This is a genomic window from Planotetraspora sp. A-T 1434, assembly GCF_025420585.1.
GTDB lineage: Bacteria > Actinomycetota > Actinomycetes > Streptosporangiales > Streptosporangiaceae > JAOEGB01.
Genome location: NZ_JAOEGB010000036.1, coordinates 1 through 57,233 on the forward strand (window position 1 = coordinate 1; position 57,233 = coordinate 57,233).

The window sequence follows — 57,233 nt, forward strand, 5'->3', positions numbered from 1 at the left end:
GCCGACCCCCCACGTGCGGGGTAGCGAGTCGAAACTCCATCGGTCTGTAGACCGCGCGGGTATGACCGCGTAGCCTTGCCGGTATGACCCGGAAGATTTCCATCTCGCTACCCGACGAGCTGGCCGACGAGGTGCAAGCCAGCGGCAACGCATCGGCCTACATCGCCGCGGCGCTGCGCGAGCAGCACCGCATCCACGGTGACCTGGCCATCATGGACGACCTCTGGGGCCCCGCCTGGCAGGGCGACATCACCGACGACGACCGCGCCCGCGCGGCCCGTCTCCACGCTGGCAGCGCCCAGGCGGCGGACGCCGCGTGACCGACGCCATCCCCCCGACCGGGCTCATGTCCGGCCATGTCCTCGACCTGGACGCCGTCACCCACCTGATCGAGGGCAAGTCCGCCTACGGCCGCGAGCTCGTCAGGCAATCCTCCGCATATGGCGTGACGTTGCTGATCCCCGCGCTCGCCGTGCAGGTCCTGTCGCTCGGCCCCATCGCACCCCGGCTCGAGCGGTTCATGAACATGTCCATGGTCGTCGTCGGCCCGCTGTCCCCCGACGACGCCACGGCGAGCGGACCGTACGCGCAGGGTATGACGACCCGGCGGCCGGACGCGCAGATGCCCGAGGTCCTTGTCGCCGCGCACGCCGTCGTCCACGCCGTACAGCGCGGGTGGCGGATCATCACCGCGACGCCGCACCTGTATGAGGGCCTGGACGTACGGCTTGAGGTCCTTCCCTGATCGCTCCGGGGGGAAGATCGCACCGGACTTGCAGAACTCCCAATACGGGGGACGCTAAGGGATGGGTAGACCAGCCCCCACCCGTGCTGGCAGTGCTGGCGGGCCGCCAGGGCCCCGAAGTGGCTCCCTGTCCCCACCCGGGGAAGACCCCGGCACCGCGCCACGGTTGGATGCCGGGCCACCATTCCATCGGAATGCAGCCGCGTCAGCCCAGCCAGAAGGCGGCAACCGACGACGAGCGCAGTGCGATCGCTGTTCCGATTCGCCAAGAAGCGGGGTCTGAGGAACATCGGAACCGGATCGTGCGCTAAGCCTGTCCTCGCAGGTCATCGCTATGCGGTTTCGCGTCGAGCCTCTTCGAGCGGGATTGACCGCAGATACTTGACGAATATCTGCGATAGCGTCGATGCCGTCCTGAAGGGATGCCCTCGCCCGGTGGGGGCCAGGCCCCATGGTTATCTGCGATAGAGCGCGGAGGCGGTCGTGGGAGTGGTCCACAGGATCGGAGCCGAACGGCAGGCGCCGGTGCTCAAGGACGCGGTCAAGGGCCTCCTAGCCGGAGTGTCCAACCCCAACACCGCCCCGGACCGTGTGGGTTACCCGACCAGCGATCGTGACCTGGCCGCCTTCCTGCCGACCAGCAGCATCATCGCCACAGCGGCCAGGATGCCGACCGCGATGACCGGCACCAGCGTCTGGAAGCCGGGCCCCGCGGCGACCTGGCCGAACAGCGGCGGTCCGAGCAGTGAGCCGAGGCTGCCCGCCTGGGCGACCATGCCGTTGCCGATGTCGGCGTCGTCCAGGCGGGCCAGCACTAGCGGGAGCGCCGCGAAGACGAGCGCGCCGAGGTAGCCGTTCTCGATCGAGATGATCGCCGCGCCGCCGAGCGCCGCGGTCGGGGAGCCGTGCGCGCCGTAGGTGAGCCAGGCGGCGGGCACGGTCAGGAGTCCGGCGAGCGCCACGACGAGGACCGGCGTGTTGCGCCGCAGCAGCATGCCGACGGCGAGCCCGCCGAGCGCGCTGAGCAGTGAGATCACCGAGGTGATGGCGCCTGCCGTGGCGGCCGAGCGGCCCTGCTGCTCGATGAGGAGCGTGGGGAGCAGCACGATGACCGGGATCGTCACCAGCGCCGTCATACAGAAGGCTGCGGCCAGCAACGCGGGCCAGGCCAGCGCGCGGGCGCGAGGCGCGGGCCCGGACGCCGCCTGCCGTGCCTGGCCACCCGGCAGGCGTACCCAGACGATGAGCGCCATCAGCAGCGTCAGGCCGGCGATCAGCACGATCCAGCCGTGCCAGCCCGCTGCCGAGCCGATCGCGCCGCCGCCGAGCGTGGCGGCGCCGATGCCGACCGGGACGAACGTGGCCCACAGCGACAGGGCCGTGCCGCGGTCGCGCTGGGCGGCCAGGCGGAGGATGAGCGCCGGGCAGGCGATGGTGACCAGCAAGTAGCCGACGCCTTCGACGCCTCTGGCAGCCAGCAGCGAGCCGAAGTCACCTGCGGCCACGCTCGCCGCGCTGGCCGCCGCGATGAGGAAGAGGCCGGTGACGAGCGAGCGTGCCGTCCCGAAGCGGCGGACCAGGTAGCCGGCGGGCAGGCCGACGACGGCGCCCACGCCGACCACCGCCGAGATCACCCAGCCCAGTTGCGACAGCGACAGCCCTAACTGGGAAGCCACCTCAGGGCCGACGGAGGCGAACTTGCCCAGGCTCATGGCCGCGACGACGCCGCCGAGGTAGACGATGACGATCGTCAGCCAGGGCGAGCGCGCGGGCTCGGGTGCCGGCGCCGTCGTGCCTGATATTGGCTGGGGATCCATGAGACTCCTTCGGACTGTTGACGTCACGGACCATGGCTTCACGGCGTCAACGGACCGTCAAGCGTCGCATGCGATGTAGTCGTGCTCGTTCTCGATGAGCAGGGCCCCGAATCCGGGTTTGTCCAGTTAACATGGTGTAACTCGTTGTGGCCTCTTCTATCGGGAGGTCGGGGATAGGCGGCCTTCGAAGGTGATGGCGAAGGTATTCAAAGCGGCCTTCCACCGGTGACCCAGCGTTTGCGGCCCTTCCCGGTCGGGTCCAGGCTCATAGTCGCCATGTAGACGCACTTGAGCGCGGCCTGCTCGTTCGGATGGCCGCGGGCCTTGACCGCGCGGCGGATCCGGGCGTTGACCGACTCGATGGCGTTGGTCGAGCAGATCACCCGGCGGATCTCGGAGTCGAAGTTGAGGAAGGGGGCTGAGGAACATTGGCACCGGCGCGGGGTGTCGGCCCGGAACTCCTATAGCTACGGCGAGGCAGAGTAGGCGGCGATCCGTGTTCTACCTGGGGTTTTCTGGGGCTCCGTGGATGATGCGGTGAATGGTGGAGCGTCCGACGCTGTATTCGGTGGCCAGGTCAGCGAGGGAGACCTCGCCTTCGGCGTAGCGGCGGCGGATGGAACGGCGGGCGGGTTCGGGCAGTTTGGGCCGCTTGCCCTTGAGCTTGCCGTTCTTCTTCGCGAGGGCCATCCCTTCGCGGGTGCGCTGGTGCCCGATGTTGGCTTCGAACTCGGCGACCATCGCGAGGGTCTGCAGGAATAGCCGGCCGAACGGGTCGTTCCAGTCGTAGACACTCGCGCCGAGGCCGAACAGCACGCCACGGCCGGACAGTCCGGTGAGGATGTCGTTGGCCTCGGCCATGTTGCGCGAACCGGTCAAACTTGGTGACGGTGAACACCGTCCCGTCCCACACGGCCGCCAATGCCTGGTCGAGGCCAGCGCGGTTGCGGCGGGTGGTACCGGAGAACCCGCGGTCGATGTAGATCCGTTCCTCGGGGACATCGAGCGCGAGGAGCTGCTCGGTCTGGATGACGACGTCTTGCTCGTCGGTGGAGCAGCGCGCGTAGCCGACCCGGGATCCGTTCACGCGCTCAAGTGTTCCGGATAGGGGGCCTTCATCGGACATATCGCGGAACACCTATACGGAACACTTTGACCTGCGGGTCTGGGACCGCTGGTTGGTGTTCCGTTAGGGCACCCCCAACGGAACACCGATCGCGTTCCAAGCTGGAGCGAGGCCAACGCGGATCACGCTGAGCGATCTGGGTCACGACGTGGTTCGGCAATGGACATGGTGTAGGAACGCAGCTCGGGAACTCGCCATGCGATCGCGGCGACGGCCATGGTAGTCAGTAGACCTCCGATGCAAATCACTGTTCGGGGCCCGAGGAGCGACGCAGTGGTCCCGTGCAGCAAGTTCGCGAGCTGCGGTCCACCGATGAGGACAACGGTGAGCGCTCCTTGGATCCGGCCGCGCATGGCGTCGTCGGTAAGGGCTTGGGAGATGGCGTTGCGGAAGGTGCTGAGCACGAAGTTCACGGCTCCGCCGAGGACGAGTGCTATCAGCGCGATCCACAGCTGCGCCGCCAAGCCGAGTGCGACCACAGTGATGCCCCACGCGGCAGCGGCTGCCGCCATGAGAGCTCCATGGCGGCGGGCGCGGGTGAAGGTGCCCGATAGGAGAGCGACCGCGAATACCCCGGCTGGGTAGGCGGCGTAGAGCAGTCCCAGTGCCGGACCGCCGCCAGCCGGGCCGCCGTAGGTGCGCTGGGCCAGTTCGGGGAAAAGTGCAATCGGCATGCCGAAGACCATCGCCGAGAGGTCGACCGCCAGCACTGCCACAAGCAGTCGGCTGGCGGCCAGGTACCGGAACCCAGCCAGGATCTGAGCGATGGTCGGATGATCCCCGCGGTGTGGTTCGGCCGGAACGTTCGATGCTCGGGCTGGCTCCAAGCGGGGCAACTTGGCGACGGCCCACACGACGGCCAGCAGCGCGAGCGCGTCGAACAGGTACAGGGTGCCGAGCCCGACGAGCGGGATCAGAAGGCCGGCGAGCACGGGGCCCAAAATCGATCCAGCGTAGCGGACCAGCGAGCTGAGGCTGTTGGCCGCTGGGAGTAGTTCGACCGGGACGAGGCGGGGCACCACGGCACCCATCGTCGTCATGATCGATCCGAAGGTCAGTCCCTGGCAAGCCACCAGCATCATCAGGACAGGGAGGGATCGGGCGTCCAGCACAGACTGAGTCCATAAGGCCGCGTAGGTCAACGTTAGGCCGCAGTGCGCGGCCAGGAGTATCGTTCGCCGGTCTCTGACGTCAGCGAGAGCACCTGTCCACAGAGCCGCCACCACCAGCGCGACGAACGACACGACGGCCGAGGCACCCACGGTCGCCGATGACCCGGTCATGGTGAACAACTGCGTCGGGATCGCGGCCAGGCTGAACGACCCGCCCACCGCGCACACCACTGACGCCACCCACAACCGCCGGAATGCGTCGACCCTCAGCGGTCGACGATCGACGATGATGCCGAGCCCTGCCTTGAGCCTGGGGGCGCGCATCACCGGCTGGGAACGGTCCGGACAGCATCCGCAGCGTCCAGCGGTACGACGTCGGCGACGACACAGGCGATGTTGTCGGGAGCACCTGCGGCGTACGCTTGCGCGATCAATTCGTCGAGTGCCTGCTGCGGGCCGTCCTCCTCGGTCAGCACCTTCTGCAGGGATGCGGCCGAGACGACGGCCGACAACCCGTCGGAGCACAACAGGTAGCGGTCACCGGCAGCGGCCTGGTGGAGTGACAGGTCTGGAGGCATCCCGCCTGTGCCGGTCAGTGCTCGCACCAGCAGTGAGCGCTGCGGGTGTGAGGCCGCTTCATCGGGGGTCAGTCGTCCTTCGTCGATCAGGGACTGGACGAAGGTGTGGTCATGGGTGATCTGGGAGAGCTCACCGTCTCGCAGGCGGTAGGCGCGGGTGTCGCCGATGTGCACTAGCGCTAGATGGGAGCCGGACCACAGCAGTGCGGTCAGGGTGGTGACGGCCTCGCCATCCGATGATGCTGCGGCGATCGTCCTGATCTCCGTGTTGGCATCGTCGACCGCGTCAGCCAGCGCGCCGAGGAGGTCTTCGGCGGGTATGGCGAGAGCCTCCAGCGGTTTGAGCGCCTCGATGGCGGTCGCGCTCGCGAGGTCTCCGGCTCCGCCACGGACGCCGTCGGCCACCGCCAGCAAGCGGGGGCCCGCGTAGGCGGTGTCCTCGTTGCTCGTCCGCACCAGTCCTGACTCCGAGCGGGCGACGTAACGGATCCCGAGCATGGTCGCGGAATCGTCCACAGAGCTGCCTCTTCCCGTCAGGTAGTCGACGAGGAAGGTTGCCAACCGGCCGCGAGCGGCGGTCTCGGCCAGGAACTGCTCCCAGTAGCCGGCGATCTCCTCGGCCGCTTTCTCCGCAGGTAGATCACACACATGCCGGATACGGGTCAAAGGCATGCCCAGACGCCGCAGCCAGGCGATCAACCGGGCTCGCTCCAACTGCTCCGGATCGTAGAATCGGTATCCCGAATCGCTATCCACGGCGGCCGGCAGCAGGAGTCCGAGTTCGTCGTAGAGCCGCAGGGCCTTCGGCGACAGCCGAGCTGCCCGAGCGAACGCTCCGATCGTCAGCAACTCCCGCACCACTCCTCCTCGTCCCGGCCACGACGACCGGTGTCAACGATGCTGGGGCTTCACCCAAGGGGAAGGTCAACAACGTCACCACCCTTCCATGCGGCTCCTTGGCAATCGCTACGCGCTGACCCCGAGATCGAGACGGCTGTCCATTTGGGTTCGTCCAGTTAACGGCTCTGTCCCGTAATCGGTGGTGGCGCTGAGTGATCACCTGCCAGCCTGAGGCGTGCTGAAGATCAATGATCTGGTGGGCGTGGTGTTCGCGGGGCTGTCTGACCTGGTCATTGAGGATGTGGTGGACGAGCACGACCTCATTCGGGTCATGGCCCGCACTCGGGATGAGCCGGTGCCGTGCCCGGTGTGCGGGGTGCTGACCGGCCGTGTGCACGGCTTCTGTTGCCGAACGGTCACGGACGTCCCGATCGACGGGCGGACAGTGGTGGTGTCGGTGACAGTACGGCGCCTGGTCTGCCCGGTGCTGGGGTGCCCACGGCAGACGTTCCGTGAACAGGTGCCAGGGCTGCTGGAGCGCTACCAGCGCCGCACCACCAGGCTCACCGCCCAGCTGGGGGCGGTGGTGAAAGAGCTCGCGGGCCGGGCGGGCGCTCGTCTGTCACAGGCGCTGGACGTCGCGATCTCGAAATCCACGGCGCTGCGGCTGCTCATGCGGTTGCCGCTGCCGCCACCGCGGGTTCCCCGCGTGCTCGGGGTCGATGACTTCGCGCTCAAGCGCCGCCACCGATACGCCACCATCTTGATCGACGCCGAAACTGGTGAGCGCATCGACGTTCTCCCCGGCCGTGGCGCCGACGCCCTCCAGGTGTGGCTGCGCGCCCACCCCGGAGTGGAGATCGTCTGCCGGGACGGGGCGGGCGCCTACGGCGAGGCGGTACGCCGGGCGTTGCCCGACGCGACGCAGGTCAGCGACAGGTGGCACCTGTGGCAGAACCTTTGCGACAAGACCCTCGCAGAGGTCCGCTCCCACAGCTTCTGCTGGGCCACGGTCAACCCGGCCCGGCCCGCCGGTGTCCGGGAGCAGACCACCCAGCAACGCTGGCAGCAGATCCACGACCTGCTGGACAAGGGTGTTGGCCTGCTGGAATGCGCACGCCGTCTCGATCTGTCCCTGAACACCGTCAAGCGCTACGCCCGCACCCGGCAGCCGGAGGCTCTGCGCCGCGCTCCACGCTACCGGCCCACCCTCGTCGATCCTTACCGCGATCACCTGCGCCAGCGGCGCGCCGCCGAGCCGGCCGTCCCGGTGCTCCAGCTGTTCGGCGAGATCAAGGAACTCGGTTACACGGGCAGCCTCAACCTGCTCTACCGCTACATCACCCAAGGACGAGCCGAGGGCGATCGGCCCGTCGTCACACCACGCCGTCTCGCTCGGCTCCTGCTCACCCGCCCCGACAGGCTGCGTGAGGCCGATAGCACGTTGCTGCAGGAACTCGCGGCCACGTGCCCCGAACTGGCCCAGCTCGCCCGCCTGGTCCGTGCCTTCGCGGAACTCCTCACCCCGGCCGCAGGCAACGACGCCAAGCTCGCCACCTGGCTCACCGACGCCCGGGCCGCGAACCTGCCCCACCTGCACAGCTTCGCCAACGGCCTCGAACTCGACCGCGAAGCTGTGAACGCCGGCATCACCCTGCCGCATCACAACGGCCGAACCGAAGGCGTCAACACGCGAACGAAGAGAATCATGCGGCAGATGCACGGCCGGGCCGGGTTCGACCTCCTGCGCCACCGCATCCTGCTGCACTGAAGATCACGCAGCGCAACCACCGATTACGGGACAGAGCCGATTACGGGACAGAGCCGGAAACCGTACAGTCCCCGGCCGGGCTCCGGACGATCTGGATCGTCCGGGAGACATAGCCGAATCATGAGCACGAGGCGGACCAGGTCGTTACCGACGTGCCCGAGGCGATGGAGATCCTGCGCGAGGTGACGTGGTCTTGCATCCCGCCGCAGTTCAGGCAACTGCTGTACAGCAACCCTCCCAGCAACAGCGTCTCCCGCGATCACATGTCCCCGTCTGTCCTGACTACGAGCTGGGCCTCACCGAGGATGGCTACCGCCCCATGAGCGACCTGAGTCAGAGTGCTCCTGTGGGGCCGGGGAGGACGATGTCGAAGAAGCTCTGCGCGGTGTAGGTGGAGATTTTCCGGACCTTGCCCGTTTTGATGTTCACCGCGTAGGCCGTCATGGTGACGTAGGGCGGGTCCCCCTGTTCCTTGGGGAGGGAGGAGTCCTGCTTGGGCGCCGGCCTGCATTGAACGGGCATGGTCAGGGCCGTCACTTCGTTGGCGCTGCGCCACGTGCGCAACGAAATCTGGTGGCCGTCCGCAAACAGGCCGCTCAGAGCGATCCTCTGAAGCGCCTCACCCGTCCGCGCGTCCAGCCGTACGAGATCGCCCTTGCGGCAGGGCTCGGAGGGCGTGCCGCGATTCTCGATCGCCATGACGGTCTTGCCATCAGGGGCGAGTGGGCTGAAGAAGTAGCTCTGCGGTAGGTCGACGGTGGTGGCGTTGCCTGCCGAAGAGGTCGTCCACAGCCTCGACATGGTCTGTAGCCGTGATTTGGGCGCATACTGCGCCAGAGTGACTGTGCCACCGTCCTCCGAGAGGCCGATGGGGTTCCAGCCGTTCGGCAGCGGACGCAATATACGCTCACGCATGTCGATGAGCATGGCCGGGTCCTTCAAAGGCGGATTCTTCGTGAAGGCCAGGAAGTGGCCGTCCCGGGACAACAGCAGATGGGAGAGGCTGCCGAGCCACGCCTCCGGGACTTTGGCGGGGGCCGTCCACCGCTCGCCCGAGGCCAGGTCGCGGACCACGAACGTGCTCTCCTCGGCGCCGTAGTAGGCGATCTTGCGGCCGTCCTGGCTGATTGCCAGCGGACTGTCCAGTGGTCCTTCTCCCCGAGGGCGGTAGTTGCCGATGCGGTAGCCGCTGAGGCTGGGGAGCGCCTCCGGGACGCGGTAGGTCCTGCCGGTCCGGGTGACCACCCTCCAGCCGCCGTCCTTGCAGCGCGGTGGGACCTTGCCGGTCTCCGGCTGGCAGAACGTCCTGTAGGCGTAGCTCACCGGGCCGACCCCACGGGATGGGAGGTCGGTGACCGTACCTAGGGTGGCGGCGTCCGGTTTGGAGGGCAGCAGCCGTACGGCGGTCGTCACACCGAGCGCGGTGACGACCAGCAGGGCCGCCGCGACAAGCGAGAGAGCGGTCTGCCGCCTGCGCTCGTAGATTCTGATGGTTTGTTCGGCCAGATCTACTTCAGGGGAGTCGTCGGCGAGGTCGTTCAGCACGCCCCGTAGCCAGGTCATCCGTGTGCCTCCCGGATGTCGTCCAATTCAGCGAACTTTGGCGCCAGGTGGGGCGCTAGATCACGTAAGCGGGCTAGTGCGTGGTGAACCTGGCTCTTCACCGTGCCGATCGAGCAGTTGAGCAACTCGGCGGTCTCGCGTTCCGTTCGGTCCTCGTAGAAGCGCAGCACGATCACCGCCCGCTGCCGCGGAGGCAACCGCATGAGCGCCTGGCGCATGACGAGCCGTACGACCGTGGAGTCCTCGCTCGAGTAGACCCGTTCCGGCGGTGCGGTACTCGGGAGTTCGGCGCCGGCCCGGCGCCGCCGCCACGAAATGTGCTGGTTCAGCAGCGCCTTGCGCGCGTACGCCTCCGGGCTGTCGATGCGCGAGAGCTTGAACCAGCGCCCGAGCACCTTGAGCAGGACAGTCTGCAGCAGGTCCTCGGCGAGGTGGGCGTCTCCCGTGAGCAGGTATGCCGTCCGCATCAGCGACTGCTGATGAGCCGCGACGAACTCACGAAAGCTGTCATTGCGGTCCAACGTCACTCCTCTCAACCATTACAGACGTCGGTGAGGAATCCAAAGGTTGGGCCGACGGTGCGAATACTGAGGACGCATTCCAAGACGCCCAGCCTGGGCACCTTAAGCGCCAGAGCGTGCATGAATGTGGGTGAAGGCGAATCAATCGCCCGGCGACCCGCTCCGCAGATCAGCACATTCGCCACGAAGGCGAATGCCGGTCGCAGGCCATGTCGCGTCAGCGTCTCTGGTACACACGTTCCATGAGCTCATCCGCTGCCCAGCACCTGGGCGTCGTGCCGTCCGTGTTCGTCGTTGAGCACCTTCCGCACGCGACGTTCCCCGAGGACGATGAGTGGATCGCGCTGGTTCGCGCTCCGGAGGGCCTCACTGTTGTGCGCGAAACTTGGCCGACGGGCTCCGGCGACCGGTGGATCGGTCTGTATGGCGGGGGGACCGGGCACAAACTGGACGTTCCAGGCATGCTGGCGGCGATCGTGGGGCCGTTGGCCGAGGCGGCCATCCCCGTGTTCGTCGCCTCGACGTTCCACGCCGACCTGGTTCTGGTGCCTGAGCCCAGGGTGAAGGAGGCCGTCACCGTTCTGGAGGAGGCGGGACATCGGGTGGACACCGGGCATCTGAGGTCGGTCGACGTCTAGCTCGCCGGCTCGCCCGGTCGCGACCATGGAGCGGGCGAACACTTCGGGGCGGGCGAACACTTCGGGGCGGGCGAGCCACGACCGTCGTACGCCACGGCCGTTGCACCTGCTCGGCCGGTCTCACACCGCCCGCGCCCGGCGGAGTGCGGATCAGGGGGCGGCTTCGTGCCCTGGCTGGCCGGGCGTACGGCGCTGCTGCTTGAGCTCCGCTTCGTAGAGATGGCGGCGCCCTTCGGCCAGCCCGTTCCGAGCTTCGCGCTCGAGCTGCTGGAAGGCGGCGTAGTACCCGTCGTCGTACTCCTCCACGAGCTGGTAGGTCCACCGGCCGGCGATGACGTTGCGGCCGATCAGCTCACGTTCGATCCGATCGGCCCACGTGTCGTGCCCGGCCTGGCGGAACAGCCTCACCACGTCGTCCAGCTCGAAATCGGCGCTGCCGGTGAGCTGGTGGAACGCGTACAGGTGGCCTCTGACTCGATGGATTATCTCCAGCGCCTTGCTGAACCTGCCCAGGGCGTCAACGGTCACGTCATCGAGGCCCGGCGGCCGGAGATGCGCGGGGTCGGGACGGCCCACCGGTTCACGTTCTGTCATGCCGCACCGCTACCCGCCGTATCGGCGCGTCTACCCTCCTCTCAGAGTTACTCAATGGTCGGAATTCGCAGAAATCAGATGGTGGCGGGTGACTGTCATGACTGCGAAGATGCCCTCCTTAAACGAGACACTTTCTCCCCATAAAAGGACAGAAGACTCCATGAGGCGATGGGTTGCCCTGGCGGCCGCCGTGCTGGTCGCGTTTGTCCCGGTTGTCGCCGACCCCGCTGTCGCGGAGTCCGGTTCGCCCGATCCCGTACGGGCGCTCAAACAGCAGTTCCGCACCGGACACGGTGTTCAGGTCTCCGAGATCACACGTCTGCTTGAGGGCGGGAAATCCATTGGGAGGCTCCGGGTGCGCGGCACACTACAGTTCGGTCCTTCGGGTCCGGGCGCCGCCGATTTCACCTGGCAGGAGGTTCCCGACCCGGGACAGGAACAGGACGGTAACCGCGAGGAATTCACGCGATACCACATAGTCCACGTCAACGGCCGTTTCTACTACGCCATCAACGCGTATCGCGGACCGGTGCCCGAGGGTAAGACGTGGGTTCGTGTGGACGGGTCGCGAGGGCTGGGTCCCCTCATCGCCCCGACCGTCAGCCTGCAGGTGATCAACGTCTACAAGCCGGCAGTGGTGAAGGCCATGCTGAAGACCTCAACGGGCAAGCCGGTCTCCGGGGGGTTCCTCTACCAGGGGAGCATCAGTTACGCGGAGCTACGCAAGGCCTCCAAGAGCACGTACGCCGACTGGTTCGGCGGCCTGTCCGCAGACGAGCTCCGCAAGACGAGGATCGCATGGCGCCTCTGGACCGACGGCAGGGGTCTGCTCAAGCGCCTGGTGACCAGCCAGGCCCTGGGGAAGGGGGTCTCGCGAACCGACACCCGCTACACCGCCTGGAGATCGCACGTCGTCATCTCCGCGCCGCCCGCGGATCAGGTCATCGATGAGAATGATCTGTACGAGTACATCCCCGAGCCCACGGTGACCATTGACGACCTGCGTGCGCGCCTGAGCGACAGCTGACTCTCAATGCGGAGGCGCACCCGGCCATGCGACCGTTTACTCGCATGGCCCGGTGCGCCATACAGAGCCGTACAGGCCACAAAAGCCACAAAGGCCACAAAGGGCTATAAATGCGCCGTACGGAAGCGTCTTACCGTTCGCCGACGTTCTCGGGGACGATCCTGGGGCTGAACTCGAACAGGTTCGGGTCGTGCGGGTCGATGGTCGCGATCCTTCCCGACCTGCTTGCGCAGCTCTAGGCGCCGCCGCGGGCCTGTCCGCCGTCGTCGGCGTGGTCGGCGTGGTCGGCGTGGTCGGCGTACGCGCTGCCCGCGCCCATGGTCACGGTCATGATCGCCGCGGTGGCGGCTGCCGCGACCGCGCCTCGCCAGATGCTCCGCATGTCAAAACTCCGTCTTGTCCGGGGGAAGATCGGCTGCAGAGTATCTAGGCGAAACTGCACATTAGGGCTAAGTAGCTTGCCCCGATATGGCATTTAGAGATGATCAGATATAACCCAGACCGAAAACCGGTACCTGTGCGTGGTCACGACGGCAGGGGCCTTCTTCAGGGCGCCGCCTGGAAGGCGCGGCCGGTGCGGGTGGCGACGCCGTTGCCGTGGAACAGCCCAGTGCTCGGCTCGGTGTCCGAGGCCGGCAGCCCGAACCACGCGTAGCGCTGGACGTACGGCAGCGCGGCCAGCATCCGGGTGGAGGCGGTCAGGAAGGCCGCCTGCTGCGCGTCGCCGGGAAGGCGGACGCCGTGCGAGAAGTCGATCAGGGCGAACTCGGTGAGCCAGATCGGCTTGTGATAGCGCTTGTACACGGCCTGGAGATAGGACCTGAGCTGGCCGACCGCCGCCTGCGTGCGGAAGTCCCCGCCGTACCAGTGCAGGGAGATGAAGTCGACGCGGTAGCCGCGCTCGGCCGCTCCGTTCATGAACCGGTCGAGCCAGCCGCCCGGGGTGTCCCCGCCGTACGCCACGGCTGGGCTGCCGAGCACACGCCCGGCCTTCATGAGCTTCGGCCACAGGGACAACGCCTCGTCCACGGTCATGTTCGCCTGTGCGGTCATGTCCGGCTCGTTGAAGCTCAGCAGGTACGGCCCGGCGCTCCTGGCCTGGGCGAGGGTCTCCGGGGTGACGCTGCCGGCTCCCCAGATCATCGGGACGAAACCGACGCCCTTGGGGCCGATCGTGCCGTCATGGCGCGTGGACCAGGTGTAGTACCAGCTCGCGCCCGACTTGGCGAGCGCCGTGCTGACGCCGGGCATCTTCCACACGCCCACCCCCTTCTTGCGGGAGGCCGCCACCATCGGGCGGTGCGTCGGCTTGGGCGTGGGGGACTGCTTCGGCCGGCTGCGGGACGGAGACGGGGAGTGCCCGGGTGTGGGGCGCGCCGACCACGACGCCGCCTGGGGCGCCACCGTGTGGTCCGCCGTCGGGCGAGTGGTGAGATGCCCGGACACCACGACGCCCGCGACGACGGCCGCCACGCCGGCGACGGCCACGGACCCGGCGACCGGAGCGTGGGAGAGGGAGGACAGCACGCCGCGCGGCCGCCGGGGACGGAGCGCGTGTGCCCCCCGGCCCGCGCCGCTTCGCCCGGGGGGAAGGTGCGAAGCGGCGTGGCCGCCCCCGGCGGCGGCCGGGGTGGCGTGCAGGTGGTCCACGAGCGCGGCGAGACCGGCCGGCACGGGCAGCAGCGGCAGCCCGCTGAGCAGGCGGTCGATCGGCAGCAGGCCGGCGCCGCGCTGTTCACAGACGGGGCAGCCGCGGATGTGCCGGGCGAACCGCTTGCGCCACAGAGGGCTCGGCACGCCGTCCCAGCTCCAGGCGAGGCTGCGCAGATCCGGGCACGCGGGCCGTTCGGGCGCGTCCGGGCTCGCGCCGTTGCCGGCCTGTAGGGCCCGGACGACCGTGCGAGCGGTCTCCACCTGCTCTTTCATGCGCTGGACACGGACGGCGGCGTGGCGGCCGGAAAGGCCCAGCGCGTTGGCGAGATCGGCGCGGCTGAGCCGGCCGGTCTCCTCAAGCCACCACAGCGCGAGCAGCGCCCGGTCGTCGCCGTCCAGCCAGCGGGTGGCCTCGGCGACCTCCCGCCGCTGGTCGGTGAGTCCCAGCCGCAGGATGGTCATGGTGGCGAAGTCGGAGGCCGGGTCCGGTAGCTCGGCCGCCGTGTCGAGATCCGCCCTGCGGTACTGCGCGGTCCGATGGTCCTGCTGGTGGTCGCGCACCTGCCGGACGGCGATCGCCACCAGCCAGGAGCGGTACGCCTGCGGGTCACGCAGGTCCGGCAGGGCACGGACGACTCGCAGCAGCGTCTCCTGGACCACGTCGTCGACATCGGTGTGCGCGTTCAGCGCCCGCCCGACGATGTTGTAGACGAGGGGGAGGGAGTCGGCCACCAGGGCGTCCAGGGCCCGCTGGTCCCCGTCGCGAGCGGCGGCCACCATCGCTGTGTCAGGTCCACCCCTACCGGTTCCCCGCATCGCGCTCCGTCCCTCAAGTCGCGCCGCCATCTCCGTGCCGGGCGCACTGTGCGCTGATTCGGCCAATTCTGTCCGCAGCGAGGGGACGGGCGAGTCGTCCCCTTAAGAGGGGACCGGGCGAGGGGGCGTCGGACAACAAAAATTCTGGGCTTTCGCGACTTTTCGTTATCCACCGCGCGCCCGCCGGTCTCCAGTACAGAAGCACATCAGTCCAGCCTGCCTGACACGCCGTCGGGCTCCTCATCCCCTTGTACTGAAGGACCTCAACCACCATGACTGAAACTGCTCCGAGTGCTATCGCACCAGGTCGCAGCGCCGCCCGGCGAGTTAGGCGGCTCGCGTTCGCGGGCGCCCTCGCGGCCGTCCTGGGCGCCTGCCTGGTGAACGGCGCCGCCCCGGCCGGCGCGGCCGAGGCTCCGCTGTCGCAGGGCCGTACGGCCAGCGCCTCTTCGAGCGAGAGAGGTGACCTGACGCCCGCGGCGGCCTTCGACGGCAACGGCGGCACCCGCTGGTCCAGCAAGTTCAGCGACCCGCAGTGGCTCCAGGTCGACCTGGGCAAGTCCACCGCGATCAAGAAGATCGTGCTCAACTGGGAGCGCGCCTACGCGACCGCGTTCTCGGTCCAGACGTCCAACGGCGGGGGCGCCTGGACGACGGTCTACTCCACGACCGCGGGCAAGGGCGGCCTGCAGACCCTGGACGTGTCGGCCACCGGCCGGTACGTCCGGCTCTACGCCACCAAGCGGTCCTCCCAGTACGGCGTGTCGCTGTGGGAGTTCCAGGTCTTCGGCACCGGCTCGGGCACCTCGACCCCCACCTCGACCCCCACCTCGACCCCGACCAATACGGCCAAGCCGACGCCCAGCGCCACCCCGACCACTGCCGCGCCTGCCGCCGGCTGGGTGCCGGTGGACCAGGCCGCATGGAAGCAGGCACTGGACGCGTACAACAAGGTCGCACCCCAACCGGTCCCCGCGGGAATCGTGAGAGTCCCCGAGTTCCACACCGACTGCACGGTGTCCACTCAGGCCAAGGACGACCCGATCGTGCTGCCCGGCCTGCCTGGCGCCTCCCACATGCACACCTTCTTCGGCCCGAAGGTGGACGCAAGCACCAAGACGGCAGACCTGCTCGCGAGTTCCACGACCTGCAACGCGCCTGGGGACCACAGCGCCTACTGGGTGCCGCAACTGATGCATAACGGTGAGCCGGTCCAGATCAAGGACTTCCGTGTGTACTACGGCGCCCGGCTCAAGGACCCGTCGGAGGTCGTGCCGTTCCCGCCGGGCCTGCGCGTGGTGCAAGGCGATGCCAAGCGGCAGGTAGCGACGCCGAAGGGCGCCAGCGGCCAGTTCTGGTGCGCCGGCAGCGCGGAGATCGGACGCAGCGCCGACGGCAACTGGCCTGTCTGCGCACAAGGCGGCCACCTGATCTACCAGCTGATGTTCCAGGACTGCTGGGACGGCAAGCACATCGATTCCCCTGACCACAAGTCGCACATGGGGCCGATGAAGGACGGCCGGTGCTCCGGTGACTATCCGGTCGCGGTCCCCAACATCTCACTCATGGTCAACTACAACACCCTCGGCGGTGACGGCCTGTCGCTGTCGTCGGGCATGGCGTCCTCGATGCACGGGGACTTCATGAACGCATGGGTGCCGGAGAAGCTCGGCGCGCTCGTGAAGGTCTGCATCAACGCAGATGCCAAGTGCGGCATCACGCCAGGCTGGGCCAACGGCTGACCTGAGCTGAGCTGAATCTGTGGGGGCGGGGCCCGGCCCGCCGGGCTTCGCCCCCCATGGAGAAGGGCGGAAATGAGAGCGGCCACCATTGGCGCACCGGTGCTCGCGGTGCTCACCGTTCTGCTGGTCACGCGATGCGTCGCGGCGGGGCCGGATGCGCATTCGGCCGCAGGTCATATGCCGCTTCACTCGAACGTGACCTCCGCACCGACCGGCGCGCCGGCCGGTGCCAACGCCACCGACGTCGCGTGGCTGCAACTGATGATCCCGATGACCGAGCAGGCCATCCGGCTCATGGAGTCGGCACCGGCCAGGACCTCGAACGCGCGGATCATCCGGCTCGCCGCGGAAATGAGCGCCGTTCACCTCAGGCAATCGCGGACGCTGCGAGATCTGCTGCGACGCATCGGCGCGCCCCTGACAAACATGCACGAAGGACACAACATGCCCGGCATGGTGACCGCCGCGGAACTTCAGAGCATCGAGCAGGTCGGCGATGCCGCGTTCGACCGGCTTTTCACCCAGCACATCGGCGAGTACCTGCGGCAATCCGTCCTGATCGCTGGCGGAGAGCAGCAATCGGGAGCCGATCGGGACACCACGGCATTCGCCGCCACCCTGGCGAAAGCCCGCGCCGGCGACCTCGCACAGCTCACGGGCGATGCCGCCGACGGTGACGCCCGCGGCAGCGGCGGTAGCGGCAGCGGTAGCGCCACTAAGGGCGGCGACGTCGGAAGTCCCACAAGCCGGCCCCTCGTGCAGGTGAACGATGCCCCATCCGCCGATGTGAGCTGAACAGAGCTCGGGTTCGGAGAGAGATTTCGAGATGGTGCGCCCCGCTCACCGCGACTACGCCGCCCCCCACCCTGCCCCCCACCCTGCCCCCCACCCTGCCCCCCACCGTGCCCCCCACCGTGCTCCCCAGCGCGACCACGCCGCCCCGCGGTCCGCGCGAACCGCCGGCGCGCGGCGAAGCCGCACTGGGCGCACGCGATCGCGGACGCGTCGGGAGGCGCCCCGGCGTGCCGCCGCCTGGCAGGCGAGCCCGGCGCTGGTGCTCGTCCTGTTGTACGCGGGAGCGGCCGCGGCCACCACGGGATGTTGGTACGGCCTGGCTTCTGTCGACGGGGCCGCCGGGTGGTTCGCGTGGGTGGGCAGGCTCACCGGGCTGCTGGCGGGCTACGCCTGTGCCGTACTGCTGGGGCTGATGTCCCGCGTGCCCGCGCTCGACCGTGGGGTCGGCACGGACCGGCTGGCGCGCTGGCACGCGCTGAGCGGCCGCTACACGATCGTCCTGTCCACCGTGCACGTGGTGTTCGCCACGGCGGCCCACGTGGCGCGATCCGGCACCGGCGTCCTGCGCGGCACGGTCGGGCTCATCCTGGACGGCCCCGCTGTGCTGGAAGCCACCATCGGCTTCGGGCTTCTGAGCGGCGTCGCCGTCATCTCGGTCCGTGCCGTACGGCGGCGGCTCCGCTATGAGACATGGCACTACCTCCATCTCCTCACCTATGGCGCGGTCTTCCTCGCGTTCGCCCACCAGCTCACCGGCCCGGACTTCGCCGGTGGCGCCGTCGCGAGCACGCTCTGGCGGGCCCTCTACGTGTCCGTCGCCGTTTCGCTGGTCTGGTACCGCTTTCTCACTCCCGTCCGCCGCGCGCTGCGCCACCGGCTCCGGGTCGCGGGCGTCCGGCTGGAGTCGCCAGGCGTGGTGTCGGTCTACGTGACCGGCGAGCATCTGGGCGAGCTCGGCGCGGAGCCGGGACAGTTCTTCCGGTGGCGTTTCCTCGCGCCGGGCATGTGGTGGACCGCGAACCCCTACTCGCTCTCGGCCCCTGCCAACTCGCGCTTCCTGCGCATCACCGTTAAGGCGGTCGGCGACCACAGTCGCGCGCTCGCCCGGCTGCGGCCGGGCACCCGCGTATGGGCCGAGGGCCCCTACGGCGCTCTCACCGCCGCGCGCCGCCGGAAGCCACAGGTGTTGCTGATCGGAGGCGGGGTGGGCATCAGCCCGCTGCGGACTCTCTTCGAGACGCTGCCCGGACAGGTGACGCTCGTCTACATGGCCCGCCGCGACGAGGACCTGGTGCTGCGCCACGAACTGGACTCCATCGCCGCCGCGCGCGGCGCCACGGTGCACTACACGGTGGAGGAGCTGTCCGGCGCATCCGGAGGCCGTACCGTGCCGCTGACCGGCCGTGCCCTGCGGACCCTCATTCCGGGGCTGGCCGTCCACGACGTCTACCTGTGCGGCCCCACCGGGATGACGACGGCGGCGCGTCACGCCCTGCGTCGTGCGGGTGTGCCGAACCGCCGCATCCACGTCGAGTCCTTCGACTTCTGAGCGCCGCCCCGGCGAGGCCGTACGGCATGTCAAGCGTCATCGGATGGCAGGAAACGGCTGCCGGTGGACAGCTTGCTGAACGGTTCCGGCTGGGACGGCGGTCCGCCGATTGCGCAGAGTGGTTAATGCGCGAACGCATCGGCACTCTGACAACAGGGGTTAGGAATGACGCATACGGTCGCCTCTCCGGGACACTCCACCGGCACCATGGATTCGCCGCGACGCATTACTCCGGCCGTGTGGCGTGAGAAGGGAAGCTCCGGGGCGCACATCGCGCTGAACTCCGACGAGCCGGGAATTCGCGGGCTGTTTCGCTATCGCCCGGAGACGGCGCTTCCGCTGAACGCCCTCGTGGAGGTGTTGCTGTGCGGCGACAGCACCCTCACCCGGGGAGAAAGGGAGCTCATCGCGACGTACGTGTCGTCGCGCAATGAATGCCGATTCTGTTTCTTCACGCACGCGGCGTTCGCGGCCATCCGGCTGCCGGAGGGAATGGCGCTGGTGGAGGAGGTCTGCGCGGACCTGGAGTCGGCGCGGATCCCGGCCAAGCTGAAGGCACTGCTGCGCATCGCGGGCGCGGTCCAGGAGGGCGGCAAGAACGTCTCCGCGGACCAGGTGGCCGCGGCCAAGGCGCTGGGCGCGACGGACCTGGAGATCCACGACACCGTCCTGATCGCCGCGGCCTTCTGCATGTTCAACCGCTACGTCGACGGCCTCGGCACCTACGCTCCCGGCGACCCGGCCGTCTACGCCGCGCGGGCGAAGAAGACGGGGGGATACCTGGCGGTACTGGCCGAATCCCTCCGCCAGTCCTGACCGGAACCACCCTGACCCGGAACCACCCTACCCGGAACCACCCTGACCTACGGCGGCCTGACCTCCGTACGGCGTACTACGGCGGTCCTGACCTACGGCCATGCTGAGCCGTGGCGACCCAGACCTGCGAACGGCCTGAACTGCGGTGACGTGGTGGCAGAGCGGGTCGCGCGGCGCGCTCCGCGTCCGGAGCGCGCCGCTGAGCCGCCCGCCTGCGGCGTGATACCGGGACGGCCTGTCCCCCGGATGAACTGTCCCTGACGGGAGCCCTGCGGCGCGTCAGGCGAAGAAGTCGTCGATGACGTAGGAGTCCTGGGGGAAGCTCCAGCGTTCAGTGATCTTGCCGTCCACGATGCGGAAGACGTGGACGCCGCGCTCGTCCAGGACCTTGCCGTCGCGCTCGCCGTGGATGCGCAGCAGGGCCGCCACCTGGTCGTCGTCGGCGAGGAACGACGCGGGCTCGAACTGGACAGCGCCGGTGACGATCTGGCCGAGCCGCCCGAGGTAGGCGATCACCTCGTCCTTGCCGCTGTAATCACCGGCCAGCGGGCCACGTCCCGGAACATGGAAAACGACGTCGTCGGCAAGCAGGTTGTCACGGACATAGTCGAGGTCATTCTTGGCGAGAGCGTCGTAAGTGCTGCGAGCGATGGTGGCGTTGGGGTGTTCGGACATCAAGCGCTCCTGTCTTACTCGGTTAATCGGGGTTACTGGGGTGGCGTCGGTGACGCTACGCCGCCTCGGAGGGGCCGACAAGAGAGTGCCCACATATCGGTCAAAGTGGCGCACAGCGGTATGGATATCACAATGCGGCAATCCGAGAATGGGCGTCGAATGAGCGCCGTGAGCGCAACTCGCCCGTTGACAGGTGAGCGGCCATGTGCAGATCATGAGGGCGTTTGCCGGATGGAGCCGTTCGCGCAATCCGCGTAGCCGAAACACCCTGCAAGCCGAAACCCTTAAGCCGAACCCTTAAGCCGAAACCTGTAGCCGAACCCCGGGTGAGCCGAGACCGCGAGCCCAGGCTGATCCGGCGTCCGCGCCGGTAGGGAGTGTCCATGGCCCACATCGCCCTCAACTCCGACGAGCCGGGAATTCGCGGCCTCCTCCGGTTCCGCCCGGAGACGGCGCGCCCGTTGAACGCGCTCGCCGAGGTGCTGCTACGTGGGGAGAGCACGCTGTCGCGCGGAGACCGGGAGCTGATCGCCGCCTACGTGTCCTCGCTGAACCGGTGCAAGTTCTGTTACTCCTCGCACGCCGCGTTCGCGGCGGCCCAGCTCGCCGAGGGGATGGAGCTGGTCGAGCAGGTGCGGGCGGACCTGGACGCCGCTCCCGTCTCGCCCAAGTTGAGAGCGTTGCTGGGGATCGCGGGAGCCGTACAGCAGGGTGGGCAGCAGGTCTCGGACAAGGACGTCGCGGCGGCCAGGGCGGAGGGCGCGACGGATGTCGAGATCCATGACACGGTGCTGATCGCGGCGGCGTTCTGCATGTTCAACCGCTACGTCGACGGGCTGGCGACGTTCGCCCCCGACGACCCCGAGGTGTACGCGATGGCCGCCCAGCGGGTCATCACCGAGGGCTACGGCAGCACGACCCCTCCGGTGGAGCGCCCGGCTTGATGACCACGAACGGACCGGACGGGCACACCCATCGCTACCTGATCATCGGAGCCGGGCCTGCCGGTTTGCAGCTCAGCTACTACCTGCGGCGGGCCGGCGCGGACTACCTCACCCTCGAACGGGAGGCCGCGCCCGGCGGGTTCTTCCGCACGTACCCGCGCCACCGCAGGCTGATCTCGCTCAACAAGGTCCACACCGGCGAGAAGGACCCGGAGATCGCCCTGCGGTGGGACTGGAACTCGCTGCTCAACGACTCTCCCGAGCTGATGTTCCCCCGCTACTCGCGGGAGTATTTCCCGAGCGCCGACGACATGGTGCGCTACCTGGGCGACTTCCAGCGCGAGCACGCGCTCCACGTGCGCTTCGGCACCGCCGTCGACCGGATCGAGAAGGCCGGCGGCCGCTTCGTCGTCCACGCGGGCGACGAGACGTTCCATGCCGAGTGCCTCATCGTGGCGACCGGCTGGGGCGGGCCGTACATCCCGGACATCCCCGGGATCGAGCTCGCCGTCGGGTACGAGGAGATGTCGACCACGGGCGAGGATTTCGCCGACCAGCGGGTGCTCGTCATCGGCAAGGGCAACTCGGCGTTCGAGACCGCGCAGTCGATGCTCGGTCACGCCGCCATCATCCACCTGGCCAGTCCCAGCCCGGTACGGCTGGCATGGACCAGCAAGCACCCCGGCCACGTGCGCGGCCAGTACGGCGCGCTGCTCGACAGCTACTGGTTCAAGACCCTGCACGGGGTGCTGGAGTGCGAGATCGACCGGATCTGGCGCGACGGCGACCGTTTCAAGGCGGCCATCACCTACACCCTCGCCGAGGGCGAGCAGGCGGTGCTGGAATATGACACCGTCCTCCGCTGCACCGGCTTCACGATGGACACGTCCATCTTCGACGCCTCCTGCCGTCCCGAGCTCGCCCCTAACGGGCGCATCCCGGCGATCCGCCCCAACTTCCAGTCGGCCAACGTCGACGGGCTGTACTTCGCCGGCACTCTGATGCAGGCCCGCGACTTCAAGCGCGCGTCGTCGGCGTTCATCGACGGGTTCCGCTACAACCTGCGCACTCTGACCGCCCTGCTGGCCGAGCGGTACGACGGGGTCGCGCTCGCCCGGCACGCGCTGCCGATGGACGCCGACGGGCTGGCGGACGCCATGCTGGAGCGGGTCAACTACAGCTCGGCGCTGTGGACCCAGTTCGAGTACCTCTGTGACACCTACGTCGTCGACCAGGAGTCCCGGGAGGTCCTGCACTACACCGACCTGCCCGAGGACTACGCGGTCGAGAGGTTCGGCGGCGGCGCCCTGTGCTTCACGGTCACCCTGCGATGGGGACGCCAGAACCACCCCGACGTGTTCGCCATTCAGCGGCATCCCACACCCGACCGGGCGCACGAGAGCGCCTTCCTCCACCCTGTCGTACGGGCGTGGCGGGGCGGCGAGCAGGTCGCCGAGCGGCATCTCCTGGAGGACCTCCTGGCCCAGTGGCGTGACCCCGTCCGGCACGTGCAGCCGCTCCGCGCGTTCCTGTCCGCGCAACTGGACTGACACCGTCAGCCGGCAAATCCCAGCCGGTCAAGCCCAGCCGGCGAGTCTCACCGGCCGAGATGCGGCCGGTTAGTCTCAGTCGGCGAAGTGCTCCACCAGGTGGTCGACCACGTCGGCCGGCCGACCGCGACGCGCGTGCGCGGCCCGCTGGCGCGCGGCCCCCGTGCCTGACCCGGTGCCTGACCCCGTGCCTGACCCGGTGCCTGACCCGGTGCCAGAGGAGGCGGTCCCTGACCCGGTGCCGATGTGGGCCAGCCGCGCCAGTTGTCCGGTCACCATGTCGAGGTCGCCGGTCCGCTCCAGGGCCGGGCGCACGTGGCCGAGCAGCTCTTCCAGCCGTTCGCCGGCGGGCCGGAGCTCGCCGCTGACCGGGTCGACGCCGTGCCCGTCCAGGCCGTCGCGGGCCGCCTGCCAGTACGCCACGCGCAGCAGCTCGGGGGACAGGCGCGGGCCGGGGTCGCCGCGTTCGACCAGGTCGAGCGCGACCACGACCATGGCCCGCACGAGGGCCGCCAGCAGCGCGGCCTCCCCGGCGGTCGCCGGCACGTCGGTCACCCGGACCTCCAGCGTGGGCAGCCGCGCCGACGGCCGTACGTCCCAGAAAATCGTCCCCGGGTCCACCAGCACCCCGGCCGCCGTGAGCGTGCCGATGAGCCGGTCGAACTCCTCCAGTGACTCGAAGTACGGCGGAGGCCCCGCTACGGGCCACTTGTTCCAGCAGAGGGTCCGCCAGCTCGCGTAGCCGGTGTCGCGGCCGGCCCACAGCGGAGAGTTGGACATCAGCGCGATGAGCACCGGCAGCCAGGGCCGCAGGTGGTTGCTCACCAGCACCGCTTTCTCGCGGTCCGGTAGGTGGACGTGGACGTGCCCGGCGCAGATGCTCTGCTCGTCGTGCAGCGCCCGGTAGGTGGCGATACCGGCCCCGTAGCGCGGGTGGTCCGTGATGAGCGGCGGGACCACGTCGCCCAGCACGGGCGTGCCCGAGGCGACCAGGGCCAGCCCCTCCTCGGCCGCCGCCGCGGCCATCGCGGACCGCATCGCGCGGACCTGTCGCTCCAGCTCGGCGACGCTCGCGCAGGGCGCCGTCTTCGCCTCCACCTGGAACCGCGTGATCTCCGTGCTCGCGCGGTCGCCGAGCACGGCGGCGGCGCGCTCCACCACCGCCGCGCCGTAGGGCGCGACCTCCCGCGTCTCCGGATCGACGACCAGATATTCCTCTTCCACCCCCATCAAGGGGCATACCGCGTCGAAGGGCGCCGACTGCGGTGACTCCACGGTCGCCGTCATCTGTCTCCTTCCGTGGACCGCTGGCCGAGCGAGGCTTCGTAGGTCGTCCATTTTCCCAGCTCGCCAATCCCGTACGGAAGATCCGTACGGAAGCCGGGGAGGGCCTGCCCGCGGGAGGCACGGCCGAGGTGACCGGCGGCGAGGGCTTCAAGGTCGATCTGGCCGCCGTCTTCGAGGGCGCCAACGTCTCGCTGCCGGCCGTCACCGCGACGGTCGTCGCCGTCCTGCCGCTCCTGACCTACCGCAGCCCCTGGCTCTAACTGGTCCCGCTTAGCCTTCTCGTGGCTGAGCGTCCCGGTTCGGCAGGGCGTCTCCGGCGTGGTTCACGCCGGGACGACGGTGAGCTGAGGCCTGACCTGTGGTTCTTCTGGCTGAGGTTCGCGCTCAGGTTCCGCCTGAGGTTGCCGTGCCACTGGAGGCTCCGCCCGGAGGTCCGTCCGGGCACTGCGCTCCGTCTGGGCACCGGGCTCCGTCCGGGCACTGGGCGCGGTCTCCGCGAGCGGCTCCAACGCCATGCCGGCGATGGTGGCGGCGGCGGCGCTCCCAAGACCGATGGCCCAGCCGAACGGCCCGATCGGACGGCAGCCGAAGACCCCACTGACGCCCGGGACCGTGACGATCGCCCCCAGGACGGCGAGGGACGACAGCGCGGCGAGCGCCACGACCTTGTCCCGGCCGCCCTTGACGAGGGTCTGGAAGAGCTGCGCCGAAACCAGCGCGACGAGCCCGATCGTGTCGGCCCGTCCCCGGGTGCCGGTCACGCGTCCCAGGAGCCAGGCGGCGGTCGCGGCGGTCGTGGTGACGACCGCGCGAAGGTAGATGTCGCGGGTCAGCGAGGCGCCCAGCGACGCCTCCGGTCCCTCGGCCAGCAGCCTCTCCGGATCGGTCGCGGCGGGCGGCCGCACGGCGACCGCCATGGCCGGCACCATGTCGGTGAGCAGGTTGACCAGCAGGAGCTGGCGGGCGTTCAGCGCGCTGCGGCCAGCCAGCAGGGTGGACCCCACCGTGAAGGCGACCTCTCCGATGTTGCCGCCGAGCAGGATGCTCAGCGAGTCGCGGACCGAGCTCCACATGGCCCTGCCCTCGACGATCGCGGCGACGATCGTCTCGATACGGTCGTCGGTCACGACGAGGTCCGCCGCCGCGCGGGCGGCGGGAGTGGCGCGCGATCCCAGAGCGATGCCGACGTCCGCCATGCGAATGGCCGGGGCGTCGTTCGCGCCGTCGCCCGTGACGGCGACGACCTCGCCGGCCCGGCGCAGGCAGGTGACGATCCGGGCCTTGTGCGCGGGGGTGGCCCGCGCGAAGACCGCCACCTCCGGGAGCACCTTCGTCAGGGTCTCGTCGTCGACCTCGTCCAGCTCGGGGCCCGTCATGACGCGCTGGCCGTTCAACGCGTTGAGCTCGGAGGCGATCGCCTCGGCGGTGCTGGGGTGGTCGCCGGTCACCATGACGATCCGGACGCCGGCGCGCACCAGCCGGCTGACGCTCTCCGCGGCCGTCGGCCGCACGGGGTCGGCCAGGCCGAGGAAGCCCAGGAAGCACAGCTCGTCGATGCGCGACTCGTCCAGGTCGCGGCGGTCGGACGCGGGGCGCTGCGCGACCGCGAGCACCCGGTAGCCCTGGTGGGCCAGCCTGTCGACCTCGCGCTCCAGCTCCCGCCTGACGCGCTCGTCGCAGGGCGCCTCCCCGGAGTCCCTGAGCACCTTCGTGCAGTGGGTCAGCACGATCTCCGGCGCGCCCTTGACGCTCAGCAGGTGGCCCGACTCCGTACGGCCCAGCACGGCGTGGTAGCCCCGTCCCGGCTCGAACGGCAGCTCGTCGACGCGCTCCCAGGTGTCCAGCCCCTCCTCGGGGGTCACGTTCATCCGCTGGGCCCCGTCGACGACGGCGCGATCGGTGGGGTGCGGGATGACCCGCCCCACTCCCGACCTCGGGCTCGCCCGGACGGCCGCGGCGACGATCCGCTTCAGCGCGGGCGGCGGCGTGTCGACGGGCCAGCCGGTGCGCCCGTCCGAGACGTAACGGAGGCTGATGTGCCCCTCGGTGAGCGTTCCGGTCTTGTCGAAGCACAGCACGTTCACGCGGCCCAGCGCCTCGATCGTGGACGGGTTCCGCACCAGCGCGGCGCGCTTCGACAGCCGCCTGGCGGCGGCCAGCTCGGCGACCGTGGCGACGAACGGAAGGCCCTCCGGCACGGCCGCCACGGTCAGGCTCACGGCCGGCGTCAGCGCCGCGGCCAGCGGCCGTCCGCGCAGCAGTTCTGTCAGCAGCAGGAAGACCCCCGAGCCGATGGAGATGGGGAGGATCCGCCGGCTCAGCGCCCGCAGCCGCAACTCGACGCCCGTCGGCGGCCGCGGCTCCCCGGCGAGCCTGGCGCTGCGACCCGCCTCCGTCATGTCGCCCGTTGCCACGATCACCGCCCGGCCGCTCCCCGCCGCGACCGTCGTGCCCTGGTAGACCATCGAGCTCCGGTCGGCCACGGCCGCGGCGACGGTGGGCGCCGCCGTCTTCGTGACGAGCTGCGACTCCCCGGTGAGGGTCGACTCGTCCACTTCGAGGCCGACTGCCCTGATCACGCGCCCGTCCGCCGGTACGGCGTCGCCCGCGCGAAGCTCGACCACGTCGCCGGGCGCGAGGTCCTCCCGGGCCGCCTCGACTGTGCCCTCAGGACGGCGGAGCCGTACGTGCACGGCGGTCGCCTCGGTGAGACGGTTCAGCGCCTGGTCGGCCTTGAACCGCTGCACGCCCCCCAGGAACGCGTTGATCACCATCACCGCGCTGATCAGCACGGCGTCGAGTGCCGAACCGACGAGGGCCGAGATGCCCGCCCCCGTGGCCAGCGCGGGAGTCAGCGGATTGGCCAGCTCCTCGACGGTCGTGCGGGCCAGGGAAGGCGGCCGCTCGGTCTCGTCCGGCCCGGCGACGCCCCTGCGCTGGACGGCTTCCGCCTCGGGGATGCCGTTGGGGGACGAGCGCAGCCGGGACAGGACGTCCCGGGCGGCCATGGCGTGCCAGGGCGTCGTGTCGGCGCGCAGTGGCGTGGGGACGCGGCCCGCGCCGCGGCCCATCCATTCCCCCAGGACGACGGCCGCCACCGAAACACAGCCGCTCGCCAGCTGCGCCCGGCGGAGCGAGGTCGCCTCCGGGCCCGCGATCGCGAGCAGGCCGCCGATGACGCCCCCGGCGGCGCCGAGCCGCACGCCGTTCTGGCTGGCGCTGACCGCCCGGGGCAGGCAGCTAAGGAAGAGATGAACGCCGTTGAGCGCTCCGACCACGTCGCCGTCCCAGGGCACGATGTCCGACGTGGTGTCCGGCGTGGTGTCCGGCGTGGCGTCTGGCGTGGCGTCCGAAATGGCGTCCCAGCTGCCCATCACGCCGACGCCGATGTCCGCCTGGGCCAGGCCGAGGCGGGACGCTCGCGACACCACGACGACGCCGTGGCACTCTCGCTGGAGGCCGAGGACGAAGTCGCCGAGCCCCGCGTCGTCGAGATCCGGGCCACCGGGAACCGTCCGCTCGATCGTGAGCCGCCGGGCGAGCCCGTCGCCACCGCCCGCGAGCATCACGGTCGCCGCGGCCTTGGCGGCGGCCACCAGGGCCTCGGCCATCGGGTCGATCTCGGGAGCCAGCCCGGCGACGGCGATCAGCCTGCCTCCCCGGGTCACCCCGATCGGACGCAGCCCGCGCTCCCGCCACGCGGCGGCCTCGGCAGGGAGGTGCCTGTCCAGGTCGTCCCGGTCGCTCAGGGGTCCGGCCGCCCAGTCCTCGCTCGTCCAGTGCCCGCCTGGGTCGGTGACGTCGATCAGCGTGTAGAGCCGCGCGTACAGCTCGCCGGTGTCCATGCCGTCGCCGATGGGCACCACCCGGTCGATCGTCCACGAGCCGGTCGTGAGGGCGTCGGCGTGGAGGATCACCGTGTCGACGCGGTCCATGCGGCGCAGGGCCTCGCCGTCGAAGACGATGGCGTCGCGGCGTCCGAGCGCACGCCCGATCGCGCCCGCGAAGGCCTCACGGGTGAGGTCGGCGGTCTTGGGGGTCGCCGAGACCAGGAAGGAGAGCGCCCGCTGGTTGCTGCGTGTGAAGACCCTCGTGACGGCGTAGCCCCCCGCCGCGGCCGGGCTCGCGAGGTCGGCGTAGCGCTCGATCGGGCCGTGCGGGAGTGGGCAGGGCCGCGGGCGTGCCGGCGCCATGATGTGCCGGTAGGCCCCCACGTGATGGGCGAGCCGCTCCTCCAGCAGCTCCCAGGCGTGTCTGCCGGCCCGCGCCTCGACGTACTTCCCGGCGGAGACGACGGACTGCACGAGCAGCCCGATCGGGCGCAGCGTCAGCGTCTGGGTGACCAGGGTGGTCGTGGTGAACAGGGCGTTGGTGGCACGGCGGCCCAGGCGGCGGTCCAGCTCCTCGCGCAGCTTGGGGGTGGAGTCCGCGAGGTGCAGCAGGGCCGGCACGGCCGGGGAGAGCCGTGGGAGCTTGGCCGCGTTGCCGGCGACCACCAGCCCGATCCCCGCCACGCCGGCGGCGAGACGGATCGTGGCCCTAGCGTGCTCCTCCACCAGGCGCACAGGGGAGTAGTGAGCGCGTTCCTCCTGCTCGTCGAGCTCCTTGACGATCTCCAAGAGCTCGTCCTGGTTGACCTTCTCCGGGTCGCAGCCCACGAAGACGCTGCCGAGACGGCCGTTGACCTCCGCACGCTCGACGTTGGGAACCTCGCACAGCCGCTTCTCCAGCCGTTCTGCCGCGCGCTCCGTCCCCGGGCCGCCGATGCCGCGCAGGGCGATGCGGAGCCCTCCGGGGCAGGTCACGAGCTCACGGGGGCTGGGGAGGACGTCACGCAGCGGCTCGGGGAGCACGCCCCTGAGCAACGTGGCGGACGTCGTGAGCACGCGATTAAAGATCATTCGGCTCTCCAGCAGATGGGACCCGGACAGGAAGACGACCCAGGCCGTGCGTCACACGGACCTGGTCGGCCGCGTCACCGCCGTCGCCGGGTGGCCCGGAAGTCACTCATAGCCCCTCCTCGCAGGAGTCGGGGGGTGGTTCGGTCGGAGTCGCCTGAGCTGGGCGACACCCCTGACATGCGCTTATACGGCCGTGTGGCCGTTCCTCATTACCTTTCCTCCTACACGCGCGACAGAAACTCGCCCAGGTTCGGAAATCGGACAAAGCATGAAGAAGGCCCCCGTTTGGGGGCCTTGTGGACTGAGGAGGACGCCGGTGAGGGCGCCTACATGATCGTGAAAGTCGGCCAGGCGAGCAGCACGAGAAGCCGCTGCAGGGCCGGCTGGACGTTCCGCAGGTGCACCGGCCGCCCCAAGGGGTCGCCGGACAGCAGTGCCAGGGTGCGCAGGCCGTAGAGGTCGATGAACTCGAGTTCGCCGACATCGACGGTTACTCGGCCGTCGTCGCTGTGGTCGCGTCCGAGCGCGCTGGCGACGGCGTCGCCGTTGGTGAGATCGATCTGGCCGCTGAGCCGGAGAAGGCCGTCGCCGGAAGACCGAACCCGGAGCTGTCTGTCGGCGTAAAGAACATTCGGGTTCGACGCCGGCTCGAACAGCCGGTTCGTGGTGGTCATCAGAAGGTGCCGCCTTCCTGTAGAGGGGCGGACAACTTCGAGCATCACTGCCGGGCATGAGTTATGTCAACCGAAACGGAAAACGATGTTCCCGTATCGCGGCCTGCGGCAGAGCGGAATTTCATGATTATTCGCCGTGCCGCCAGGAGATACGCCCCATTCGGCAAGATCGTCCACTGGTGACGTATCTCACGACGTTCTTCCGCCATCCTTCCGCCGTCCGCCCGCCGTTCGGAGGGGTCCCGGCACGGCGGAGGCCCCCGCGCGGAGGAACGGGGGCCTCACGGAATATCTCAGTGGGATCTCAGTGGGAGACGTAAAGGACCTTCCAGGTGCCGGCGTAGAGGCAGTTGAGGGACGGCTTGGCCGCCTTGCCCTCGCTGCACACCTTCAACTCGACCTCGTAGACGTTCTTGTAGGAGAAGCTGAAAGAGGTGGGCTTGGTGGTGCCACAGGCCAGGTAGCTCTTGTGGGTGAAGGGCAGGTTCCCGTCGGGCTTGCGGTAGGTGATGCGGAAGACCGCCCAGCCGCAGGTGGCGGTGCTCTTCGTGTAGTCGGTGACCTTGCCGGAGATGTAGGCCGTGCCCACGGCCGGGATCGCGCTGGTGTCGAGGCCGGTGACGCTGATCTTGCCGGATGCCTTGGCCTTCTTGGCGGGCGCGTAGTAAGGACCCCAGAGCTTGGGAGCGGATGCGGAGGATGCCGCGCTCGCGGAGTCCGGCGTGCCCGTGGCGGCCTGGGCCGCTGCCGGGGCGATCGTGACGAGGGCGGCGGCGATGGCGAGTCCAGTGAGCGCGCGGGCGGTGGTCATCGGTGGTCCCTTCTTTCGGCGATGGGATCAGTGTCCGGAGCACCCCTTTCAAAGCGCTTGAGAACGCCTGAACGCCCTGCCCAACGCCGCGCCGGACCCCGCCGAACCCTGCGCTGAACGCTGCGCCGAACCCTGCGCTGAACCCGCACGGACCCCACGCCGGACCCCGCCGAACCCTGCGCCGGAAGCCGCGCCGGACCCCGCCGGGCGCTCCGCCCAACCTCCTGCCGGGCCGCGTCAGACGGAGACGCCGACGCCTCCGCGGGTCTGCGCGCCGTACCGCTCAAGCTCCTTGGCGAGGTCGAGCGGCCGGATCGAGGCCCGCCCGGCGATGACCTCCTCGTCGAGCAGGTCGGCGGGGACGAGCCACGACACCTCGAACTCGATCCCGTCGGGGTCCTTGGCGTACAACGCCTTCGTGGTGGAGTGGTCGGAGGCTCCGACGAGCGCGTCCATCTCGCCCAGCTTCACCGCGATCCGCTGCAACTCGGCCAGCGTGTCGACCTCCCACGCCAGGTGATAGAGGCCCACGGTCGAACGGCCGGCGAGAGACGGCCCGGCCTGGGCGCCGATCTGGAAGAGCCCCAGGTCGTGGTCGTTGGCCGAGCCCGAGGCCTGCAGGAACACCGCTCCCGGGAACGAGTTGACCACGCGGAACCCCAGCGCCTCCTGGTAGAAGGCGACGCTCCGCGCGACGTCGCGCACGTACAGCACCGCGTGGTTGAGCCGTTGCACCGGCATGTCCTCATCTCCTTCTTACTCGTTTGAACTCTCAACTATTCTGCGGCGGGCGGCATTCCCGGAAAATGTCGGCGGCAGGCCATACGGTGACCTCCGGACGGGGTGCCGACAGAGGGGGAGACCGCCATGAGCGCCGACAGCACGCGAGAACACGAAGCGAATCTGGTCCTTTTCCGGGCCGTCCACGACATCGCGGTGCGCCATGCCGGGGAGCCGCTCCACCAGGTGGTGTCGGCTCTCAGGGGCAGCCTTCCGGGCACGCCGCGCCTGGACGAGGCGGAGCTCCGGCGGATCGCCGAGGAGATCAGCGTCGGCCGCGACCCCTCAGGCCTTTAGCGACGCGGCCGGGTCGGCGATCACCCGCTGGATCACCTGGCCGGCGGCGCCCAGGGCGGCGGCCTCCGAGCCGAGCCGGGACGCCACGACGGGGGGAACGTCGGCGCGCATCCCGCCGAGACGGGAGGCGAGCGTGCCCGCCACGTGGTCCCCGAGCCATGGGAACAGCGGGGCGTAGATCCCTCCGAGCACGATCATGCCCGGGTCCACGAGGTTGATCGCGGAGGACAGGGCCACGCCGAGCGCCCAGCCCGCCCGCCTGCACGCCGCGAGGGCGCCCGGGTCTCCGGCCTCCAGCCGCGAGACCAGCGAGGCGATGCCGCCGGCGGTGGGGCGGGAATCGGTCGCTCGTGTGGATTGGGCGGCGCCGCCGGATGGTTCTGCCGCGGCGGTGGGGTGAGAGCCGGTCGTCCGTGTGCATCGGGGGGCGTGGCCGGATGGGCCTGCCGCGGCCAGGAGGGCGTCCTGGCCCGCGTATTGTTCGAGGCAGCCGCTGCCGCCGCACCGGCAGGCGGGCCCGTCGGGCGAGACGACCACGTGCCCCAGCTCTCCGGCGAAGCCGTGCGTGCCCCGGAAGAGGCGGCCGCCCACGACCAGGCCCGCGCCGACGCCGATCTCGCCGGAGACGTGCAGGAAGTCGGACGGGCCCGGCCCGAACCACAGCTCGCCCAGGGCCGCCAGGTTGGCCTCGTTCTCCACCCGGACCGGGAACGGCAGCCCCAGCAGCGACGGCACGGGCACGTCTCGCCATCCGAGGTTCGGGGCGTTGCGCAGGGTCCCGGTGGAGAGGTCCACGGGTCCGGGGACGGCGACGACCCCGCCGACCACCCGCAGACCCTTGTCCACAGCTTCGTCCACAGCCGTCAGCGCCATTTCCCGTAGCCGGGCCGCCACATCCTCAGGCCGCGCCAACCGGTTGTCCACAGCCTGTGTACGGCGGAGCCGTACCGAACGGGACAGATCGACGACCCGCACGGCAAGGTAGTCGACGTTGATCTCCAGGCCCACCGCCGCGACGTGCTCGCCGCTGATCCGGACCGCGACCCCGGGCCTGCCACGCTCGCCGTCGCGCACCGCGCCGGTCTCGACCACGAGCCCGGCCTCGATGAGGTCGGCCACGAGCTTGGACACGGTCGTCTTGGTCAGCCCGGTGATCTCCGACAGGGCGGCGCGCGTGATCGGCTCACGTGCGCCGACCTCGCCGAGCACGAGCGCCAGGTTCCGCGCGCGCATCGCGTCGTGCCGTACGGCCTGCGTCATCACAGCCTCCGCCGCGGGAAATGAGATCGTGGAATGGGCCGCTTGACCTGCGGCCCTGCCCGTCGGATATTTAGTCCATAACATAGACTAATTCGGAGGCCACCCATGTACACCCCCACTCCCGAGGACCGTTTCACATTCGGGCTGTGGACGGTCGGCTGGCAGGCGCGCGATCCGTTCGGCGACGCGACCCGGGCCCCGCTGGACCCCGTGGAGACCCTCCACCGGCTCGCCGAGCTCGGGGCGTACGGCGTGACCTTCCACGACGACGACCTGCTCGCGGTCGAGCCGGACCGGGTGAAGGCCGTCGAGCGCTTCAAAAGGGCGTTGGCCGAGACCGGCCTCAGGGTGCCGATGGCGACGACCAACCTGTTCACCCACCCGGTGTTCAAGGACGGCGCCTTCACGAGCAACGACCGCGACGTCCGCCGTTACGCGCTCCGGAAGGTCATCCGCAACATCGACCTCGCGGCCGAGCTGGGCGCGACTACCTACGTGTGCTGGGGCGGCCGGGAGGGCGCGGAGTCCGACGCCGCCAAGGACGTCAGGGCGGCCCTCGACCGCTACAAGGAGGGCCTCGACCTTCTCTGCCAGTACGTCGTGGACAAGGGTTACGACATCCGGTTCGCCATCGAGCCCAAGCCCAACGAGCCCCGGGGAGACATCCTCCTGCCGACGATCGGCCACGCCCTCGCGTTCATCAACGGGCTCGCGCATTCCGAGCGGGTGGGCCTCAACCCCGAGGTCGGCCACGAGCAGATGGCGGGGCTCAACTTCGTGCACGGCATCGCCCAGGCGCTGTGGCACGGCAAGCTCTTCCACATCGACCTGAACGGCCAGCACGGCCCCAAGTACGACCAGGACCTCGTCTTCGGGCACGGCGACGTGAAAAGCGCGTTCTTCCTCGTCGACCTGCTGGAGAGCGGAGGCTACGACGGCCCCCGGCACTTCGACTACAAGCCGCTCAGGACCGAGGACAGCGAGGACGTCTGGGTCTCGGCCGCCGCCAACATGCGGACCTACCTGATCCTGAAGGAGAAGGCGAAGGCATTCCGGGCCGACCCGGAGGTCCAGGCGGCGCTCGACGCCAGCCGGGTCGGCGCGCTCTCCCAGCCGACCCTGGCGGAGGGCGAGAACTACGACGACCTGTTCAAGGACGCCTTCGACCCCGACCAGGCGGGCGAGCGCGGCTACCACTACAGCACGCTGAACCAGCTCGCTCTGGAGCACCTCCTGGGCGTGCGAGGCGCGGCGTGACTCTGGTGGCGGGGGTCGACTCCTCGACCCAGAGCTGCAAGGTGGTGATCCGCGACGCGGAGACCGGCGCCCTCGTCCGGGAGGGCCGGGCGCCGCATCCCGACGGCACCGAGGTCGATCCCGCTCACTGGTGGGCCGCGCTGCGGAGCGCGATCGAGCAGGCCGGCGGTCTCGGCGACGTGGCGGCCCTCAGCGTGGCGGCCCAGCAGCACGGCATGGTCTGCCTCGGCGAGGACGGCCGGGTCGTACGGCCCGCGCTGCTGTGGAACGACACCCGTTCCGCCCGGGCGGCGGCCGATCTCATCGCCGAGCTGGCCGGCCCCGGTAAGACAGGTGAAGAGGCGTGGGCCGACGCCGTTGGCAGCGTCCCCGTGGCCTCGTTCACCGTGACGAAGCTCCGCTGGCTGGCGGAGCACGAGCCCGAGAGCGCGAGCCGTACGGGATCGGTCTGCCTGCCGCACGACTGGCTCACCTGGATGCTCGCCGGGCGGCCCGAGACGATCACGACCGACCGTGGGGACGCGTCCGGGACCGGCTACTGGTCGCCCGCCACCGGGACATACCGGATCGACCTGCTCAAGCTGGCCATGGGAGCGACCCCGGCCGTGCCCCGCGTCCTCGGCCCCACCGAGCAGGCCGGGATCCTGGCACAGGCCGGGCAGGCTGGAACCTCCGGCGCCGTACGGCTGGCGCCGGGCACGGGCGACAACATGGCGGCGGCCCTCGGCGTCGGCATGCGGCCGGGCGACGTCGTCGTCTCCATCGGCACATCCGGCACGGCCTTCGCGGTCGCGGAGACCCCGTCGAGCGACCCCTCAGGAGCGGTCGCCGGGTTCGCCGACGCGACCGGGCGGTTCCTGCCGCTGGTCTGCACGCTGAACGCGGCCCGGGTGCTGGAGGCGGCGGCCCGCATGCTCGGCGTCACCCAGGACCAGCTCGGCGACCTGGCTCTCCAGGCTCCGCCCGGCGCCGGCGGCCTGGTGCTCGTGCCGTACCTGGAGGGTGAGCGGACCCCCAACCTGCCGGACGCGAGCGGCTCCCTGCACGGCCTGCGGCTCGCCACCGCGACCCCCGCCCACCTGGCCAGAGCGGCGGTCGAGGGCATGCTGTGCGGCCTCGCCGACGCCCTCGACGCGCTCGGCCTCGACCCGGCCAGGGTGCTGCTCATCGGCGGTGGCGCGCGGTCCGAGGCGGTTCGGCGCATCGCGCCGAGCGTCTTCGGCCGTCCCGTCCTCGTGCCCCGGCCGGGGGAGTACGTCGCGGACGGCGCCGCCCGTCAGGCCGCCTGGCTGCTGTCCGGCGGACCCGAGCCCCCGCGCTGGGATGGGGGAGACGCCGCCCTGTTCGAAGCCGACCCCACCACCGGCCTCCGCGACCGTTACAAGGAGTTCACCTCCCACCAGTGACGGCCCGCGAGGGGCGCGGAGGTGCCACCCGCGCCGGCGGAGCGAGCCCAGTTGGACACGGCCCCGACCCTGAGGCGACCCTGACGGCGAATAGGGGTGATGTAGGCGTTGTCCCGGATAGCCCGGGACGCGCCATTCGCGGGAATCTCGGAGCATGGTCAGAAGGCTCTATCCGGTGATCGCCTGCGGCGGCATCCTGCTCGCGGTGGTCTCGGTCGTCGTGGCGCAGGTCGGCGGGGACGGCTCGCTCGACCCGGTCACGATGACGATCAGCGAATACGCCGCTGAGGACGGCGGCGACGTGATCGAGCCGGCCATGGCGATCCTCGGCGTCTCCTCCCTGGCGCTGCTGGCCGGGATGCGGGCCGTACGGGCGCCGGTTCAGGGGTGGCCGGCGCGGCTCATGGCGATCTGGAGCCTGGCGTTGATCGCGGCGGCGGTCGTGCCGGCGACGGCCGCCGGGGCCGGGGCGACCTGGCAGACGGACGTGCACCGCTGTCTGTCGGCGGCCGCCTTCGTCAGCGTCCCGGCCGCCGCCACCCAGCTCGTCGGCCGGTTCGCCGAGGACGAGCGTTGGAGGCCGGTCGCCCGTCTCGTCGAGTGGCTGGCATTGGCGTCGGGGCTCGGCCTGGCGGCCATCACGTACGTGGCGCTGCCGGGTCACGGGGTCGTGATCGGTCTCGTGGAGCGCCTGCTGCTCACCACCGAGGTGGCGGTCCTGGGAGTGCTCGCCGTTAACCTGTTGTGGCTCACCTGGGGGCCGATACCGCGTGGTCAGCTCGTCGAACGGCTCGGGGAGCGCCGACCCTTTGCCGAAATTTCGCAACATATCGTTAACTAGCGCGGAACGTCGTTCATGCGGTGCTAATCTCATCGGCAATCTATCGGCCGGGGGACGTTCCGATGAGGTGGCATGGGGTCGAGCAGGTCCATCCGGTTCAAGATTTCGACGCTGCTCGTGATCCCGTTGATCTCGCTCGTCGCCTTCTGGGGCTTCGCCGCGGTGGTGACCACGAGCGAGTCGGCCAAGCTTCTTACCGTCGGGACGCTCTACGAGACGATCGGTGATCCGGGTAACCGGCTCGCGACCTCGGTCGAACGCGAGCACCTGCTCTCCGTCGAATATCTGGCGACGGGAACGACCGAGGCACGGGTCCGCCTGGACGAGCAGCGGCGAATGGTCGACCAGGACCGGAACCGGTTCCTCAAGCTGTCCGGCAGCGGGGCCGCCCAGGACGTGATGACCCCCGCCGTCAAGGCCAGGATGACCGGCGTGCTCGCGGCGGTGAAGGGCATCGACCCGACCCGGGCCCACGTGAACGACCGTGACATCGACTTCGTCTCGCTCGGGCAGCGGTTCGGCCTAGTGCCGAGCGCCATGCAGCAGCTCGTCCACAGCATGACGCTCACCGACGACCTGCCGCTCTACCAGCAGTCGCGCAGCCTGACGATGGTCGGTTTCGCCAAGGACCACCTCAGCCGCGAGGTGGCGCTGGTCTCCGGCGTCCTGGCCGCGGGCCGGACGTTCACCCACGCGGAGCGGCTGGCGTTCATTCAGCTCGCGACGACCCGGGGGTTCCTGTTCGAGGAGGGAATGGCCGAGCTGGAGCCCGGCCTGCGGGTGCCGTTCGAGCAGTTGCTCGTCTCCTCGCCCTACCGCCGGTTCCTGACGATCGAGTCGTGGATCGTCAGCGGCAGGGAGGGCCCAGTGGTCACCCACGACCTCTGGCGAGAGGTGGCCGACCACGTGCAGGCCGACTACCAGGCGGCCATCGACAAGGGCGGCGTCGCCCTCGCCTCGCGGGCGCGGCCCACCGCGATCGCGACGTTCACCCGGGCGGGCGTCGCGGGGGTCGTCGGCCTCGTGGCGGTCGCCGTCTCACTCATCATCTCCCTGCGGACGGGCGGCGGCCTGTCAAGGGAGCTGGCCAAGCTCCGGTCGGCCGCGCGTGACCTCGCGGAGGTGCGGCTCCCGCACGTCGTCGAGCGCCTCGGGCGAGGGGAGAAGGTCGACGTCGCGGCCGAGGCGCCACTCCTCGAACCGCCCGGCACGACCGGCGAGGTCCGCGACGTCGCCGCGGCGTTCAGCGCCGTGCAGCGCACGGCCGTCGAGGCGGCCGTCGACCAGGCGCGGATCCGCGAGAGCGCGGGTCAGGCCCTGCGCAACCTCGCCCGCCGCAGCCAGGGCCTGCTTCAGCGGCAGCTCCGGCTGCTCGACGCCATGCAGCGCAGGGCCGAGGACCCGGCCGCGCTGGAGGAGCTCTTCAAGCTCGACCACCTCACCACCCGCATGCGCCGCCACGCGGAGGGCCTGATCATCCTCTCCGGCGGCTCGGCGGGCCGGACCCGGCGCGAGCCGGTGGCCGTCCCGGACACCCTGCAGGGCGCGGTGGCCGAGGTCGAGGACTACACCCGCGTCCGCGTCTACCCGATGCCGCCCGCCTCCATCTCCGGCTCGGCGGTGGCCGACGTCGTCCACCTCTTCGCGGAGCTGATCGAGAACGCCACGGCCTACTCGCCGCCCCACACCGAGGTCTCCGTCAGGGGAGAGTCCGTGGCCAAGGGCTTCGTCGTCGAGGTCGAGGACCGGGGGCTCGGCCTCTCCCACGAGGAGAGACAGGTGATCAACGAGAAACTGGCCAGCCCGCCGGAGTTCAACCTGGCGGACACCGACCGGCTCGGGCTCGTGGTCGTCGGACGCCTCGCCTCGCGGCACGGCATCCGGGTCGAGCTGCGGCCCTCGCCGTTCGGGGGCACGACCGCCATCGTGCTGCTCCCCGCGACCCTACTGGCCGCCTCCGGCGGCCCCGATTCCGGGCCGGCACGGCTCCCGCTTCGGGAAGGAGCGGGCGCATGAGCGGAGATCCGATGGAAAGTGAGATGGACACCGAGGAGGAGTGGGTCGACGACGGCCCAGTGGTCCGCGCCTACGCCCTCACGCGGGGCCGGGTCACGCCCAGCTCGCCCGCCGCGCTGGACCTGACGGCCATCGTGGCGGCCACGGGGGCAGCCCTGCCGGACCACGCGGATCTCGGCAGCGAACACCGCAGGCTGCTCGGCCTGCTGCCGCGCGCCCGGCCGCTCGCGGACGTGGCCTCGGACTCCGGCCTGCCGCTGGGCGTGGTCCGCGTGCTGCTCGGCGACCTCCTGGACCACGGACTGGTCCTGGTCCGGCCCCCGGCCCCCGCGGGTGCCGCGAACCGCATGGAAAGCATCCTCCAGGAGGTCATCAGCGGCCTGCGCGCGCTGTAGCGGGGCGGCCGGGGGCCGCACCCGCCAGAGACTCAGCGCTGGGCGGCCGTCAGCGTCTTCAGGGCGTGCTCGACGAGCGTGACCAGCACCACCTTGGCCGAGGCGCGCCGCCGCACGTCACAGAGCAGGACCGGCACCTCCGGATCGAGGTCGAGGGCGATCCGCACGTCGTCGGGCTCGTGGCGCTCGGCGCCGTCGAAGCAGTTCACCGCGACCACGAACGGCGTGCCACGCTGCTCGAAGTAGTCGATGGACGGGAAGCAGTCGGTCAGGCGGCGGGTGTCGGCCAGCACCACCGCGCCGAGGGCGCCGTAGGACAACTCATCCCACATGAACCAGAACCGCTCCTGGCCGGGCGTGCCGAACAGGTAGACCACGAGGCCTTCCCGGATGGTGATCCGGCCGAAGTCCATCGCCACGGTCGTGGTCGTCTTACCTTCCACCCCGTCGGTGTCGTCCACGCCGACACCGCGATCCGAAAGGACCTCTTCGGTCCGCAGGGGGCGGATCTCGCTGATCGCGCCGACCAGCGTGGTCTTGCCGACGCCGAAGCCGCCGGCGACGAGGATCTTCAGAGCGACCGGCTCGTCAGAGGGCGCGAAGGCCATTGATCACTTCCTTGAGAATGCGCTCGCTTGGCAGCGGCGCCGCCTTGACCGGAGGCCGCACGTTGATCAGCCCTTGGTCGTGCAGATCCCCGAGCAGGACGCGGACGACGCCGAGCGGCAGGTCCACGTCGGACGCGATGTCCGCGACCGAGGCGCCGTGGGAGGCGATCTCCAGGATCCGCCGCTGCTCAGGACCGATGTCCGCGGTGTTCCCCACCGGCGCCCCGGTGGCGGTCACCAGCGCGATCAGGTCGATGTTGTCACCGGAGGACCGCGCGCGGCCCCCTGTCAGCGCGTACGGCCGGACCACGGGCCCGGCCTCGTCATCGATCCACTGCGGTCCTGTCATGGGGCGCCCCGTCTCACGGCGAGATTCGCCGCGGACTGGTGGAGATGTGCTGGCCGACACGCTTGACCAGCATGGCCATCTCGTAGGCGATGTGGCCGACGTCGGCGTCGGAGGCGGCCAGCACGGCGAGGCAGGTGCCCTGCCCGGCGGCCGTTACGAACAGGAACGCCGACTCCATCTCGACGATGGTCTGGCGCACCTCACCACCGCCGAAGTGCCGTCCCGCGCCGCGTGCCAGGCTCTGGAAGCCGGCGGCGACCGCGGACAGGTGCTCCGCGTCCTCCCGGCTCAGCCCCTGGGAGGCTCCCACGACGAGACCGTCCGTAGAAAGAATCACCGCCTGGCGGACGGCGCCGACCCTGCTGATGAGATCGTCGAGCAGCCAGTTGAGTTCGCCAGTCGATGTCACGTTGCCGGTCATGCGTCACCCTTCTCGCCGTGCGTGTTGTATGAGTGGTCGCCGGGCTCGCGGTGGCCCTGCGGCTCGGACTCCTCGCGGCCGCGCCGGGCCCCCTGCTGGAAGGCGGAGAACATGGCCCTCGCCTCCTCCGGGGACCGCTCCTCGGGGGTCGTAACCGGAACCTGCGAGGGCTGGGACCGCTCGCGGAGCTGGGGAGCGATGTTGGCCTGGCGGACGCGGCGGGGCAGCCCGGCGTGCGTTCCGTTCGAGGCGAGGCCCCTCGCCCTCGAAGGCTGCGCCCCAGAGCCATGTGACCCGGAGCCATGTGACCCGGAGTTGCGCGATCCGGAGCCGTTTGATCCGGCCCCGTCGGAGCCGGACCCATTGGAGGCGGACCCATTGGAGGCGGACCCGTTGGACCCCGATCCCCTGGACCCGAACCCGTTGGAGGTGGCGCCGTTCGGCGGCGTGCTCGCCGAGGGGCTCCGGACGCTCGTGGAGGGCCGGGGGAAGCTCCGGGAGCGGCTGGGAAGGCTCGTGCCGGATCCAGTGGACGCCGCCGAGGGCTCCGCATATGGAGAGGCGGGCCATGCCGCATCGGGGGCGGACGCGGGCGACTGCTCGTCGTGGGACGCCGCGCCGGTGGTGTCCGCCCGAAGCGCCGCCGGGGTGAAGAAGGGCGAGGTGTCCGGGCCCTGTGCCTCGGAACCCTGTGCCTCGGAACCCTGTGCCTCGGAACCCTGTGCCTCGGAACCCTGTGCCTCGGAACCCTGTGCCTCGGAACCCTGTGCCTCGGAACCCTGTGCGTCGGAATCCTGCGTCTCGGACTTCTGCGGCTCGAGATCCTTTACCTTGGGGTCCCGCGTCCCCAGGGCCGTGGTTTCCGGGGCCGTGGTTTCCGGGGCTGCGGTTTCCAGGGCCGCCGTCTCCCGGCGTGACGGCTCCGGCCAGGACGGCGCGGTCGTCTCCCGCTCGCCGCGCCGCTCGGTCGTGGCAGGCCCGGTGAGGGCGTGCTTGGCATGCGCGCCCCGCACGCTGGATCCGGTGATCGCCTGCGGAGAGCCGTCCTCGGCCACGAGGGACCGGGGGACGAGCACGATGGCCGTCGTCCCGCCGTACGGCGAGTTGCGGAGGACCACGCGGACACCGTAACGGGCGGCGAGCTGGCCGACCACGAAGAGGCCCAGCCGGTCGCTGTCCGCCAGGTCGAACTCCGGCGGGTTCGCGAGCCGCTCGTTGATCTCGGCGTACTCCTCGTGAGTCAGGCCGAGGCCGCGGTCCTCGATCTCCAGGACCAGCCCGTTGGCGGCGAGGTCGCCGCGGACCTGCACCTTCGTCTGCGGGGGCGAGAAGATGGTGGCGTTTTCGACCAGCTCGGCGATGAGGTGGACGATGTCGGCCACGCTCGCGCCCGCGAGCGACGCGTTCGGCATCGGCAGCATCGAGATGCGGGTGTAGTCCTCGACCTCGGAGATCGCCGCGCGGACCACGTCGATGATCGGCACCGGCTTGCGCCAGGACCGGCCGGGCGTCGCGCCGGAGAGGATGATCAGGCCTTCGGCGTGGCGGCGCATGCGGGTGGTCAGGTGGTCGAGCCGGAACAGGTCCTCCAGGCCCTCTGGGTCGGTGGACCGGCGCTGCATGGCGTCGAGCAGCACGAGCTGCCGGTGCAGCAGGCTCTGCTTGCGCCGGGCCAGGTTGAGGAACACCTGGTTGACACCCCGGCGGAGGTTGGCCTGGCCGACGGCGGCCTCCACGGCCGTGCGCCGCACCGTGGAGAAGGCGTGGGCGACGTCCTCTACCTCGCTCGACCCGCCTCCCCGGACGGGCGGCGCCTCGGCGTCGACGTCGACCTCCTCACCGCGGCTCAGCTTCTCGACGACGCGCGGGAGCCGTACGTCGGCGAGGTCGAGCGCGGCGTGGCGCAGATCCGCGAGGTCGCCGACGAGACGGCGGCCGAAGCGGACGGAGAAGACGATCGTGGCGATGATCGCGACGAGGCCGAGGCCGCCGGCGATGGCGATGCGGGTCATGATGCCGCCGGCCACGGAGATGGAGCTCGCGTTCAGGGCGTCGGACGCCTTGACGCGGGCCAGGTCGAGCTGCCTTTCGACGGGCCCGACGGCGTCCTCCCACATCTCCTCGTTCTCCGGGGCGACGCCGCCGACGGTCTGCTGCTGAATGACGCGGTTCTCCAGCGCCGCGAACCGCTCAAAGACCGGGGAGCTCAGCACCTCCTCATACGGCTGGCGCATGCCGCCCTTGAGCACGGGCCGGTACTTCCGGTAGAGGAACCGCTGGTTCGCGACCCACGCGGCGAAGGCGTCGCGCTCGTCGTGAGTGAGTGAGCGGCCCGGCGCCACGCCGCAGATGAGGGCGTCCTCACGGGCGATCATCTCGTAGGCGTTGCCCATCGCCTGCATGGCGGCGCCCTGCTGGAAGACGCCGAGATCGGGCACCGAGACCAGTCGCTCGTAGACCGCGAAGAGCTGGTCCATCAGCCCGTTGTACGCGTTGATCGCCTGGAGCCGGTTGTACTTCCCGAGCGCGACCGAGTCGCGGATGTTCGGCAGGCGCTCCAGCGAGGTGAGCAGTGCACCGAGAGGGACCTTGAGGTCGGCGCTGATCGAGCCCTTGTCCATCTCGTCGCGGGCGGCCTGGCTGAACCTGCCGGCCGCGCCGGCGGTCCTCGCCTGTTGCGAGGTGAGGGCGGAGGCGGACTTCTTCCCGCCGAGCACCTCGGCGGTCAGCGCGCGCTCGGCCTGGAGTTGCAGCCCGAGGTCGGTGGAGGTCACGCCGACGGTGTCGTACAGCTTTTTGGCCCGCAGGAGCGCGAGCCCATCGCCAACCGTGAGATTAAGGACAAATCCCCACAAAGCGCTCAGCATCAGTAGGGGGAGTAGCAGCAGCAAGAAGATCTTGAACCGAATCGACCGGTTTCTTGAACCCATGGCCACTCCTGCAGTGCGTGGAGGCTCACGCCGCATTTATGGGGAAATGCACCTCCGGAAGATCGCACAGGAGACTAGCACCGATACAGTTCTGGCGCAGTGGAGGATCTGATGATTACCGTGATTACCGGGGCCAGCGACGGAATCGGTGCAGCTTCTGCGCTTGATCTGGCGAAGCGGGGGCACCAACTTGTGCTCGTGGGCCGGACGGCGGCCAAAGTGTCCGCTGTCGCGGACCGTGTCAAGTCGATCATCGGAAGCGCACCGGACACCCTTCTCGTCGACTACGCCTCGCTGGACGACGTCCGGAGACTGGCGCGCGACCTCCTCGACCGGTATGAGCGCATCGACGTCCTGGTGAACAACGCCGGGGTCATGACCTCCGACCGGCGCGTGACCGCGGACGGCCACGAGCTGATCATGCAGGTCAACCATCTGGCGCCGTTCCTGCTGACCAACCTGCTCTTCGACCGGCTCAAGGCATCCTCCGCGAGGGTCGTCACCACGTCGTCGCAGGCGGCGAAGACGGGCCGCCTCGACCCGGACGACCTCTCCCGCGAGCGGCGCCGCTGGAACGGATGGCTGCAGTACGGCGACTCCAAGCAGGCCAACGCGCTGTTCACGGTGTCGCTGGCCGAGCGCGGCCTGGCCGCCACGTGCCTGCATCCCGGTGTTCTCAAGACCGGCTTCGCGGCCGGGACGTTCTTCATGAAACTCGTGACGCACGTGCCCGGCATGGGAGAGCCGGTGGAGGCCGGGGGGAGCCGCATCGCCCATCTGGCGAGCCACGCCGACGGCGCCGGCCACCCGGGGCGGTACTTCGTCAAGAACGCCCCCGCCGCCGTTCCCGCGCGGATGTCGGACCCCGCCCTGGCCGAGGCGCTGTGGTCCGCCAGCCTCGCCGCCACCCACCTCCCCCCTTCGCCGTGATCATGCACAGGTTCCCGTAAATGCCCCGCGACCGGCCCCGTCGTGGGTTGTGATCATGCACAGGTTCCCGTGCTGGCGTGCTGAGCTGCGGAAACCAGTTCCGTGATCATGTAGGGGCTTCAACGGTCGAGAGTTCCCGGAATGTTCGTCCGCCGTTGCCTACGGGGACAGACGGGCGGTCGTTAGGGTCCGGCTTCGTGACCGCGCCCGCTGCCGCCCGACCCCTGACCGCCCGGCCCCTGACGGCTTTCCGGGACCCGCTCCTGGACAACGCCAAGTTTCTGGCGATCATCCTGGTGGTCTCCGGACACCTCATCGAGGACCTCCGGGACGTCCCCGCGGCGCACGCGCTGTACTTCTTCGTCTACGTCTTCCATATGCCGCTCTTCATCGTCGTCAGCGGCTACTTATCACGAAATTTCACTTTCTCGGCGGGCAAGGCGCGCAAGCTCATCAGCGGCCTGGCCGTGCCGTACGTGATCTTTGAAGTGGCCTATTCGCTGCCGCGCTATTTCCTGTACCACAAGCTGGAGATCAGCCTGCTCGATCCGTACTACCTGACGTGGTTCCTGATGTCGCTGTTCCTCTGGCGGCTTTCCACGCCGGTGTGGCAGCAGTTGAGGTGGCCGCTCGGGATCGCGGTGGCGCTGTCGCTGCTGTCGGGGACGAGCGCGCTGCCGGACGAGCTGTCCATGAACCGCACGCTCGGGCTGCTGCCGTTCTACGTGCTCGGACTCATGCTGAAGCCCGAGCACCTCGACGTCCTCCGGCGGCGATGGGCCCGGTTGACGGGCGCGGCCGTCCTGGTCGCCGGTCTCTGCGTCGCGGCGGCCGTACATGGACAGATCGCTACCGAATGGATCCGCTGGCGGCACTCGAACCATCAGATCGGCGTCGACGATCTCAGCGGCAGCCTGATCCGGCTCGCCATGCTGGCGGCGGGGGCGCTGCTGGTGGCGGCGTTCCTCGCGGTCACGCCGAGCCGCCGGGCCTGGTACACCTCGCTCGGGGCCGCCACCATGTACGCCTACCTGCTGCACGGCTTCGCCGTGAAGGTGACGGAACGGTTCCACGCCGCGCTGGTCAACCCCGCCGGAGTGGTGGCGATGATCGCGCTCGGCGCGCTCCTCGCGACGGTGCTCTGCACCCCACCGGTCAGGCGGGTCACCAAATGGGCGGTCGAGCCCGACATTTCCTGGGCCTTCACCCAGCTCAGGCGTCCCGCAAAGCGTGCCGCTCCAGAAGCCGCACAGGAACCCGCACAGGAAGCCGCGCCGGAAGCCGCGCCGGAACGCGCACAGGAACCCGTGCCGGAACGCGCACAGGAACCCGCGCTGGAAGCCAAGCGGGAATCCGTGGCGGAAAACATCAGAAAGGCGGAACGCACGGGGTGATCCGCCCGTTGTCGGGGTGACGATGAATCGCGCAACGCGGTACGGCAGGGCGTTGGGGAACTATTGTCCGGGCGGCTGTCGTGACGCGTTATTACGGGGTAACGTGCGCATTCGCGGTGAATGTAAAGACGACGGGGTGACACGGGTTGGTCGGCAGGCAGGGCAGGGTCACGGGCAAGATCGGCCCAGGCCTTGTCGGTGAGGTCATGGTGCCGATCCGCGGGGGTGTCGAGGCGTTCTACGCCTATCCGAGCGTGCCCGACGAGGAGATCGCGGTCGGCGCGCTCATCATCGTCGTGGAGTACTCACCGCCGCGTACGGTCTACGTCGCTCGCGCGGTCGTCTGACTCCCTCTCAGCTCCCCCCAAAATCTCTCAGCTCCCCCCAAAATCGCGGAGGCACGCATGCCTACGGAGTTCCTTGTCCTGGCCGGAGCGGTAATCGTCGCCCTGGTCATCGTCACCATGCTGTTCAAGGCCGTATGGCGGGTCGCCGAGCCCAACGAGGCGCTCATCATCTCGGGCCTCGGCGCCCGGTCGAGGAACGAGCTGGCCGACAGCCTCGGCTTTAAGATCGTCACAGGTAAGGGCACCGCCGTGCTGCCCGGGTTCCAGACCGCCCGCCGGCTCCGGCTGGACAGCCGGGCCACCAACCTGCAGGTCTCCTGCGTCACCCAGCAGGGCATCCCGGTCCACGTGCGCGGTGTCGTGATCTACAAGGTGGGCGACGACTTCGCCAGCATCGCGAACGCGGCCCGGCGGTTCCTCGACCAGCAGGACTCCATGAACGGCGCCATCCACGAGCTGTTCACCGGCCACCTGCGCTCGATCATCGGCAACCTCACGGTCGAGGACCTCATCCTGAACCGCGAGCGGCTCACGAGCGAGGTGCGCGGCTCGGCCGCCGACGAGATGAGCAAGCTCGGCCTGGTCGTCGACTCGCTCCAGATCCAGGAGATCGAGGACGAGACCGGCTACATCACGAACCTCGGCAAGCCGCACGCCGCCAAGATCGCCGCCGCCGCGCGCATCGCCGAGGCACAGCGCGACCAGGAGGCGACCGAGGCCGAGCAGGTCGCCGCCGCCAAGAAGGCCGCCGCGATCCGGGAGTCGCAGATCCAGCAGGCCGGATATCAGGCCGAGGTGGACCAGGCCGCGGCCAAGGCGAGGCAGGCCGGGCCGCTGTCGGACGCCACCGCCCGCCAGGAGGTCGTCGTCCAGGAGACCAGGGCCGCCGAGCTGGAGGCCCAGCTCGCCGAGCAGCGGCTCCAGTCCCAGGTGCGCAAGCCGGCCGACGCCAAGGCGTACGAGACCGTGACCCTTTCCCAGGCCGAGCGCGACGCCCGCATCGCCCAGGCCGAAGCGGAGGCCCGCGAGACCGAGCTGCGGGCGGCCGCGCAGGCGTCGCAGGTCAAGCAGGCCGCCGCGGCCGAGGCCGAGTCGGTACGGCTCCGCGGTGAGGCCGCGGCGGCGGCCACCCAGTCGACCGGTCTGGCCGAGGCGGAGTCCGCGCGCGCCCGGGGTCTGGCCGAGGCGGAGGCCGCCAAGGCGAGGGGGCTCGCCGAGGCGGAGGCGATCCGCGCCCGGTCCGAGGCGCTGGCCGAGAACCAGGAGGCCGTCATCGCGCAGCAGCTCGCCGAGAACTGGCCGCAGATCGTCGAGGCGGGCTCGAAGGCCTTCGGCAACGTGGACCACATGGTCGTGCTGAACGGCGCCCAGGGCATCGAGGAGATGCTCGCGAAGGCGCTCACACTGGGCGGCACCGGCCTCGGCCTGGCCCGTTCCCTGCTGGCCAACGGAACCCCGGCAGGCCTGAACGGCGCCGTGCCCCCCGCGACGCCCCCCGCCACAAAGCCGGTCGACTCCGCCTCCTGACCTCGAGCCTCCTAACCCCCGACGCCACAGCGACGCCCCCGCGACGCCCCCGCGACGCCCCCGCGACGCCCCCGAGACGAAGCCGGTCGGCTCCGCGCCCTCCTGGCCCGTCTCCCGGCCCGTCTCCTGAGCATCGCGTACGGCTCCCGCTCTCGCGTACGGCTCCCGCCCACGGGGGGCGGGAGCCCGTACGGATCTCCGGGCAGATCGGCTCTTGCTCGTGGTGCTATTCGGAGTTACCTTCATGAGCGGTGTGCCGGGAAGCCTGGTCGGCAGTGAGTGTCCTGTCCCTATGAGGCCCTCCTGGAGGTGCCATGGACGTGCTCTGGTTGACCGTAGCCGCCGGAGTCCTCATCGCTGCGATCGTCTTGTTCAAGCTGATCTGGCGGGTGGCCGAGCCCAACGAGGCGATCATCATCTCGGGCCTCGGCGCCCGGGGGCGGAACCGCGACACCGCCGACAGCCTCGGCTTCAAGATCGTAACTGGAAAGGGCGCCCTGGTGCTGCCCGGATTCCAGACCGCGCGCAGGCTCTCGCTCGACAGCCGGGTATCGGAGCTGCAGGTCTCCTGCGTGACCAAGCAGGGCATCCCGGTCCATATCACCAGCGTGGTGATCTACAAGGTCGGCGACGACTACGCCTCGATCGCCAATGCGGCCCGCCGGTTCCTCGACCAGCAGAAGAAGATCGACGACAAGACCCACCAGCTCTTCGCGGGCCATCTGCGCTCGATCATCGGCAATCTCACCGTCGAGGATCTGATCGTCAACCGTGAAGCGCTGACGAGTGAGGCCCGTTCGTCATCGGCCGACGAGATGGGCAAGCTGGGCCTGGTCGTGGACTCGCTCCAGATCCAGGAGATCGAGGACACGACCGGGTACATCATGAACCTCGGCAGGCCCCACGCCGCGGCCATCTCCGCCACCGCCAGGATGGCCGAGGCGCGGAGCAACCAGGAGGCCACCGCGGCCGAGCAGGAAGCCGAGATCAAGAAGGCGGCGGCCGTACGGCAGGCCAGGATCCAGCAGGCCGGATATCAGGCGGAGGTGGACCGAGCGTCGGCCGTCGCGAGGCAGGCGGGGCCACTCTCGGAGGCGACCGCCCGCCAGGAGGTCGTCGTCCAGGAGACGAAGGCGGCCGAGCTTGAGGCGCGGCTCGCCGAGCAGCGGCTCGAAGGCCAGGTCCGCAGGCCGGCGGACGCGCGGGCGTACGAGACGGTGACGCTGGCCGAAGCCGACAGGAAGGCCCAGGTGTCGCGCGCCCAGGCCGAGGCGGAGGGCATCCGGCTGCGCGGCGAGGCCGAGGCGGACGCTGCGAGGGTGCGCGGTCTCGCGGAGGCTGAGGCGGCCCGGGCGAAGGGCCTCGCCATCGCCGAATCGATCAAAGCGCGGGCGGAGGCACTCTCCCAGAACCAGGAGGCGGTGGTGGCCCAGCAGCTCGCCGAGCGGTGGCCAGAGATCGTCGAGGCGGGCGGGAAGGCCCTGGGGAACGTCGACCACATGGTCATCCTCAACGGCGCTCAGGGCATCGAGGAGACCCTGGCCAAGGTGATCGCGCTCGGCGGCACCGGCCTCGGCGTCGCCCGCTCCCTCCTGGCCAACGGCACCCCAGCCGGCCTCAACAGCAGCCTGAACGGCAGCCTGGACGGCAGCCTGAACGGCAGCCTGGACGGCAGCCTGAACGGCAGCCTGGACGGCAGCCTGAACGGCAGCCTGGACGGCAGCCTGAACGGCAGCCTGGACGGCACGGAATCTGCGGCACCCCAGGCACCCCCTCCGGCGTGATCATGCTCGGGTTCCCGTGGCCTGCTCGGACCTGCCCAAACGTCGCACGTGATCATGCGCACGTTCCCGCGCGTGCCCACTGACCTCAGCCCTGGACCTTCGTGATCATGCAGTCCGACATTTTCAGGACTGCATGATCACAAGTCGCGAGTTCGCAGCTTGAGACGCTTCGGAGGAATCCCTGCCAGATCACGAACGGCAAACGCCCAGCGTGTTCCGCGTACGCGGGAACCTGTGCATGATCACGGCGGTAAATAAGGGGGGGTCAGATGAGGACGTGGGGCTCGGGGTTGCCGGCGAAGCTGAACTGGGCGTTACGGGTCAGCTTGTAGTCGGGAGCCTGCCAGGTGTGGGCCGTGGCGTCCGAGCCCCGCATGTAGATGAAGTTGAACCGGTCGGCCGAGTAGATCCGGACGCCCTCCTCCTTGCAGCGCCGTACGAGCCGGGTGTCCTCGCCCGCGTTCACCGGCTCGAACGGCATGGACCGCAGCAGCTCCGCCCTGGCCACGATCGTGGCTCCCTGGATGAGGTGGGCGTACCGGTGCTCCAGCCCCGGCAGCCGGAAGACGGTCACGTTCTGGTCCGGGAAGTACGTGTAGTGCGCCCCCTTGCCGACCATGTCGGCGTCCGCGTAGTCGAACGAGCGGAGCAGGTCGGACAGGTAGTGCTCGCCGTAAATGTTGTCGTCGTCCATCTTGGCGATCAGCTCGCCCTCGGCGCGGGCGATGCCGTGGTTGAGCACCTCGCCGAGCGTCCACGCCGGATCGGCCGTGAGGACCTTCACGGCGGGCACGCCCGCGGCCAGTGCCTTGTCCCGGATCACCGCCGGGTCCTCGGAGAGGCCGTGCAGGACGAGGACGAGCTCCAGGTTGCGGTGGCGCTGCCGGGCGACCTGGCTGATCGCGTGTTCGAGCTGGCCGGCCCGGTTCGTCGGCAGCACGACCGACACCGACCGCTCACGGGAGACCACCGGACGCCCGAGGTCGGTGAGGATCTGGTCCACCCGGTGGGCGAAGAGGTGCTTGTCGAAGACCTCGCGCATGGCCAGGTGCGCCTGGCGGGCCCGTAGCTCGGGGCTGTTGATGAAGTACAGCGCCCGGTTGTAGGCCTCTTCCTGCGAGTGGGCGACCGGGATCAGCGGCCCGAAGGTCTCCTCGATGGCCCGCGACCAGCCGGAGAGCACGGTCGTCGAGCAGGCCGACAGCTCGAACACGCGGCGCGCGCACATCGTCGGCGAGTCGATCACCGAGTTCACGTTCAGGAAGACCTTGTACATCTTGTACGCCGCCAGCATCTGCTCGTACGGCAACTCGCCCACGATGTGCGGGCGGTATTCCTCGGGCCAGGCGTACTTGTCGTCCACCGAGCCGTTGCGGGCGAAGATGTGCAGGCCGAGCTCCCGCGTGGGCGCGAGGACGGTCTCCATCTGCTCGCGCCGCTCGGGGTGCTTGTCGCGGAAGTACATCCCGGCGAAGACGATGTCGTACGGCCGGCCCTGCTTGGTCTGGATCGGGTTGTGGATCCGGGGCTGGGCCGCGAACTGCAGCACACCGACCCGGTCGTGTCCCAGAATTTCGCGATATTTCGGCACCATGTCGCCGTCGCACGTGTACACGTAGTCGAACAGCTTGGCCGTGTCGATGAAGAAGTCGAAGTTGGGCGGGTCCTCCTTGTTCCAGAAGACCGTCGGGATGCCCTCGGAGCGGCACCAGGCCACCAGGTCGCGCAGCTCCTGCTTGGGGGCGTTCGTCCCGGTCATCTGGTAGCGCCAGCGGCCCTGGTTCCCGTGCCACGCCGACTCGCAGAACAGCACCTCCGGGCGCCTCTCCGCGAACACCTCACGCCAGTCCGTCAGCCCGAACTCGATCTGGTCCCATTCGTACCGGAACGCCATCCGGGAGAAGTCGTCCAGGATCACGGCCACCCGGAGATCCGGCCGCACCACCGGGCCGTCCGGCCACTGCAACGAGGGGATCTTCACCTCGGGACCCCTGGCCTCCGCCAGCTCGGCGGCCTCGACCACCGACATGGGCGCCTTGGGGCTCTTGCGCTCCTTCATCGCCTTGCTGAGGTCTCGCGGGAGCCGTACGAACCGGGTGGGCTTCGCGGCGCCGGTGAGCGCCTGGGCGACGCGGTAGGGGCGCTGGGTCTGGGTCGCCTTGAGCTTCCAGATGGCGTAGTCCGCCCGGGCCTCCTGGGTGGCGAGCTTCTTCTCCAGCTCGCGGATCCGCTGCTCGTAGCGCTCGACGATCTTGCGCTCCTCCGGCAGCCAGTTCACCGGCCCCAGGCGCTGAAAGCGGGGCTCTTCAGGAGTCTCGTCGGTGCCAGCCATGCTTCCCCCTCGTCAGAGAAGAGTCATCGTACGGCTGTCGCCGCCACCTTTGTGCCGTTTTGTACGGCTTGATCAAGCGACCAGAACGCTACGAGACCTTGCCGCGGGCGGCCGGGGAGAGGTTGTCGCCCCTCAGCCAGGCCGCGATCACCCGGGCGATCCTGGGCCCGGCCGCGCCGTCCCACAGCGGCGGCAGTTCGCCGCTCGGCGTCGCCGCGCCGTCCGCCAGCGCCTTGGACGCCGCCGCCGGCAGCGAGGCGGGGGTGACCAGCCGGTTCGTGCCGTGAGTGACCGTGATGGGCCGCTCGGTGTTGGGGCGGACCGTCAGGCACGGGACGCCCAGCATGGTGGTCTCCTCCTGCACGCCGCCCGAGTCCGTCACGACCAGCGCCGCGCCGCGGACCAGGGACAGGAAGTCGACGTATCCCAGCGGGTCGACGATGCGCAGCCCGGGCCCGTCCACCAGCCCGGCCTCGGCCAGCCGCCCACGCCCGCGCGGGTGCAGCGGCACGATGATCGGCACCTGCTCGGCGACCCCGAGCACCGCGTTCACGAGCTCGCGCGCCGACTCCGGGTCGTCCACGTTGGCCGGCCGGTGGAGCGTGGCGACGGCGTAACGGCCGGACACGCCGAGGCGCTCCTGGACCGGGGCGGGGTCGAGCTTCGGCAGCGCGGAGAAGAGGCTGTCGATCATGGGGTTGCCGACCAGGTGGACCTTCGCGGGGTCCACGCCCTCGTTCGAGAGATGGGACAGGGCCTCGGGCGAGGTGGCGAACAGCAGGTCGGAGAGGGCGTCGGTGACGACCCGGTTGACCTCCTCGGGCATCTCCCGGTCGAACGAGCGCAGGCCCGCCTCGACGTGCGCCGTCGGCACGTGGAGCTTGGCGCAGACGAGGATCGCCGCGAGCGTGGAGTTCACGTCCCCGTAGACGACCACCAGTGAGGGGTTGTGCTCCAGCACGACCTCTTCGAGGCCGGTCAGCAGGGCCGCCGTCTGCCGGGCGTGTGAGCCGGACCCGACGCCCAGGTTGGCGATCGGCTCGGGCAGGCCGAGGTCGGCGAAGAAGACGTCCGACATCAGCGCGTCGTAGTGCTGGCCGGTGTGGATGATGCCCTGACGGACCCCGAGCTCGGCCAGCCCGCTCACCACGGGGGCGGCCTTGACGAAGTTGGGCCGGGCGCCCAGCACGTGCAGGACGAGGGGGTTGTCCCTCATTGACCTCGCCTTTCATCTGGACGTTCAACACACTGGGGGCAAACGTTGCCTATGGTACGGTCACGCCGTGGAATCCGAGGCCAACAAGCCCTCACAGGTGTCGCCCAAGTCGGCGAAGGCCGGCTTCCGGGGGTTTCTCCGCGGGTTCGTGAAGAATCCCGTCGTCGTCTCCCGGATCTTCGTGAGCAAGGTGAAATCCGATCCCGTGCGCGTCGCGCAGGCCGCCGCCGACGCGATGCCGGCCCGGATGCGCCCCGTCGTGGGCCGCGTCGCCTGGCCGGCCGCCCGCTACGTGAGGGTGACCGCTCGCAAGATCGTCCGGCGTATGGCCGACGGGCCGCTGGAGTCGGCCAAGGTCCACTTCGAGGCCGGGCGGATGACGCAGGCCGTCAAGGTGCTGCGCCCGCACGCCAGGTGGCCGTTCATCCGCCGCAGGATCGCCTACTACGAGGGCGAGATGGCCGCCATCGGGCCCGACCCGATCCCGCCGAAGCCCAAGGTCATCATGGGCGAGCGGGTGCCCGGCCGGGTGCTCCACATGGTCACCAACGCCCTGCCGTACACGCAGGCGGGCTACACCGTCCGGACGCACCGCATTGTCACCGCCCAGCTCAGGGCGGGGCTCGACCCCCACGTCGTGACGAGCTGGGGCTGGCCGATGCTCCAGGGCCACACCGAGGCCGAGCCGTACGAGGAGATCGACGGCGTGCCCTACTACCGGCTGCTGCCGAAGGGCGACGTGCCGTTCGAGAGCCGCGGCCGGATGATCCGCGGCGCGACGGACGTGTCCGAGCTGGTGCGCACGCTGCGGCCGCAGGTCCTGCACGCCGCCACCGACCACCGCAACGGCTCCGTCGCGCTCGCCGTGCGGGAGCGGACGAACACGCCGTTCGTGTACGAGGTGCGCGGCTTCCTGGAGGAGACCTGGACCTCCCGTGACCCCAAGCGGATCGGCAGCGAGCGCCACCTCATGCAGCGCGAGCGCGAGGCGCACATCATGCGCGAGGCCGACGCCGTCGTCACGCTGGCCGAGACGATGGCGGCCGAGATCGTCGAGCGCGGCGTCCCCCGGGAGCGGATCTTCCTCGCGCCCAACGCGGTGGACGACTCGCTGCTCACCGCCGACTACGACGGCGCCTCCTTCCGCGAGATGTACGGCATCGCCAGGGGCGAGATCGTCGTCGGGTCGGTGTCGAGCATCGTCGGCTACGAGGGCTTCGCGACGCTGCTGAGCGCCGCCGCGCTGCTGAGGGACGGCGGGACGCCGGTCAAGGTGCTCCTCGTGGGCGACGGGGCCGAGCGGCCCGCGCTGCTCGCCCAGGTCGAACGGCTCGGCCTGAAGGACGTCGCGATCCTCCCCGGAAGGGTCGGGCCGGAGGAGGCCCTCCAGGCCCAGGCGGCGATCGACATCTTCGTCTGCCCGCGCGAGGACCTGCGGGTCTGCCGCCTCGTCACGCCGCTCAAGCCGGTCGAGGCGATGGCGCTCGGCAAGCCGGTCGTGCTCAGCGACCTGCCCGCGCTGTCGGAGCTGGTGGGGGCGGAGGGAGCCGGGTTGCTGGTGCCGCCGGGCGACCCGTCCGCGCTCGCCAAGGCCCTGGCGGCGCTGCGCGACGACCCCGAGCGGCGGCGGACCATGGGCGAGGCCGGGAAGGCCGAGGTCGCGGCCCACCGGACGTGGAGCAGCCTGGCCCGGACCTATCGAGCGATTTACCAATCGCTGACCGATGCCTGATAAACACCAGAACGACGGATGTGGCACATCAGGCATCCTTGGTGCCGACTTGAGATAGCCTTTGCCACCATGAAGTGTTGTTTCCGCCCCGACGTTTCCCGCCAGGTGCAATCGTGACAGCCTTCGATCTCACGATCATCGGGCTGGGATACGTGGGCATGCCGCTGGCCAAGGAGGCCACGGCGGCCGGCCTGCGGGTGGCCGGCCTGGACGTGGACCCCCGCAAGGTCGACGCGCTCAACGCCGGCCGGTCCTACATCGACGACCTGACCGACGCGGATCTCGACGCGATGCTCGCGGGCGGCTTCACCGCCACGCTCGACGCCTCCGTCCTCGCCCGCTCGGGCACCATCGTCATCTGCGTGCCGACGCCGCTGGACGACGACCACCGGCCGGACCTGTCCGCCGTCGAGGGCGCGACCAGGACCGTCGCCGAGCACCTCCAGGCGGGCACGCTCGTCGTGCTGGAGTCCACCACGTGGCCCGGCACCACCGACGAGGTCGCGCGGCCCATCCTGGAGAAGTCCGGGCTGGTCGCGGGAACCGACTTCCACCTGGCGTTCTCGCCGGAGCGGATCGACCCCGGCAACTCGAAATTCGGCCTGAGCAACACTCCCAAGGTCGTCGGCGGCTACACGACGGCGTGCAAGGAGCGGGCGTCTGCCTTCTACTCACAGTTCGTCGAGCGGGTCGTGCCCGTGAGCGGCACCCGTGAGGCCGAGATGGCCAAGCTGCTGGAGAACACCTACCGCCACGTCAACATCGCGCTCGTCAACGAGATGGCGATCTTCTGCGACGAGCTGGGCGTGAACCTGTGGGAGGCCATCGAGGCGGCCTCCACCAAGCCGTTCGGCTTCCAGAAGTTCCTCCCCGGCCCGGGAGTGGGCGGTCACTGCATCCCGGTCGACCCGTCGTACCTGTCGTACACGGTCCGCAAGCTCGGCTACCCGTTCCGGTTCGTCGAGCTGGCCCAGGAGATCAACGAGCGGATGCCGTCCTACGTGGTCGCCCGCGTGCAGCGGCTGCTCAACCGGGCCCGCAAGCCGGTGAACGGCTCCCGCGTGCTGCTGCTCGGCGTGACCTACAAGCCGGACATCGCCGACGAGCGCGAGACGCCCGCGATCCCGGTCGCCGAGGCGCTCCTGGAGCTCGGCGCGGAGCTGGTCTTCTGCGACCCCTACGTGAAGGAATGGTCGGTCGAGGGCACGGCGGTCCCCCGCGAGGAGGATCTCGCCACGGCCGTCGCGGACGCCGACGTGACCGTGCTGCTCCAGCAGCACTCGGCATTCGATCTCGACGTGGTGGAGGACCGGGCGCGGCTCGTGCTGGACACTCGGGGCGTTCTCTCCCCGAGCGATCGCGTCGAGCGGCTGTAGGAAGGGCCCGCGCGTGCACGTGCTCGTCATGACGGTGGTGCATCACCCCGAGGACGCCCGGATCCTGCACCGGCAGATCCGCGCGCTCGTCGACGCCGGACATGAGGTCACGTACGCCGCGCCGTACACCGCGCGCGGGGTCGTCCCGCGCTCCTGGGTGACCGGGGTGGACCTGCCGAGAGCGGCCGAGCGGCGCCGGTTCGCCGCCGTCCGGGCCGCGCGCCGGCTCTTCAAGAGCATGCGCGGCAAGGTGGACCTGGCGCTCATCCACGACCCCGAGCTGCTGCTCGCGGTGGCCGGGGTGCGCAAGCGCCCGCCCGTCGTGTGGGACGTCCACGAGGACACCCCGGCGACGCTCTCGCTCAAGCCGTGGCTGCCCTCGTTCCTCCGGCCGCCGATGCGGTTCCTCGCGCGGCTCCTGGAGGGCACGGCGGAGCGCCACCTGCACCTGCTGCTCGCCGAGACGGCCTACGCCGGGCGCTTCAAGCAGGCCCACCTGGTCGTGCCGAACGAGACGTGGGTGCCCGACAGCGTCAGCCCGCCCGGCGACGACCGCGTGGTCTACCTCGGCTGGCTGTCGGAGGCCAGAGGAGTCCAGGAGGCCATCGAGGTGGCCCGGCTGCTCCAGCCCCACCGGGTGGCCGTCGAGCTGATCGGGTACGCCGACCCGCAGACCCGCCCCATCCTCAACGACGCGGTCGAGCAGGGCGTCCTGGAGTGGCGTGACTTCATGCCGAACGACGAGGCGCTCAAGCGGCTCGACGGGGCGCTCGCGGGGCTGTCCCTTCTCCACGACGAGCCCAACTACCGCCACTCCATGCCGACCAAGATCGTCGAGTACATGGCCCACGGCATCCCGGTGATCACGACCCCGTCACCGCGGGCCGTCGAGCTCGTGGAGCGTTACCAGTGCGGAGTGGTGGTCCCCTGGCAGGACGCCGAGGCCGTGGCGAGGGCGGTCCTCGACCTGAGGGACAACAGCGCGGAGCGGCGAGCCACGGGCGCCCGGGGGTACGCCGCCGCGCGGGCGAACCACCACTGGCCCAACTCCGCCCGCCGGTTCGTGACACAGCTCGAGGCCTGGGCGGGCGTCAAGCACTGACGCTCTGCACCGACCCCCGAAGCGAGCACCGACTCCCTGAACCGATCCGGATTGTCCCTCCACGACGGGCGGTAGTGTCCTGAACGTGCGCTGGCTCACCTTGATCCTGGGCGTGGCCATCCTCGCGGGTGTCGCGTCCGTCGTGATCGTTCTGCGGGACGGGAAGCCCGACTCCCACACGGTCAACGCGGGACTCACCTCCCCGGCGACACCCTCGAACTCAGTGAAGTCCTCCGGGAAGCCCTCCCTGAAGCCCTCAGCGAGCGCGTTCACCGATCCGTGCGGAACGTTCGAAACGGCGGCGGCCACGCCGTACCCGGTGGGCGGCTACTTCGTCATCCCGACCTCGGACCCGTGCACCTGGCGCCGCCAGCTCCAGGCCATCCAC

48 protein-coding genes and 2 pseudogenes (1 of these 50 running past the window's edge) are annotated in these 57,233 nt (G+C 69.9%); 27 read left to right on the forward strand and 23 right to left on the reverse strand.

All coding sequences use genetic code 11. The annotated features are described in order from the left end of the window. Window positions 1-83 precede the first annotated feature (83 nt). Window positions 84-320 carry a type II toxin-antitoxin system ParD family antitoxin gene (locus tag N5079_RS31855; protein ID WP_261587892.1) on the forward strand — a complete coding sequence of 79 codons (237 nt, stop codon included), beginning with the start codon at window positions 84-86 and terminating at the stop codon, window positions 318-320. Further along, entirely contained in the window at window positions 317-745 is a 429-nt protein-coding gene (locus N5079_RS31860; protein ID WP_261587893.1) for a hypothetical protein, read from the forward strand. Before N5079_RS31855 ends, N5079_RS31860 begins: the two co-directional genes overlap by 4 nt. A gap of 596 nt (window positions 746-1,341) precedes the next feature. Here the strand turns inward: N5079_RS31860 and N5079_RS31865 are convergent. The 5 genes and pseudogenes from N5079_RS31865 to N5079_RS31885 form a co-directional block, all read right to left on the reverse strand. Then, window positions 1,342-2,562: a CynX/NimT family MFS transporter gene (locus N5079_RS31865; RefSeq protein WP_261587894.1), complete on the reverse strand. Its 1,221-nt coding sequence runs from the start codon at window positions 2,560-2,562 to the stop codon at window positions 1,342-1,344. A 156-nt stretch (window positions 2,563-2,718) separates the two neighbouring features. Then, window positions 2,719-2,978 (reverse strand): annotated as a pseudogene (locus N5079_RS31870) (transposase); the annotation flags it as partial. 85 nt (window positions 2,979-3,063) lie between these two features. Then, window positions 3,064-3,688 (reverse strand): annotated as a pseudogene (locus tag N5079_RS35685) (recombinase family protein). A gap of 122 nt (window positions 3,689-3,810) precedes the next feature. Further along, window positions 3,811-5,124, reverse strand: a complete 1,314-nt coding sequence (locus tag N5079_RS31880) for an MFS transporter (RefSeq protein WP_261587896.1) — start codon at window positions 5,122-5,124, stop codon at window positions 3,811-3,813. Then, entirely contained in the window at window positions 5,124-6,236 is a 1,113-nt protein-coding gene (locus N5079_RS31885; RefSeq protein WP_261587897.1) for a MerR family transcriptional regulator, read from the reverse strand. The genes N5079_RS31880 and N5079_RS31885 overlap by 1 nt, the downstream gene beginning before the upstream one ends. A gap of 247 nt (window positions 6,237-6,483) precedes the next feature. Here N5079_RS31885 and N5079_RS31890 point away from each other — a divergent pair, with 247 nt between their 5' ends. Next, complete coding sequence (locus N5079_RS31890) at window positions 6,484-7,989, forward strand: ISL3 family transposase (protein ID WP_261587949.1); 1,506 nt, start codon at window positions 6,484-6,486, stop codon at window positions 7,987-7,989. Between the two features lie 333 nt (window positions 7,990-8,322). Here the strand turns inward: N5079_RS31890 and N5079_RS31895 are convergent, their stop codons facing one another. Next, window positions 8,323-9,552, reverse strand: coding sequence for a hypothetical protein (locus N5079_RS31895; RefSeq protein WP_261587898.1), 1,230 nt, complete (start codon window positions 9,550-9,552; stop codon window positions 8,323-8,325). Continuing rightward, complete coding sequence (locus N5079_RS31900; RefSeq protein ID WP_261587899.1) at window positions 9,549-10,073, reverse strand: SigE family RNA polymerase sigma factor; 525 nt, start codon at window positions 10,071-10,073, stop codon at window positions 9,549-9,551. Before N5079_RS31900 ends, N5079_RS31895 begins: the two co-directional genes overlap by 4 nt. A 242-nt stretch (window positions 10,074-10,315) precedes the next feature. Here N5079_RS31900 and N5079_RS31905 point away from each other — a divergent pair, with 242 nt between their 5' ends. Beyond that, window positions 10,316-10,711 (forward strand): ACT domain-containing protein, encoded by a 396-nt coding sequence (locus N5079_RS31905; protein WP_261587900.1) that lies wholly within the window; start codon window positions 10,316-10,318, stop codon window positions 10,709-10,711. Window positions 10,712-10,861: 150 nt separating this feature from the next. Here N5079_RS31905 and N5079_RS31910 read toward each other — a convergent pair whose 3' ends face one another. Next, window positions 10,862-11,305, reverse strand: coding sequence for a hypothetical protein (locus N5079_RS31910; protein WP_261587901.1), 444 nt, complete (start codon window positions 11,303-11,305; stop codon window positions 10,862-10,864). 97 nt (window positions 11,306-11,402) lie between these two features. On the opposite strand from N5079_RS31910, the gene N5079_RS31915 reads away from it, so the two are divergent. Further along, window positions 11,403-12,332: a hypothetical protein gene (locus N5079_RS31915; RefSeq protein WP_261587902.1), complete on the forward strand. Its 930-nt coding sequence runs from the start codon at window positions 11,403-11,405 to the stop codon at window positions 12,330-12,332. 235 nt (window positions 12,333-12,567) lie between these two features. Here the strand turns inward: N5079_RS31915 and N5079_RS31920 are convergent, their stop codons facing one another. Together N5079_RS31920 and N5079_RS31925 are read right to left on the reverse strand one after the other, a co-directional pair. Further along, on the reverse strand, window positions 12,568-12,714 hold the full coding sequence (locus tag N5079_RS31920; protein ID WP_261587903.1) for a hypothetical protein: 147 nt from the start codon (window positions 12,712-12,714) through the stop codon (window positions 12,568-12,570). Between the two features lie 164 nt (window positions 12,715-12,878). Further along, on the reverse strand, window positions 12,879-14,765 hold the full coding sequence (locus N5079_RS31925; protein WP_261587904.1) for a sigma-70 family RNA polymerase sigma factor: 1,887 nt from the start codon (window positions 14,763-14,765) through the stop codon (window positions 12,879-12,881). Between the two features lie 308 nt (window positions 14,766-15,073). Here N5079_RS31925 and N5079_RS31930 point away from each other — a divergent pair, with 308 nt between their 5' ends. From N5079_RS31930 to N5079_RS31945, 4 genes are all read left to right on the forward strand, one after another. Beyond that, window positions 15,074-16,543 carry a DUF1996 domain-containing protein gene (locus N5079_RS31930; protein ID WP_261587905.1) on the forward strand — a complete coding sequence of 490 codons (1,470 nt, stop codon included), beginning with the start codon at window positions 15,074-15,076 and terminating at the stop codon, window positions 16,541-16,543. Between the two features lie 72 nt (window positions 16,544-16,615). Then, entirely contained in the window at window positions 16,616-17,338 is a 723-nt protein-coding gene (locus tag N5079_RS31935) for a DUF305 domain-containing protein (RefSeq protein WP_261587906.1), read from the forward strand. A gap of 259 nt (window positions 17,339-17,597) precedes the next feature. Beyond that, entirely contained in the window at window positions 17,598-18,887 is a 1,290-nt protein-coding gene (locus N5079_RS31940) for a ferredoxin reductase family protein (protein WP_261587907.1), read from the forward strand. A 165-nt stretch (window positions 18,888-19,052) separates the two neighbouring features. Further along, a complete protein-coding gene (locus tag N5079_RS31945) occupies window positions 19,053-19,703 on the forward strand; it encodes a carboxymuconolactone decarboxylase family protein (RefSeq protein ID WP_261587908.1) in 651 nt (216 codons plus the stop codon). 279 nt (window positions 19,704-19,982) lie between these two features. Here the strand turns inward: N5079_RS31945 and N5079_RS31950 are convergent, their stop codons facing one another. Beyond that, window positions 19,983-20,378: a nuclear transport factor 2 family protein gene (locus tag N5079_RS31950; protein WP_261587909.1), complete on the reverse strand. Its 396-nt coding sequence runs from the start codon at window positions 20,376-20,378 to the stop codon at window positions 19,983-19,985. Between the two features lie 383 nt (window positions 20,379-20,761). Here N5079_RS31950 and N5079_RS31955 point away from each other — a divergent pair, with 383 nt between their 5' ends. Beyond that, window positions 20,762-21,322 (forward strand): carboxymuconolactone decarboxylase family protein, encoded by a 561-nt coding sequence (locus N5079_RS31955; protein WP_261587910.1) that lies wholly within the window; start codon window positions 20,762-20,764, stop codon window positions 21,320-21,322. Continuing rightward, window positions 21,322-22,872: an NAD(P)-binding domain-containing protein gene (locus tag N5079_RS31960; RefSeq protein WP_261587911.1), complete on the forward strand. Its 1,551-nt coding sequence runs from the start codon at window positions 21,322-21,324 to the stop codon at window positions 22,870-22,872. Before N5079_RS31955 ends, N5079_RS31960 begins: the two co-directional genes overlap by 1 nt. Before the next feature lie 75 nt (window positions 22,873-22,947). Here N5079_RS31960 and N5079_RS31965 read toward each other — a convergent pair whose 3' ends face one another. Then, window positions 22,948-24,159, reverse strand: coding sequence for a glutamate--cysteine ligase (locus N5079_RS31965; protein WP_261587912.1), 1,212 nt, complete (start codon window positions 24,157-24,159; stop codon window positions 22,948-22,950). Between N5079_RS31965 and N5079_RS31970 the strand changes: the two genes are divergently transcribed. Next, on the forward strand, window positions 24,138-24,419 hold the full coding sequence (locus tag N5079_RS31970) for an MMPL family transporter (protein WP_261587913.1): 282 nt from the start codon (window positions 24,138-24,140) through the stop codon (window positions 24,417-24,419). The genes N5079_RS31965 and N5079_RS31970 overlap by 22 nt on opposite strands. Before the next feature lie 63 nt (window positions 24,420-24,482). Here the strand turns inward: N5079_RS31970 and N5079_RS31975 are convergent, their stop codons facing one another. The 4 genes from N5079_RS31975 to N5079_RS31990 form a co-directional block, all read right to left on the reverse strand. After that, on the reverse strand, window positions 24,483-29,060 hold the full coding sequence (locus N5079_RS31975) for a cation-translocating P-type ATPase (RefSeq protein WP_261587914.1): 4,578 nt from the start codon (window positions 29,058-29,060) through the stop codon (window positions 24,483-24,485). A gap of 326 nt (window positions 29,061-29,386) precedes the next feature. Continuing rightward, window positions 29,387-29,734, reverse strand: a complete 348-nt coding sequence (locus N5079_RS31980; RefSeq protein WP_261587916.1) for an STAS domain-containing protein — start codon at window positions 29,732-29,734, stop codon at window positions 29,387-29,389. Window positions 29,735-30,038: 304 nt separating this feature from the next. After that, window positions 30,039-30,545 (reverse strand): hypothetical protein, encoded by a 507-nt coding sequence (locus tag N5079_RS31985; protein ID WP_261587917.1) that lies wholly within the window; start codon window positions 30,543-30,545, stop codon window positions 30,039-30,041. Window positions 30,546-30,782: 237 nt separating this feature from the next. After that, entirely contained in the window at window positions 30,783-31,286 is a 504-nt protein-coding gene (locus N5079_RS31990; protein WP_261587918.1) for a VOC family protein, read from the reverse strand. Between the two features lie 126 nt (window positions 31,287-31,412). On the opposite strand from N5079_RS31990, the gene N5079_RS31995 reads away from it, so the two are divergent. Continuing rightward, window positions 31,413-31,622: a hypothetical protein gene (locus N5079_RS31995; RefSeq protein WP_261587919.1), complete on the forward strand. Its 210-nt coding sequence runs from the start codon at window positions 31,413-31,415 to the stop codon at window positions 31,620-31,622. On the opposite strand, the gene N5079_RS32000 is transcribed toward N5079_RS31995, so the two are convergent. Continuing rightward, window positions 31,611-32,882, reverse strand: coding sequence for an ROK family transcriptional regulator (locus N5079_RS32000; RefSeq protein WP_261587920.1), 1,272 nt, complete (start codon window positions 32,880-32,882; stop codon window positions 31,611-31,613). The two genes, N5079_RS31995 and N5079_RS32000, sit on opposite strands and share 12 nt — an antisense overlap. Before the next feature lie 105 nt (window positions 32,883-32,987). Here N5079_RS32000 and xylA point away from each other — a divergent pair, with 105 nt between their 5' ends. From xylA to N5079_RS32025, 5 genes are all read left to right on the forward strand, one after another. Beyond that, entirely contained in the window at window positions 32,988-34,139 is a 1,152-nt protein-coding gene (gene xylA, locus N5079_RS32005; protein ID WP_261587921.1) for a xylose isomerase, read from the forward strand. Beyond that, entirely contained in the window at window positions 34,136-35,545 is a 1,410-nt protein-coding gene (xylB, locus tag N5079_RS32010) for a xylulokinase (protein ID WP_261587922.1), read from the forward strand. The genes xylA and xylB overlap by 4 nt, the downstream gene beginning before the upstream one ends. A gap of 154 nt (window positions 35,546-35,699) precedes the next feature. Further along, a complete protein-coding gene (locus tag N5079_RS32015) occupies window positions 35,700-36,386 on the forward strand; it encodes a DUF998 domain-containing protein (RefSeq protein WP_261587924.1) in 687 nt (228 codons plus the stop codon). Window positions 36,387-36,458: 72 nt separating this feature from the next. Beyond that, window positions 36,459-38,402 (forward strand): nitrate- and nitrite sensing domain-containing protein, encoded by a 1,944-nt coding sequence (locus N5079_RS32020; RefSeq protein WP_261587926.1) that lies wholly within the window; start codon window positions 36,459-36,461, stop codon window positions 38,400-38,402. Next, window positions 38,399-38,797: a DUF742 domain-containing protein gene (locus N5079_RS32025; RefSeq protein ID WP_261587927.1), complete on the forward strand. Its 399-nt coding sequence runs from the start codon at window positions 38,399-38,401 to the stop codon at window positions 38,795-38,797. Before N5079_RS32020 ends, N5079_RS32025 begins: the two co-directional genes overlap by 4 nt. Window positions 38,798-38,829: 32 nt before the next feature. On the opposite strand, the gene N5079_RS32030 is transcribed toward N5079_RS32025, so the two are convergent. The 4 genes from N5079_RS32030 to N5079_RS32045 are packed head-to-tail and all read right to left on the reverse strand — an operon-like array spanning window position 38,830 to window position 43,105. Further along, the gene (locus N5079_RS32030) at window positions 38,830-39,405 is read right to left on the reverse strand and encodes a GTP-binding protein (RefSeq protein WP_261587928.1); all 576 of its coding nucleotides are present in this window, start codon (window positions 39,403-39,405) and stop codon (window positions 38,830-38,832) included. Beyond that, window positions 39,386-39,754, reverse strand: a complete 369-nt coding sequence (locus N5079_RS32035; RefSeq protein WP_261587929.1) for a DUF742 domain-containing protein — start codon at window positions 39,752-39,754, stop codon at window positions 39,386-39,388. Before N5079_RS32035 ends, N5079_RS32030 begins: the two co-directional genes overlap by 20 nt. Window positions 39,755-39,767: 13 nt before the next feature. Further along, entirely contained in the window at window positions 39,768-40,175 is a 408-nt protein-coding gene (locus N5079_RS32040) for a roadblock/LC7 domain-containing protein (RefSeq protein ID WP_261587931.1), read from the reverse strand. Then, window positions 40,172-43,105, reverse strand: coding sequence for a nitrate- and nitrite sensing domain-containing protein (locus N5079_RS32045; RefSeq protein WP_261587932.1), 2,934 nt, complete (start codon window positions 43,103-43,105; stop codon window positions 40,172-40,174). Before N5079_RS32045 ends, N5079_RS32040 begins: the two co-directional genes overlap by 4 nt. 111 nt (window positions 43,106-43,216) lie before the next feature. On the opposite strand from N5079_RS32045, the gene N5079_RS32050 reads away from it, so the two are divergent. From N5079_RS32050 to N5079_RS32070, 5 genes are all read left to right on the forward strand, one after another. Next, on the forward strand, window positions 43,217-44,035 hold the full coding sequence (locus N5079_RS32050) for an SDR family NAD(P)-dependent oxidoreductase (protein ID WP_261587933.1): 819 nt from the start codon (window positions 43,217-43,219) through the stop codon (window positions 44,033-44,035). Window positions 44,036-44,232: 197 nt separating this feature from the next. Then, window positions 44,233-45,429, forward strand: a complete 1,197-nt coding sequence (locus N5079_RS32055) for an acyltransferase family protein (RefSeq protein ID WP_261587934.1) — start codon at window positions 44,233-44,235, stop codon at window positions 45,427-45,429. 146 nt (window positions 45,430-45,575) lie between these two features. Next, entirely contained in the window at window positions 45,576-45,776 is a 201-nt protein-coding gene (locus N5079_RS32060; protein WP_261587935.1) for a hypothetical protein, read from the forward strand. Window positions 45,777-45,833: 57 nt separating this feature from the next. Continuing rightward, a complete protein-coding gene (locus N5079_RS32065) occupies window positions 45,834-47,303 on the forward strand; it encodes a flotillin family protein (RefSeq protein ID WP_261587936.1) in 1,470 nt (489 codons plus the stop codon). Between the two features lie 314 nt (window positions 47,304-47,617). Beyond that, window positions 47,618-49,087: a flotillin family protein gene (locus tag N5079_RS32070; protein ID WP_261587937.1), complete on the forward strand. Its 1,470-nt coding sequence runs from the start codon at window positions 47,618-47,620 to the stop codon at window positions 49,085-49,087. Window positions 49,088-49,352: 265 nt separating this feature from the next. On the opposite strand, the gene N5079_RS32075 is transcribed toward N5079_RS32070, so the two are convergent. Together N5079_RS32075 and wecB are read right to left on the reverse strand one after the other, a co-directional pair. Beyond that, window positions 49,353-51,419, reverse strand: coding sequence for a glycosyltransferase (locus tag N5079_RS32075; protein WP_261587938.1), 2,067 nt, complete (start codon window positions 51,417-51,419; stop codon window positions 49,353-49,355). An 88-nt stretch (window positions 51,420-51,507) separates the two neighbouring features. After that, a complete protein-coding gene (gene wecB, locus N5079_RS32080; protein WP_261587939.1) occupies window positions 51,508-52,635 on the reverse strand; it encodes a non-hydrolyzing UDP-N-acetylglucosamine 2-epimerase in 1,128 nt (375 codons plus the stop codon). A gap of 67 nt (window positions 52,636-52,702) precedes the next feature. Between wecB and N5079_RS32085 the strand changes: the two genes are divergently transcribed. From N5079_RS32085 to N5079_RS32100, 4 genes are all read left to right on the forward strand, one after another. Then, the gene (locus N5079_RS32085) at window positions 52,703-54,367 is read left to right on the forward strand and encodes a glycosyltransferase family 4 protein (protein ID WP_261587940.1); all 1,665 of its coding nucleotides are present in this window, start codon (window positions 52,703-52,705) and stop codon (window positions 54,365-54,367) included. 113 nt (window positions 54,368-54,480) lie between these two features. Continuing rightward, complete coding sequence (locus N5079_RS32090) at window positions 54,481-55,743, forward strand: nucleotide sugar dehydrogenase (protein ID WP_261587942.1); 1,263 nt, start codon at window positions 54,481-54,483, stop codon at window positions 55,741-55,743. Between the two features lie 13 nt (window positions 55,744-55,756). After that, entirely contained in the window at window positions 55,757-56,845 is a 1,089-nt protein-coding gene (locus tag N5079_RS32095) for a glycosyltransferase (RefSeq protein WP_261587943.1), read from the forward strand. Between the two features lie 85 nt (window positions 56,846-56,930). Continuing rightward, a protein-coding gene (locus N5079_RS32100; protein ID WP_261587944.1) for a DUF4434 domain-containing protein crosses the window boundary here: on the forward strand, window positions 56,931-57,233 show its start. It continues 1,554 nt past the right edge of the window; the window shows 303 of its 1,857 coding nt (coding positions 1-303); it begins with the start codon at window positions 56,931-56,933; its stop codon lies off the right edge, out of view.

Excerpts from the sequence above, each read along its gene's own strand:
- N5079_RS31855 (WP_261587892.1), top strand. The coding sequence starts at position 84 with ATGACCCGGAAGATTTCCATCTCGCTACCCGACGAGCTGGCCGACGAG.
- N5079_RS31865 (WP_261587894.1), bottom strand. The coding sequence starts at position 2,562 with ATGGATCCCCAGCCAATATCAGGCACGACGGCGCCGGCACCCGAGCCC.
- N5079_RS31880 (WP_261587896.1), bottom strand. The coding sequence starts at position 5,124 with ATGCGCGCCCCCAGGCTCAAGGCAGGGCTCGGCATCATCGTCGATCGT.
- N5079_RS31895 (WP_261587898.1), bottom strand. The coding sequence starts at position 9,552 with ATGACCTGGCTACGGGGCGTGCTGAACGACCTCGCCGACGACTCCCCT.
- N5079_RS31905 (WP_261587900.1), top strand. The coding sequence starts at position 10,316 with ATGAGCTCATCCGCTGCCCAGCACCTGGGCGTCGTGCCGTCCGTGTTC.
- N5079_RS31910 (WP_261587901.1), bottom strand. The coding sequence starts at position 11,305 with ATGACAGAACGTGAACCGGTGGGCCGTCCCGACCCCGCGCATCTCCGG.
- N5079_RS31915 (WP_261587902.1), top strand. The coding sequence starts at position 11,403 with ATGACTGCGAAGATGCCCTCCTTAAACGAGACACTTTCTCCCCATAAA.
- N5079_RS31920 (WP_261587903.1), bottom strand. The coding sequence starts at position 12,714 with ATGCGGAGCATCTGGCGAGGCGCGGTCGCGGCAGCCGCCACCGCGGCG.
- N5079_RS31925 (WP_261587904.1), bottom strand. The coding sequence starts at position 14,765 with ATGGTGGCCGCCGCTCGCGACGGGGACCAGCGGGCCCTGGACGCCCTG.
- N5079_RS31930 (WP_261587905.1), top strand. The coding sequence starts at position 15,074 with ATGACTGAAACTGCTCCGAGTGCTATCGCACCAGGTCGCAGCGCCGCC.
- N5079_RS31935 (WP_261587906.1), top strand. The coding sequence starts at position 16,616 with ATGAGAGCGGCCACCATTGGCGCACCGGTGCTCGCGGTGCTCACCGTT.
- N5079_RS31945 (WP_261587908.1), top strand. The coding sequence starts at position 19,053 with ATGACGCATACGGTCGCCTCTCCGGGACACTCCACCGGCACCATGGAT.
- N5079_RS31950 (WP_261587909.1), bottom strand. The coding sequence starts at position 20,378 with ATGTCCGAACACCCCAACGCCACCATCGCTCGCAGCACTTACGACGCT.
- N5079_RS31955 (WP_261587910.1), top strand. The coding sequence starts at position 20,762 with ATGGCCCACATCGCCCTCAACTCCGACGAGCCGGGAATTCGCGGCCTC.
- N5079_RS31960 (WP_261587911.1), top strand. The coding sequence starts at position 21,322 with ATGACCACGAACGGACCGGACGGGCACACCCATCGCTACCTGATCATC.
- N5079_RS31965 (WP_261587912.1), bottom strand. The coding sequence starts at position 24,159 with ATGACGGCGACCGTGGAGTCACCGCAGTCGGCGCCCTTCGACGCGGTA.
- N5079_RS31975 (WP_261587914.1), bottom strand. The coding sequence starts at position 29,060 with ATGATCTTTAATCGCGTGCTCACGACGTCCGCCACGTTGCTCAGGGGC.
- N5079_RS31980 (WP_261587916.1), bottom strand. The coding sequence starts at position 29,734 with ATGACCACCACGAACCGGCTGTTCGAGCCGGCGTCGAACCCGAATGTT.
- N5079_RS31985 (WP_261587917.1), bottom strand. The coding sequence starts at position 30,545 with ATGACCACCGCCCGCGCGCTCACTGGACTCGCCATCGCCGCCGCCCTC.
- N5079_RS31990 (WP_261587918.1), bottom strand. The coding sequence starts at position 31,286 with ATGCCGGTGCAACGGCTCAACCACGCGGTGCTGTACGTGCGCGACGTC.
- N5079_RS31995 (WP_261587919.1), top strand. The coding sequence starts at position 31,413 with ATGAGCGCCGACAGCACGCGAGAACACGAAGCGAATCTGGTCCTTTTC.
- N5079_RS32000 (WP_261587920.1), bottom strand. The coding sequence starts at position 32,882 with ATGACGCAGGCCGTACGGCACGACGCGATGCGCGCGCGGAACCTGGCG.
- xylA (WP_261587921.1), top strand. The coding sequence starts at position 32,988 with ATGTACACCCCCACTCCCGAGGACCGTTTCACATTCGGGCTGTGGACG.
- N5079_RS32015 (WP_261587924.1), top strand. The coding sequence starts at position 35,700 with ATGGTCAGAAGGCTCTATCCGGTGATCGCCTGCGGCGGCATCCTGCTC.
- N5079_RS32020 (WP_261587926.1), top strand. The coding sequence starts at position 36,459 with ATGGGGTCGAGCAGGTCCATCCGGTTCAAGATTTCGACGCTGCTCGTG.
- N5079_RS32025 (WP_261587927.1), top strand. The coding sequence starts at position 38,399 with ATGAGCGGAGATCCGATGGAAAGTGAGATGGACACCGAGGAGGAGTGG.
- N5079_RS32030 (WP_261587928.1), bottom strand. The coding sequence starts at position 39,405 with ATGGCCTTCGCGCCCTCTGACGAGCCGGTCGCTCTGAAGATCCTCGTC.
- N5079_RS32035 (WP_261587929.1), bottom strand. The coding sequence starts at position 39,754 with ATGACAGGACCGCAGTGGATCGATGACGAGGCCGGGCCCGTGGTCCGG.
- N5079_RS32040 (WP_261587931.1), bottom strand. The coding sequence starts at position 40,175 with ATGACCGGCAACGTGACATCGACTGGCGAACTCAACTGGCTGCTCGAC.
- N5079_RS32045 (WP_261587932.1), bottom strand. The coding sequence starts at position 43,105 with ATGGGTTCAAGAAACCGGTCGATTCGGTTCAAGATCTTCTTGCTGCTG.
- N5079_RS32050 (WP_261587933.1), top strand. The coding sequence starts at position 43,217 with ATGATTACCGTGATTACCGGGGCCAGCGACGGAATCGGTGCAGCTTCT.
- N5079_RS32065 (WP_261587936.1), top strand. The coding sequence starts at position 45,834 with ATGCCTACGGAGTTCCTTGTCCTGGCCGGAGCGGTAATCGTCGCCCTG.
- N5079_RS32070 (WP_261587937.1), top strand. The coding sequence starts at position 47,618 with ATGGACGTGCTCTGGTTGACCGTAGCCGCCGGAGTCCTCATCGCTGCG.
- N5079_RS32075 (WP_261587938.1), bottom strand. The coding sequence starts at position 51,419 with ATGGCTGGCACCGACGAGACTCCTGAAGAGCCCCGCTTTCAGCGCCTG.
- wecB (WP_261587939.1), bottom strand. The coding sequence starts at position 52,635 with ATGAGGGACAACCCCCTCGTCCTGCACGTGCTGGGCGCCCGGCCCAAC.